Annotated in this window: 54 protein-coding genes, 2 pseudogenes and 1 riboswitch (2 of these 57 only partly in view); of the genes and pseudogenes, 25 read left to right on the top strand and 31 right to left on the bottom strand. The window is 53.8% G+C overall.

Going from position 1 to position 57,334, the window contains the following annotated elements; all coding sequences use genetic code 11:
- Nucleotides 1-67, bottom strand: a pseudogene (locus FD744_RS25820) (carboxymuconolactone decarboxylase family protein); its annotated part reaches 191 nt to the left of the window's first position; the annotation flags it as partial.
- Nucleotides 68-240: 173 nt separating this feature from the next.
- On the opposite strand from FD744_RS25820, the gene FD744_RS02080 reads away from it, so the two are divergent.
- Nucleotides 241-1,134, top strand: coding sequence for a LysR family transcriptional regulator (locus tag FD744_RS02080; RefSeq protein WP_160867109.1), 894 nt, complete (start codon nt 241-243; stop codon nt 1,132-1,134).
- 227 nt (nt 1,135-1,361) lie between these two features.
- The gene (locus FD744_RS02075; RefSeq protein ID WP_160867108.1) at nt 1,362-1,568 is read left to right on the top strand and encodes a hypothetical protein; all 207 of its coding nucleotides are present in this window, start codon (nt 1,362-1,364) and stop codon (nt 1,566-1,568) included.
- Nucleotides 1,569-1,681: 113 nt separating this feature from the next.
- Here FD744_RS02075 and FD744_RS02070 read toward each other — a convergent pair whose 3' ends face one another.
- The gene (locus tag FD744_RS02070) at nt 1,682-1,897 is read right to left on the bottom strand and encodes a DUF6500 family protein (protein ID WP_160867107.1); all 216 of its coding nucleotides are present in this window, start codon (nt 1,895-1,897) and stop codon (nt 1,682-1,684) included.
- 305 nt (nt 1,898-2,202) lie between these two features.
- Between FD744_RS02070 and FD744_RS02065 the strand changes: the two genes are divergently transcribed.
- Nucleotides 2,203-2,775 carry a hypothetical protein gene (locus FD744_RS02065; RefSeq protein ID WP_160867106.1) on the top strand — a complete coding sequence of 191 codons (573 nt, stop codon included), beginning with the start codon at nt 2,203-2,205 and terminating at the stop codon, nt 2,773-2,775.
- A gap of 201 nt (nt 2,776-2,976) precedes the next feature.
- Nucleotides 2,977-3,858, top strand: a complete 882-nt coding sequence (locus tag FD744_RS02060; RefSeq protein WP_160867105.1) for a hypothetical protein — start codon at nt 2,977-2,979, stop codon at nt 3,856-3,858.
- Between the two features lie 185 nt (nt 3,859-4,043).
- On the opposite strand, the gene FD744_RS02055 is transcribed toward FD744_RS02060, so the two are convergent.
- A complete protein-coding gene (locus FD744_RS02055; RefSeq protein WP_160867104.1) occupies nt 4,044-5,363 on the bottom strand; it encodes an LLM class flavin-dependent oxidoreductase in 1,320 nt (439 codons plus the stop codon).
- Nucleotides 5,364-5,515: 152 nt separating this feature from the next.
- On the opposite strand from FD744_RS02055, the pseudogene FD744_RS02050 reads away from it, so the two are divergent.
- Nucleotides 5,516-5,992: pseudogene (locus tag FD744_RS02050) on the top strand (LysR family transcriptional regulator); the annotation flags it as partial.
- A gap of 16 nt (nt 5,993-6,008) precedes the next feature.
- Here FD744_RS02050 and FD744_RS02045 read toward each other — a convergent pair.
- A complete protein-coding gene (locus FD744_RS02045) occupies nt 6,009-6,197 on the bottom strand; it encodes a hypothetical protein (protein WP_034830320.1) in 189 nt (62 codons plus the stop codon).
- A gap of 453 nt (nt 6,198-6,650) precedes the next feature.
- Between FD744_RS02045 and FD744_RS02040 the strand changes: the two genes are divergently transcribed.
- Nucleotides 6,651-7,136, top strand: a complete 486-nt coding sequence (locus tag FD744_RS02040) for a DUF2778 domain-containing protein (protein WP_160867103.1) — start codon at nt 6,651-6,653, stop codon at nt 7,134-7,136.
- Entirely contained in the window at nt 7,136-7,357 is a 222-nt protein-coding gene (locus tag FD744_RS02035; protein WP_160867102.1) for a hypothetical protein, read from the top strand. Before FD744_RS02040 ends, FD744_RS02035 begins: the two co-directional genes overlap by 1 nt.
- Before the next feature lie 127 nt (nt 7,358-7,484).
- Here the strand turns inward: FD744_RS02035 and FD744_RS02030 are convergent, their stop codons facing one another.
- From FD744_RS02030 to FD744_RS02015, 4 genes are all read right to left on the bottom strand, one after another.
- A complete protein-coding gene (locus FD744_RS02030; RefSeq protein WP_160867101.1) occupies nt 7,485-8,531 on the bottom strand; it encodes a bifunctional transcriptional activator/DNA repair enzyme AdaA in 1,047 nt (348 codons plus the stop codon).
- On the bottom strand, nt 8,515-9,291 hold the full coding sequence (locus tag FD744_RS02025) for an isocitrate lyase/phosphoenolpyruvate mutase family protein (protein ID WP_160867100.1): 777 nt from the start codon (nt 9,289-9,291) through the stop codon (nt 8,515-8,517). Before FD744_RS02025 ends, FD744_RS02030 begins: the two co-directional genes overlap by 17 nt.
- A gap of 211 nt (nt 9,292-9,502) precedes the next feature.
- Nucleotides 9,503-10,708: an MFS transporter gene (locus FD744_RS02020; RefSeq protein WP_160867099.1), complete on the bottom strand. Its 1,206-nt coding sequence runs from the start codon at nt 10,706-10,708 to the stop codon at nt 9,503-9,505.
- A gap of 184 nt (nt 10,709-10,892) precedes the next feature.
- On the bottom strand, nt 10,893-11,669 hold the full coding sequence (locus tag FD744_RS02015; RefSeq protein WP_160867098.1) for an SDR family NAD(P)-dependent oxidoreductase: 777 nt from the start codon (nt 11,667-11,669) through the stop codon (nt 10,893-10,895).
- A gap of 165 nt (nt 11,670-11,834) precedes the next feature.
- Between FD744_RS02015 and FD744_RS02010 the strand changes: the two genes are divergently transcribed.
- The 4 genes from FD744_RS02010 (at nt 11,835) to FD744_RS01995 (ending at nt 14,458) form a co-directional block, all read left to right on the top strand.
- Nucleotides 11,835-12,773: a LysR substrate-binding domain-containing protein gene (locus FD744_RS02010; protein ID WP_160867097.1), complete on the top strand. Its 939-nt coding sequence runs from the start codon at nt 11,835-11,837 to the stop codon at nt 12,771-12,773.
- A gap of 78 nt (nt 12,774-12,851) precedes the next feature.
- Nucleotides 12,852-13,457, top strand: a complete 606-nt coding sequence (locus tag FD744_RS02005; RefSeq protein ID WP_202403361.1) for a hypothetical protein — start codon at nt 12,852-12,854, stop codon at nt 13,455-13,457.
- Entirely contained in the window at nt 13,454-13,798 is a 345-nt protein-coding gene (locus tag FD744_RS02000; protein ID WP_160867096.1) for a cupin domain-containing protein, read from the top strand. Before FD744_RS02005 ends, FD744_RS02000 begins: the two co-directional genes overlap by 4 nt.
- Nucleotides 13,799-13,840: 42 nt before the next feature.
- Nucleotides 13,841-14,458 carry a trans-aconitate 2-methyltransferase gene (locus tag FD744_RS01995; protein WP_160867095.1) on the top strand — a complete coding sequence of 206 codons (618 nt, stop codon included), beginning with the start codon at nt 13,841-13,843 and terminating at the stop codon, nt 14,456-14,458.
- Here FD744_RS01995 and FD744_RS01990 read toward each other — a convergent pair.
- From FD744_RS01990 to FD744_RS01980, 3 genes are all read right to left on the bottom strand, one after another.
- The gene (locus FD744_RS01990; protein WP_034830328.1) at nt 14,455-14,754 is read right to left on the bottom strand and encodes a helix-turn-helix domain-containing protein; all 300 of its coding nucleotides are present in this window, start codon (nt 14,752-14,754) and stop codon (nt 14,455-14,457) included. The two genes, FD744_RS01995 and FD744_RS01990, sit on opposite strands and share 4 nt — an antisense overlap.
- A gap of 244 nt (nt 14,755-14,998) precedes the next feature.
- Nucleotides 14,999-16,900 carry an acyltransferase family protein gene (locus FD744_RS01985; protein WP_160867094.1) on the bottom strand — a complete coding sequence of 634 codons (1,902 nt, stop codon included), beginning with the start codon at nt 16,898-16,900 and terminating at the stop codon, nt 14,999-15,001.
- A gap of 290 nt (nt 16,901-17,190) precedes the next feature.
- Nucleotides 17,191-18,093: a lipid kinase gene (locus FD744_RS01980; protein WP_160867093.1), complete on the bottom strand. Its 903-nt coding sequence runs from the start codon at nt 18,091-18,093 to the stop codon at nt 17,191-17,193.
- Between the two features lie 218 nt (nt 18,094-18,311).
- On the opposite strand from FD744_RS01980, the gene FD744_RS01975 reads away from it, so the two are divergent.
- Both FD744_RS01975 and FD744_RS01970 read left to right on the top strand, forming a co-directional pair.
- Nucleotides 18,312-19,061, top strand: coding sequence for a YoaK family protein (locus tag FD744_RS01975; protein ID WP_097118823.1), 750 nt, complete (start codon nt 18,312-18,314; stop codon nt 19,059-19,061).
- Nucleotides 19,062-19,136: 75 nt separating this feature from the next.
- Entirely contained in the window at nt 19,137-19,766 is a 630-nt protein-coding gene (locus FD744_RS01970; protein ID WP_160867092.1) for a LysE family translocator, read from the top strand.
- A 41-nt stretch (nt 19,767-19,807) separates the two neighbouring features.
- Here FD744_RS01970 and FD744_RS01965 read toward each other — a convergent pair whose 3' ends face one another.
- Both FD744_RS01965 and FD744_RS01960 read right to left on the bottom strand, forming a co-directional pair.
- Nucleotides 19,808-20,266 (bottom strand): hypothetical protein, encoded by a 459-nt coding sequence (locus FD744_RS01965; RefSeq protein WP_160867091.1) that lies wholly within the window; start codon nt 20,264-20,266, stop codon nt 19,808-19,810.
- A gap of 185 nt (nt 20,267-20,451) precedes the next feature.
- A complete protein-coding gene (locus FD744_RS01960; protein WP_160867090.1) occupies nt 20,452-22,641 on the bottom strand; it encodes a TonB-dependent siderophore receptor in 2,190 nt (729 codons plus the stop codon).
- Between the two features lie 276 nt (nt 22,642-22,917).
- Here FD744_RS01960 and fes point away from each other — a divergent pair, with 276 nt between their 5' ends.
- From fes to entS, 4 genes are all read left to right on the top strand, one after another.
- The gene (gene fes / locus FD744_RS01955; RefSeq protein ID WP_160867089.1) at nt 22,918-24,273 is read left to right on the top strand and encodes an enterochelin esterase; all 1,356 of its coding nucleotides are present in this window, start codon (nt 22,918-22,920) and stop codon (nt 24,271-24,273) included.
- Nucleotides 24,266-24,487 carry an MbtH family protein gene (locus FD744_RS01950; RefSeq protein ID WP_034830344.1) on the top strand — a complete coding sequence of 74 codons (222 nt, stop codon included), beginning with the start codon at nt 24,266-24,268 and terminating at the stop codon, nt 24,485-24,487. Before fes ends, FD744_RS01950 begins: the two co-directional genes overlap by 8 nt.
- A 53-nt stretch (nt 24,488-24,540) precedes the next feature.
- Nucleotides 24,541-32,925, top strand: a complete 8,385-nt coding sequence (locus tag FD744_RS01945; RefSeq protein WP_160867088.1) for a non-ribosomal peptide synthetase — start codon at nt 24,541-24,543, stop codon at nt 32,923-32,925.
- A gap of 70 nt (nt 32,926-32,995) precedes the next feature.
- Nucleotides 32,996-34,252: an enterobactin transporter EntS gene (entS, locus tag FD744_RS01940; RefSeq protein ID WP_160867087.1), complete on the top strand. Its 1,257-nt coding sequence runs from the start codon at nt 32,996-32,998 to the stop codon at nt 34,250-34,252.
- A 137-nt stretch (nt 34,253-34,389) separates the two neighbouring features.
- Here the strand turns inward: entS and fepB are convergent, their stop codons facing one another.
- From fepB to FD744_RS01900, 8 genes are all read right to left on the bottom strand, one after another.
- Nucleotides 34,390-35,349: a Fe2+-enterobactin ABC transporter substrate-binding protein gene (gene fepB / locus FD744_RS01935; RefSeq protein ID WP_237449313.1), complete on the bottom strand. Its 960-nt coding sequence runs from the start codon at nt 35,347-35,349 to the stop codon at nt 34,390-34,392.
- 426 nt (nt 35,350-35,775) lie between these two features.
- Nucleotides 35,776-36,711, bottom strand: coding sequence for an ABC transporter substrate-binding protein (locus FD744_RS01930; RefSeq protein WP_160867085.1), 936 nt, complete (start codon nt 36,709-36,711; stop codon nt 35,776-35,778).
- Between the two features lie 9 nt (nt 36,712-36,720).
- Nucleotides 36,721-37,455 (bottom strand): ABC transporter permease, encoded by a 735-nt coding sequence (locus FD744_RS01925; RefSeq protein ID WP_160867084.1) that lies wholly within the window; start codon nt 37,453-37,455, stop codon nt 36,721-36,723.
- Nucleotides 37,439-38,152 (bottom strand): ABC transporter ATP-binding protein, encoded by a 714-nt coding sequence (locus tag FD744_RS01920; protein ID WP_160867083.1) that lies wholly within the window; start codon nt 38,150-38,152, stop codon nt 37,439-37,441. The genes FD744_RS01925 and FD744_RS01920 overlap by 17 nt, the downstream gene beginning before the upstream one ends.
- Nucleotides 38,149-39,114, bottom strand: coding sequence for a HesA/MoeB/ThiF family protein (locus FD744_RS01915; RefSeq protein WP_160867082.1), 966 nt, complete (start codon nt 39,112-39,114; stop codon nt 38,149-38,151). Before FD744_RS01915 ends, FD744_RS01920 begins: the two co-directional genes overlap by 4 nt.
- 9 nt (nt 39,115-39,123) lie before the next feature.
- On the bottom strand, nt 39,124-39,882 hold the full coding sequence (locus FD744_RS01910) for a thiazole synthase (protein ID WP_160867081.1): 759 nt from the start codon (nt 39,880-39,882) through the stop codon (nt 39,124-39,126).
- A gap of 3 nt (nt 39,883-39,885) precedes the next feature.
- The gene (thiS, locus tag FD744_RS01905) at nt 39,886-40,083 is read right to left on the bottom strand and encodes a sulfur carrier protein ThiS (RefSeq protein ID WP_034830370.1); all 198 of its coding nucleotides are present in this window, start codon (nt 40,081-40,083) and stop codon (nt 39,886-39,888) included.
- A complete protein-coding gene (locus FD744_RS01900; protein ID WP_160867080.1) occupies nt 40,067-41,011 on the bottom strand; it encodes an FAD-dependent oxidoreductase in 945 nt (314 codons plus the stop codon). The genes thiS and FD744_RS01900 overlap by 17 nt, the downstream gene beginning before the upstream one ends.
- 115 nt (nt 41,012-41,126) lie before the next feature.
- A riboswitch (TPP riboswitch) is annotated at nt 41,127-41,246 on the bottom strand.
- Between the two features lie 177 nt (nt 41,247-41,423).
- Between FD744_RS01900 and FD744_RS01895 the strand changes: the two genes are divergently transcribed.
- The 7 genes from FD744_RS01895 (at nt 41,424) to FD744_RS01865 (ending at nt 48,150) form a co-directional block, all read left to right on the top strand.
- Nucleotides 41,424-41,861 carry a 6,7-dimethyl-8-ribityllumazine synthase gene (locus FD744_RS01895; RefSeq protein WP_160867079.1) on the top strand — a complete coding sequence of 146 codons (438 nt, stop codon included), beginning with the start codon at nt 41,424-41,426 and terminating at the stop codon, nt 41,859-41,861.
- A gap of 276 nt (nt 41,862-42,137) precedes the next feature.
- On the top strand, nt 42,138-43,007 hold the full coding sequence (locus FD744_RS01890; RefSeq protein ID WP_373424349.1) for a metal ABC transporter substrate-binding protein: 870 nt from the start codon (nt 42,138-42,140) through the stop codon (nt 43,005-43,007).
- On the top strand, nt 43,004-43,789 hold the full coding sequence (locus FD744_RS01885; RefSeq protein WP_160867077.1) for a manganese/iron ABC transporter ATP-binding protein: 786 nt from the start codon (nt 43,004-43,006) through the stop codon (nt 43,787-43,789). Before FD744_RS01890 ends, FD744_RS01885 begins: the two co-directional genes overlap by 4 nt.
- Entirely contained in the window at nt 43,773-44,636 is an 864-nt protein-coding gene (gene sitC, locus FD744_RS01880; RefSeq protein WP_034830381.1) for an iron/manganese ABC transporter permease subunit SitC, read from the top strand. Before FD744_RS01885 ends, sitC begins: the two co-directional genes overlap by 17 nt.
- A complete protein-coding gene (locus FD744_RS01875) occupies nt 44,629-45,474 on the top strand; it encodes a metal ABC transporter permease (RefSeq protein ID WP_160867076.1) in 846 nt (281 codons plus the stop codon). Before sitC ends, FD744_RS01875 begins: the two co-directional genes overlap by 8 nt.
- Before the next feature lie 256 nt (nt 45,475-45,730).
- Nucleotides 45,731-47,110, top strand: coding sequence for a Fic family protein (locus FD744_RS01870; protein WP_202403360.1), 1,380 nt, complete (start codon nt 45,731-45,733; stop codon nt 47,108-47,110).
- A gap of 92 nt (nt 47,111-47,202) precedes the next feature.
- On the top strand, nt 47,203-48,150 hold the full coding sequence (locus FD744_RS01865) for a LysR family transcriptional regulator (RefSeq protein WP_160867075.1): 948 nt from the start codon (nt 47,203-47,205) through the stop codon (nt 48,148-48,150).
- Here FD744_RS01865 and mdcH read toward each other — a convergent pair.
- The 8 genes from mdcH to mdcA all read right to left on the bottom strand — a co-directional run bounded on the left by mdcH (nt 48,132) and on the right by mdcA (nt 55,184).
- Entirely contained in the window at nt 48,132-49,031 is a 900-nt protein-coding gene (gene mdcH / locus FD744_RS01860; protein ID WP_160867074.1) for a malonate decarboxylase subunit epsilon, read from the bottom strand. The genes FD744_RS01865 and mdcH overlap by 19 nt on opposite strands.
- Nucleotides 49,028-49,639 (bottom strand): malonate decarboxylase holo-ACP synthase, encoded by a 612-nt coding sequence (locus FD744_RS01855; protein ID WP_160867073.1) that lies wholly within the window; start codon nt 49,637-49,639, stop codon nt 49,028-49,030. The genes mdcH and FD744_RS01855 overlap by 4 nt, the downstream gene beginning before the upstream one ends.
- Nucleotides 49,639-50,598 (bottom strand): AEC family transporter, encoded by a 960-nt coding sequence (locus tag FD744_RS01850; RefSeq protein WP_058961684.1) that lies wholly within the window; start codon nt 50,596-50,598, stop codon nt 49,639-49,641. Before FD744_RS01850 ends, FD744_RS01855 begins: the two co-directional genes overlap by 1 nt.
- A gap of 140 nt (nt 50,599-50,738) precedes the next feature.
- Nucleotides 50,739-51,539, bottom strand: a complete 801-nt coding sequence (gene mdcE / locus FD744_RS01845; RefSeq protein WP_160867072.1) for a biotin-independent malonate decarboxylase subunit gamma — start codon at nt 51,537-51,539, stop codon at nt 50,739-50,741.
- Nucleotides 51,536-52,372 carry a biotin-independent malonate decarboxylase subunit beta gene (locus tag FD744_RS01840; protein ID WP_160867071.1) on the bottom strand — a complete coding sequence of 279 codons (837 nt, stop codon included), beginning with the start codon at nt 52,370-52,372 and terminating at the stop codon, nt 51,536-51,538. Before FD744_RS01840 ends, mdcE begins: the two co-directional genes overlap by 4 nt.
- Complete coding sequence (gene mdcC, locus FD744_RS01835) at nt 52,365-52,664, bottom strand: malonate decarboxylase acyl carrier protein (protein WP_034830400.1); 300 nt, start codon at nt 52,662-52,664, stop codon at nt 52,365-52,367. The genes FD744_RS01840 and mdcC overlap by 8 nt, the downstream gene beginning before the upstream one ends.
- Nucleotides 52,665-52,677: 13 nt before the next feature.
- Entirely contained in the window at nt 52,678-53,529 is an 852-nt protein-coding gene (locus tag FD744_RS01830; protein WP_160867070.1) for a triphosphoribosyl-dephospho-CoA synthase, read from the bottom strand.
- Nucleotides 53,529-55,184, bottom strand: coding sequence for a malonate decarboxylase subunit alpha (mdcA, locus tag FD744_RS01825; RefSeq protein ID WP_160867069.1), 1,656 nt, complete (start codon nt 55,182-55,184; stop codon nt 53,529-53,531). Before mdcA ends, FD744_RS01830 begins: the two co-directional genes overlap by 1 nt.
- Before the next feature lie 364 nt (nt 55,185-55,548).
- Here mdcA and FD744_RS01820 point away from each other — a divergent pair, with 364 nt between their 5' ends.
- On the top strand, nt 55,549-56,166 hold the full coding sequence (locus FD744_RS01820) for a Fic family protein (protein WP_160867068.1): 618 nt from the start codon (nt 55,549-55,551) through the stop codon (nt 56,164-56,166).
- Here the strand turns inward: FD744_RS01820 and FD744_RS25295 are convergent.
- Nucleotides 56,163-56,330 (bottom strand): hypothetical protein, encoded by a 168-nt coding sequence (locus FD744_RS25295; RefSeq protein ID WP_166932583.1) that lies wholly within the window; start codon nt 56,328-56,330, stop codon nt 56,163-56,165. The genes FD744_RS01820 and FD744_RS25295 overlap by 4 nt on opposite strands.
- A 169-nt stretch (nt 56,331-56,499) precedes the next feature.
- Nucleotides 56,500-57,334, bottom strand: the 3' portion of a protein-coding gene (locus tag FD744_RS01815; protein ID WP_160867067.1) for an MFS transporter. The gene runs 479 nt beyond the window's last position; the window shows 835 of its 1,314 coding nt (coding positions 480-1,314); the start codon falls outside the window, past its right edge; its stop codon occupies nt 56,500-56,502.

Genomic DNA, 57,334 nt, shown 5'->3' with positions numbered 1-57,334 from the left:
TACGAGACATAATGTCTCCATAACAGAATTCAACTGTGCAACGAGCAAGGTCTGGTGCAATGGTCATTAACTGATTTAGAGGGCCATCATAATTGGCGCCTCCCACTGTTTTAAGAATTTCTAATCCTGAATCGAAGCGTATAGAAGTAGGCATCATTTTCTCCATTACTTGTTGAGTAGGTGAACTTTAAAATCTAATCAGAGTTAATTCGAATACCATTTTTGTGATACCTTTTCGGTATGAACACTTCAATCGACCTTCGACAATTTCGCTACTTCGTTGCTGTGTGTGATGAGCTTAACTTTGGGCGCGCCGCAAAGCGCTTGAACATATCTCAGCCACCTTTGAGCCGGCAGATCCGCCAACTTGAAGAGCAGCTAGGGGTACAACTATTTATCCGAACAGGCAGCGGGGTTTTGCTCACCAGTGCTGGTGAAGCATTCTTACCCGAGGTCAAACGTGCATTGTCGCAGGCTGAAAAAGCGATCGAAGTGGCAAGGTCAGCAAGAGAAATGGAACAAGGGACATTCGTTATTGGCTATACAACAGTCTTTGATAGAAGCGTTTTTCCTGAAGTTGCTGCTCATTTTCAATCGCAATTCTCCGGTTGGAAATTAATCACTAAAGGTGACCACTCGGTCAATCTTGTCAGAGACATCAGGAAAGGGAAGGTAGATGTTGCATTCATTGGTTTGCATACAGAAACGTCTGGTCTTGAATCTGTAGTCATTCATGAGGAATCAATGGTCGTTGCCCTGCCTGCGAACCATCCCCTTGCTCTTAAGCGCAGCATCAGCTTCACCTCACTCAACAGCGAAATGATGTTTTGGTTTGAGAGGCATATGAATCCTGGCTTTTATGATTACTGTAAGAACTTTTTCGAAGATATAGGTTTTCGGCCAGCCACTCTCCCTGAGCCTACAGATCATCATATTTTACTGGGGCTTATTTCTGAGGGGCAGGGGTTCGCGTTAATACCTGCCTCATTGAAAAATATCAAACGAAAGGGAGTGGTCTTTAGGGAAATAAAGGAGGATGCAGCTATGATAAAAATTGGCATCAGTGCTGCTTATCTGAAATCTAACACTTCACCGATTTTAAAGAATTTACTGTCTTTGATAAAAAGCACATAAAATTTTAAAAAAATGTTAATTTTGACTTGCTTTCATAATTCAGGAACTTGCCCAATTCGAAACAGCGATTAATATAGCGAGTTGTGACTTCGTATCCTGTAGACCATGGCCGTCATGATAAAACTCAAGAACTTCCGCTTATGGCACGGAGCGGGCAAACTAACTGAGCAGATGATCTGCTGTGGGCGAACTGCGAACATAAGAGTGATATGTTAGGAAATATAGAAATGAAAATCAAAAAACTGATGCCACTTCCAGTGAAAGAAAACAATTGCCAGACCTGTAATCAGCCAATGAGTAAAACCCCAGACACATTGAATTTAGACTGTGGCGGAGATTGTTTAAGTTGCATGGCTTGGCATGGTGATCCAGACGCAATAGAGGCGGTTGAGAGACTTAATGGCGAAAAAGTTGATGTCTGTGGACATCGATAACGTTCATGTGAGATTGAAGGTCAGCCATGAGCGAGGAGTGGAGGATCATGGCATACTTTTGAGCCAGACGAATCGCGATAGCTGTTCAGAATAAGTTATCGCCTCAGAAAGCGTTATATAGATAATACGAGGCGTTTTATCTTTTCAGCCTTTTCAAAGTGATCCAGTTTCATCTCCATAATCCACCAATGTGCCACTTCCATCAGTAGTTCAGGATCATTGTTTTTATTAGCAAAAAAAGCATAGAACGAAAGCCCTACATTGCTGCCCTTAGACGCAATTTTTTCCTCACACGTCCTGATTATTTTTTCCTTCATTTCTGTGCGCACGTTCTCTCCTGATATGTTGTTGGGTGTGAGCTCTACAGAATAACATCAGTTCACATGCTTAATTAAAACAATCAGTTACTCATTGATAGTGAATCGTCTGATTAAAGTCCGCTCCTGGCACAAAGCAGAAGTTTGCAAAACTCATGAGTTCAGTCAAGTCAGTTCGGTGACGGAGCTCAGGTAATGGGATAAGCGTGATAGCTTAGAATGAATGGCAACGCATGTTGTCCAAATTTTAAAGGAAATGTCGCTAATGTCAGGCTGAGGAGTGCCGATGATACTCCTTTCCACTGAAAGGAATCTGCATGAAATTCTCTGCCATAAAATCCGTCGTTTTGTTCACCCTTGCCTGCCTGTTGTCCGGATGCGGAACTTTGGGCAGCACGCTCTATGATTCAGGAGTAAAGGGGCAGGAATACAACGAAACTAAACACCAGATGTTGCCTTATAAGCAAACGGTCATATTAGCTAAAAGCATTTATGGAAATTACAGCTACATCACCGATGAAGGACGACTTTTTCTGTTCGTCGCTGGCGTTGATTCTTTTGATAAGGACAACGTGGGGGAAAGCATGAGGCCATTAGTGGACTTTTTGCGTTGGGCTAAGGTTACCGGGCCAGATCAAGAAAAGCAGAGGCTCTCCTACAACCTGCAACCCTTGATGCGTCAGAGACATATTGAGTATCGATACTTTCCGGATGGCTCCCCGGCGTTTGTAGATACTTATGACCGCGATAATCTGTCAATCTTCTTAAAATCACTGATTGATAGCAGTGTCAAATATTACAATTATGGTCAGGTTCTTGAACTCGTTTCAATCGCCTACTCTGTGACGCATCCTGGCCTGAAAAACGAACCCGTAAAAAAATCAGACTGACTGTTTCTTGCTGATACGGATCAGATCCGCATCTGGGCAAGGTGCGTTGTGATTGAAGAGCTGACCTTATTGTACAAAGCATGTAGCCAGATTACAGAGAAGCCACTTATTGAAAACTGAGTCGAACCAAACGAGCAGCCAAAAAACTTTGCCAACTTAACCAAATCTGAATAACTGTTCGGTGTATAAGGACAACAAATAATGCCATTCAATAAAAATAACCTGTTCATTGCTCTATTTTCACTCTGCACATTTCAGACTTATGCAGCACAATGCACTGCAGAAACATTTGCCAAAAACAAACTGAACAACTTCGTCCTTATGAGCCAGCAGACCAGAAATGGAATTCCCAAATCTGTAACCATCGTTATTGATAGTCCTGATGGGTATCTCCGCACATCTGTTCAAAGCAACTTCAGTCAATGCGGTGAGCTAATTGACGGCCGAGCAAAAGAGGTCACAACCTCCGCAGGCCAGAAAACAGTTTTCACGGCAACCACTGAAATTGAGTTGAATAGAACGGAATTTGGCTGGAGCATTCAGCTGAACTCAAATGGGGTCGTAGCAGATAAAAACAGTCAGAAAACCACTGAGGCATATCGGCAGACTCTTGAAGGAATGTACCTGCTTAACGATAAAGGAGTTATCAGCCGCGCGGTTAGTCGTTCGGTTATCGCGGGCACGAAACCGAAAGATAAAGACAAAACCGCAGTGAGTTCAATCGACTACGCCTTCAATTCATCAGGATTACTGGCAAGCGCGGCAAGCAAAGGAAGCATGGCGATAGATAATAATACGACTGTATATAGCTATGATGGCAATCATCGCCTGATCAATACCCAATCACCCTCAACCATAGAAGAGTATGGCTATGATAACGAGGGCCGTGAGTTGACCCTGAGCAGGACCCAGACGTATTTCACCATCGAAAAAAAACTGACCACCTGCGATGAGTGGAACTCACATGGAGAATGCACACGCGCCAATATAGATATCACGGTCACCCCAACTGATCGGAATGGTAAACAGTATGTGGTCAAACATAACGCCGTAATGACGGCAAAATATGAATACTGGAACTGAACATTTCACCTGCTACATATCTGGATCCTTTAGTTCCTTCAGTTTCAAAGCTGAACCGCCCCAGTATAGCTTTGTCGAGAGCCGACCTAAGCCACTACGACTATCTGCCGGCATTGCTAACAGCATTCAGTGTGAATAAATGGGGAGCAGGTCAGCACTGTTATCTTGTTACACTCTGTTATCAATCAATATTTAGTCAGTCCGAGGTGGTCCCGCAGATGGGTTCCTTCATATTCGGTACGAAAGATGCCTCGTCGTTGCAGTTCCGGCACTAGAAGTCCAGTTAATGCCTCTACCCCTGTTGGGAAATGAGTCGGTACCGCTAGGAATCCATCACAGGCATCGGCATCAAGCCACGTTTGCATCTGATCGGCAACCGTGGCCGGGGAACCGATGGCTTTCAGATAACTGCCTTCCGCGAAGTAGCGGGCAGTTTCAAGGACGGAGAGATTTTTATCACGGGAAATGGCCATAATTGCGTCCCGGTGCGATTTTCCCGCGTTTGATTCAGGCAGTTCTGGTACCAGTTCATTAAGGTCGAACTGGCGAAAATCGACCCCACCTGCCAGTGGTTTCAGATTACTTAGGGCAATGTCATCTGGAATCAGGGCTAGCATTTGATCGGCCAGTTCTCTGGCCTTCTGGTCTGTTTCGGCAATGATGGGAGTAAGCCCCACCATGATTTTGATTGAATCGGGTGAGCGCCCGAATGCCTGAGCGCGCCGACGAATGTCATCACGAAATGCGCGCCCGCCTTCGATGGTGGATTGCAGTGTAAATACCACATCAGCTGTTCGTGCCGCCAGCGCCCGACCGGGCTCTGATGCACCGGCCTGAAAAATAACAGGTCGCCCTTGTGGGCTGCGCCCCATCGGAAGTGGACCACGAACCTTAAAATGCGTCCCCTGATGCTGTAGAAAATGCATCTTATCAACATCGAAGTAAACACCGCTCTGCTTATCCCGCGTGATTGCATCCTCATCCCATGACTCCCAGAGGCCGTTAACAACATCAACGAACTCTTCCGCCCTTCCATAACGGTCTGCGTGGCCAACATGGGCATCCAGGCCATAGTTTTGCGCTTCATCTTCGTTAAAGGAAGTGACTAAATTCCATCCCGCGCGCCCCTTGCTAATAAAATCGAGCGTTGAGAACCGACGCGCAATGTTGAACGGTTCGTTAAATGTCGTCGTGGCTGTGGCAGCCAGACCTAATCGTGAGGTATGGGCTGCGAGAAGCGGTAGCACCATCGTAGGGTCAAAGTGAATTGAACGGGGGTTAGCCGCGCCGTATTTGTCACCCGCGAGGATGTCATTACTGCGACGCACGGCGGCCTGGTCTTCGAAAAAAATGGCATCCAGTTTGGCGGCTTCTGCAAGCTGTGCGGCGTGCACCAGATGGTCGATGTCCAGATCTATCTCTGGAATGGCATCCGGCAATCTCCAGGCTCCGAGGTGATATCCCGGGAAGAGAAACAAGGCTAAATGAAGCTTTTTTTGTGTCATAACGTCACCTTTTATTTTTACTGTCCCAAAGCGCGATCTCATCGCCTGGATGATTAGCCTGTGCATTGCCATCGCAGTATGGGTAATTTAAGGTGTACTAATCCATCAGCATAAATGCACGACCCTGTTGCATAAAACTGTACAGGATCCCTATGAGTCCGTTTTCCCGCTTTGCAGCCTACTTTATGGAGGTTGCGCGCCATGGAAGTCTTCGAAAAACAGCGGAAAGGCTGCACGTTTCCGCGTCAGCCATTAATCGGCAGATCCTCCAGGCGAAAGAAGATCTGGGTATACCATTGTTTGAGCGACTGCCGGGAGGCATGCGTATGACAACGGCAGGTGAACTTCTCTACACCGACCTACTCCGCTGGCAACGTGATTTCAACCTGACAAAATAACGATTTGATGAAATTAAGGGACTGAGGCGTGGAACGGTAAGTATCGGGCGGGTTCAGGCTTTAACGGAGGGGCAACTCTGTGACGAGATTTCTGCCATTGCTCAAGAGCATAGCTGGCTGGATCTCCAGCTAAATGTTGAAAGCAGCGCCGTAATCACACAGCAGGTGCGGGATTCCGAAATTGATTTTGGACTTATACTCGACCCGGAAAGCGTTGTCGGACTTGAAGTTTAGCCTTTGCTGGCAATCATTTAGCTAGCCTGATAACAAACGAGCCATCTTCTTTTTTGATTTTGGCTCCTCGTTCTGCCCAGCGATCCGCAAGCTCAAAAAACTCATCGGCACTGATATTGAAATCCAGCACAACCTCCCTGAACTCACCACTTTTCAACAACTCGTTCGCTTTTTTTAAGGACTTTGCGGTTGCGCTTTTCATCGATTTTCTTCTCCGAAGTTTGAGTGGGTAATTTTTGTTCAGTGCAGGATATCCCTGGTTGGGTCTGAAGTCGCCCTGAAAAATTTTCCACCTGAATGGGCAGACTTAGATTGGTTATCATCTCCCGCTTCCATCTAAGTCCGCTTCTGGCATTTTCTACCCTTCCCTTCAAAAAAATTATTTACCACTAAGCTGTTCGATGTTATCGGTTCGACAGCCCGATTACGCTCACGTGCGAAACTAGCCTACTCCGCCGACTCGCGTTTATGTATCTTGAGCCTGCTGACCGGCGCGTAATTATTTAACATGTTGATTATTATGATTAATAACGATCTGCTTAATTATCAGTGATACCAACCAAACAGAGCACTTTTGCTTAATTTTAAGCAATATTCCTAATCAACTGATTATTGATTGGATCTAGAATAGTCATACTTGATAAAGGGAATCGTTATGCCATTCAGCTGTTATCTTCTGTTAAACCGTCGAGAAATGACCAACTTAAACTGTCCTGGCATTGGGAGTTTTCCTGCGTTTTCCGGCCAAAATATGGGGCGCAATAATCCTGATATGACTGCCGTTGCGGACATTGGTCCACTTGTTCGGGGCCGTTACTATATCGTTGAGCGTCCAACAGGGGGCAGGTTGGGGCCATTCAGAGAGCGTTTTCTCAAAGAAGTTTATGGCACAGACCGTTCAACATGGTTTGCCCTTTATCGTGATGACGGGAAAATTGATGACAACACGTTTGTAAATGGCGTCAAGCGAGGTCAATTCCGACTGCACCCCATTGGCCCATTAGGTATCAGTGAAGGCTGTATTACGTTAGCACACCCTATTCAGTTCAATTACATGCGCGATAGATTTTTGAATGATGGCCCAACCTTAAAAATTCCGGGAAGTAACCTGATGGCTTATGGGACGGTGAAGGTTTACTGATGATGAGAATTATTTTGCTTGGCTTGCTATTTATCGGTTGCTCTGTGGCCATTTCAAAAGGGATCGCTGTTTTAATCCCGACTACAGTGTTCTTTACCATGGCGCATGCAATAAATATCACGGGATCAGAATCGGTTGTCGATTTTATGATGGCAGCGAACATTGCTATTTCTGTTGTACTTTCTGCAATCTTAGTCAGGCTCTTGATTAAAAAATCATAGAAAATAGTTGCTTGTGTTTTCTCTGAGTGTTGGCTAATTCATCTCCAGACACGAAGCGGAGTTATATCCCAACCAGCGTTTGCAAAAATCTGAGAGTTCGACCGATACATGCAACGCATTGGTTTAACTAAGACATATTCTTTTCATGTTCGATTAACCACTCTTTGCGTGCGATGCCTCCACCATATCCGGTAATAGCTCCATCATTTGCGGATATTCTGTGGCAGGGAATAACAATTGCTATCCGGTTTGCACCATGCGCAGCGCCAATTGCGCTTGCAGCATCGGGTTTGTTAAGAAGCAGCGAAATAGTCTGATAACAGGAAGTTTGACCATACGGCACAGCACGCAGTGCCTGCCAGACAGATCGTTGAAAATCACTGCCCGGGGCATCGAGTACCAGATCAAACTGTCGGCGCGTTCCGGCAAAATATTCGCTGATTTCTTTTACCGTCTGCCGGGTATGATTGTTTTCTCCTGTGACAATTCTGGCGTTCATTAAACGCTGAATGTCGCGAAATTCCGTTTCTAAAAACCTTCGATCGGTAAACTCCAGCAGGCACACGCCTCGCTCTGTGGCACAGACAAACATTGGCCCCAGCGGAGTAGTAAACCGGTGAATGACAATCACCTCAGCCCGCTGAGTTGGGGCTGCGCCAGTGAGCCGCTTGTATGTATAACCAAAACCGCTCAGTGATTCATAGCCATTGTCCAGCGCGACATCAGTCGCCGCACGCCCGCTTTTAAGCTCCTGAATGGCAATATTTACCCGCTGCATTCGCTGGAATGCCTGAAACGTAATGCTGTGATTTTGCATGAACCAGCGCCGTACGCGTTCCGGGCTGATCCCATGCCGACGAAGATCCGCGTCTGTTATACGGGTTTTGAGATCCTGCCTGACAAGTGCAAGCGCTTCCTCAACAAACAATGGCGCGCTGTGAGCATTTTCCGCTGGTCTGCAGACTTTACATGGACGAAAGCCCGCAGCCAGAGCTGACTTAGCATCTCTATAGAATTCAACATTTTCACGTTTAGGCTTTCTCGCACGGCATACCGAGATGCAAAATACGCCTGTCGTTATGACACCGACAAAAAATACCCCCGTATATTCTGAAGCACGTTCAAGCAATGCCTGATACCAGATATCACACAAATCATCATCGACAATTTTCATTAGCAAAAAGTCCTTCAAACGTTTGGTGACAGCGGATTGCCTTCATCACATCATCAAGCTTTGACTGGAGGGCTGAATGAACAAAGTTACCCATCGATATGCGGCTGACCCCTGCAAGTTTAAGCCTGCTGAACGGCGGAAGATTTGGCATGCACATGACATTCAGAGGCAGATCAATGGCATCCGCAATGAGGGTAATCTCTTTCTCTGACGTCACGCAGGGAACGAACAGGCCGTCAGCACCTGCGGCTTTATATAGCTGACCGCGTATTAACGTCTCTTGTAACGCGTTTTCATGGGCAAGCAAGTAGGTGTCAGTCCGGACGTTTACAAAGAGATCATAGTTCTCACTTTTCAGACCACTGCAAATCGCTCTCAGCGTGGAGGAGAATTCAGACGCATCATCAAGCTGACGAACGTGATTGATAATCCTGCTGTCTTCGAGGTTTACCCCAGATACACCTATATGAGCAAGGCGTTTGAGATTAGTTGTAATCTCTTCAACTGAATCACCATATCCGGCTTCCATGTCTACGCTTAATGGCAAAGTGATGACTTTCCGTATGCGGGTGACCAAATAAAATAATTCTTCAAATGGCATCCTCTGGTCGTCTTCATATCCTAATGTGGCCGCTATTGCTGCGCTGGACGTTCCTAAAGCCTGATAACCTGCTTTTTGCGCGGCAACAGCACTGGCTGCATCCCAAACATTAGCGATAAGCAACGGCTCATGTTGGCTGTGGAGTTCTGCAAAATTCATATTCATATCCTCACAATCAAGTTGAAGATGAATCTAAGCATTCAATAAAAACGGCACAACCGAATTTCAGACGACCATTTGTTGATAGAAGCGGAAACAAATCACTCGGCACCCTCGATGCGAACCCAACATTATCCAACGTTTATTTGGCCCGCTGCGCCACAATGAAAAAATGCGCCGCCCTGGTGCATTTCTTACACAGGATGCCCCCCTACAGAACCCCCTTCCCCTGCGAGTAAGCATGCCAACCTTTAATGATGCTCACAAAGGCAAGACCTACCGGGATAAGTGATCCCCACAAGACAGCATTCCAGCCATAGAGGTTTAGCAGAGCGCCGGAAGAAAATGACCCTACCAGCATCACACCGAATACCACAAAATCGTTCAGAGACTGAACCTGCGTTTTTTCTTCTGCCCGGTGGTACTCAACAATTTTTGCTGATGCGCCAGTGAAGCCAAAATTCCAGCCGATGCCCAGCAAAATTAACGAAAGCCAGTAATGAAAAATGTCTGTTCCGCTTAGGCCTGCAGCAACCGATGCAACGGTAATCACTAATCCAGCGGCCGTCACTCGCATGGAGCCGAAACGGTTAATCAGCCTGCCCGTAAAGAATCCTGGCCCGTACATGGCAATAACATGCCACTGAATGCCCAGATTCGAAGCCTGCTGAGAGATAGCGTGCATGTGCATGGAAAGCGGTGCGGCAGTCATCAGAAAGTTCATAACCATATAGGTTACCGCACCGCAGAACACGGTCAGGGTAAATCCAGGCTGACGCACAATATCGCGCAGAGGACGCCCTTTCGACTGTATTGCCACAGGAGGTTCAGCAGGTGTGACGCCTTTCAGGATAACGGCGGCAATAGCAGCTACACACGACTGGGCAAGAAAGGTCATGGCGAACGGATGAAGCGGCCAGAGATTCATCGTCGTTGTCACCAGCATCGGACCGATGACACCTGCTAAAACACCGCCTCCCATGACCAGAGACAAAGCACGCGCGCGGCGTTCCGGGTTGACGCCGTCTGTTGCTGCAAAACGAAAACTTAGCGCAACCGCGGCGTAGGCCCCGCCAAGAAATCCAGCGAGACAAAATAGCAGGAAGGAGCTGATCACAACGGCCAGAGCGGCTACCAGACCGGTTAACACCCCTGCACCGGTTCCCACCATAAAGACGGTTTTACGGCCCCTTTTTTTAGCCAATGCGCCGAGAGGCAGGATGCATGCAGCCATCCCCAGGACAAACATGGTGACTGGTAATGTGGCGAGTGTTGGGCTGGGCGCAATGTTATTACCCACGATGGCGCCAGTGGCATAGAACACCACGGCATTCGCGCCGGCAAGCGCCTGGCACGCGGACAAACGGAGAATATTATTTTTTTGCTCTGCGACGGAAAGTGTGTGTTCTGCGATCATCTGATCGATCATCCTTTGTGATTGTAAGCACGATCCCATAACGTGCTTTTCCTTACGCCTCGTTTGCCTATTCAAACGGCATCGCCTCGATGATGGCAGGAACCACAAAGAGGCGACTGAAACATAATGTTGTTCTGTCTGCGCCGGAGTGCTTACAAACCCGAACGGATGAACAGCATCGCCATCATGCGTTACGTCCTGCCATCACGCCACCATCAATGTCCCAAATTGCGCCGGTCACCCAGCCAGTCTTGTCTGAAAGCAGAAAAGCCACGGTCTCAGCAATGTCTGCCTGCGTGCCCACGCGGCCAATCGGATGGAAGCTGTCAAAGCTGTTCATCACGTCTTTCACGTCGTCTTTTGGGATAAAACCTTCGTAAATTGGTGTATGCACAACCGCCGGTGAGACAGCATTCACGCGGATGCCCTTTTCAGCCAGCTCGATAGCCAGGTTTTTGGTCATCGCGTGCAGCCCCGCTTTTGCCATTGAATAGGCAGAGGACGGCGTGGCACCGATTGCCTGCTGCGCCCACATAGAACCAATGTTGACGATTGAACCTTTAATTCCGGCCGCCACCATATTGCGCACCACGTCGCGGGTGATAAAGAAGGTAGCGCGGTTGATGCTCATGTAAATGTCATAGTCAGACGCTTCATGTTCGATAAACGGTTTAGGGAAGAATACGCCTGCTGCATTCACCAGCAGACTAATGTCTTTATGTTCAGCATTGATGGTTTTAACCACTTTCTGCAGCCCTTCCTCTTTTGTCAGGTCGGCCACAATCACAGATACCTTGCTGTCCGCAGCCAATGCCTGACGAGCCTGTTCAGCTTTATCCTGACGGCTACCCACCAGCACAACACGGCCTCCGTTTTCTAAAATCAGTTTCGCCGTTTCGAAACCCATGCCGCTGGTACCGCCGACCACTAATAGTTTTTTTCCGGCAAAAGATGTGTTCATCACTAACCTCATAAATCGTTGATTATCATAAATGAAGAGTAGAGCGCTTCATTGTGTGCACGCAGAGTGCCACCACGGCTTCAGGTTGACGAATGAGAAGAAGTTGTGTCACAAGAAAGAAAATCTTTTTCGTTAACTCTGTTAGCGTTGATCAGGAATATTTCTATGCGATCGCTAAACCGACTGAAATGGCTGCATGCTTTTGAGGCAACCGCGCGACACGGAAGCTTTACCGGCGCAGCGCAAGAGTTGGGTGTCACGTCAGCAGCGGTTGGTCAACTCGTCCGATCGCTCGAAGATTGGGTTGGGCACCCGCTGCTTCACCGCACACGCACCGGCAAAGCGCGTCTGACACTGGTCGATGAAGCTCAGGAAGCCCTTGAGGACATCACTCAGGGATTGGACAAGCTCGAAACCGGCCTGACTAAACTGCGTGGCCGCCGTGCGCGCTCAGCCATTGTTGTCACTGCGTCACAGGTTTTGATGATGAACTGGCTGATGGAGCGCCTGAACCGGTTCTCTGAAGTGCATGAAAATACAGATTTGCGCCTCAACGTGACGGACAAGCTGATGGATGTGTCACACGGTGAAGCGGATATCGGCATTCGTTGTGGGCTGGGAGACTGGCCTGGCGTGAACAAAACATGGCTGATGGATGAGGAGGCGGTATTAGTATGCAGTCCACGGCTTTCCCCGCCGCAAAAAATGGCCTGTGGTAAATGGCTCGCCACGCAAAAGTTGATTCATGATGACACGCCACATCCCGGTGCAGACTTTCCTTCATGGGAGGATGTTCTTAAGGCGGTAAATGCTCCTGAAGCACATGAGAGCGGGCTGCATATCAACTCCACTGCAGCAGTGATTTTATCAGCGCTGAGCGGCCGGGGTGTTGCCATTGTTCGCCATGCGCTGGTTAAACAACTTATTGAAACCGGTCAACTCGTGCAGCTCCACCCTGAGCAACGCTGGCCGCTGAAATGGGCTTATTATCTGGTGACACCGCAACATCAGACTATGCGAAGTGAAGTCAGAATGTTCCATGACTGGCTTATTGGGGACGTGAAGAGTGATGATGAGTCAATCGCATGTGAAGACAATCAATAAGTGATGTATTTCGCAGGCAACCTGACTATGTTAGTGAACATATGCCGAATGCATTAACACCCCAAAACGAGGTTAAGGATGATTTCACTGGGTTTTGTGTCAAAGAAAATGCTGACTAGTTGGGGTGACGTTCCGCCCTACCTGCCTGATTTCCAGTTCCACGAAAAACACAGTGCGGTAATCCAAACCACCAGCCCGGAAAAGATCATGCCGCTTATCAAGGCCTTCGATCTTGAGCAGGATGCGGTGATCCGGGCATTGATGTCGATTCGACAGTTGCCGCGTAAACTGCAAAGAAAGGCCCCTGTATCCCAGGATGATCAATTCGGTCTGCAAACCTTCACGCTTCTTCACGCCTCTGCTTTAGAACTTTGCTATGGGTTAAGAGGCGAGTTTTGGCGCGCCGACTTTGGCCTGGAAAAGATTTCAGACGCTGAAGAGTATCAGCAGCCCGCGCGGCCGGGTGCTGCAAAGCTGTTGCTGCGCTATCAAGTTAATATCATTAATGACAGCCAGTCCGAACTTATTACGGAAACGTTCATCCACTGCCCCGACAAAGCCTCTCATTTTAAGATGGCAGCTTATTGGCTGGCGATCAGAGCGGGAAGTGGGTTGATTCGACGCAGAACGTTGAGCGCCGTTAAGCGTGAGTTAGAAAAATATTCAGATAAGGAAACGAGATGATTTCGCAAGAGAATGCTGAGCATTATGTCTGGGGTGATAACTGCGACGGTTGGTATTTAGTCAATCGTCAGGACATGTTGATTATTCATGAGAAAATGCCTCCTGGCACCTGTGAAACACGTCACTTTCACTCCGTATCCAGACAATTCTTTTTCGTTCTGCAGGGCGTCCTGACGATGGAACTGGAAGGTGAGAAACACGACATCATGGCCCAGCAGGGACTGGAGATCGCCCCCGGCGCAAGGCATCAAGCAAGAAACGATAGTGAATCTCCAGTGGAATTTCTTGTGATCTCCCATCCAACGCCACGAGGGGACCGTACTGATCTTTCAGCATGCTGAGTTTCAACGATAATGAACCCTCAACCCCAATGAAGGCAGGCCATGAATCACGAAAAAGAAGCTGACCATATTATTGACCTGTATCGGGAAGGTGCCGAAGTCTGGGATAACCATCGCATTAAGCACTTTATCGAGCAGCACTGGTTGGCGCGTTTTCTGGATCTGATTCCCGCTGGCGGTGAGATCCTGGATGTGGGCTGCGGCGCGGGTATTCCTATTGCGCAGTACTTTTTGCAGCAGCAATTCAAGGTCACGGGGGTGGATGCTTCCGAGCCGATGATTGCCCGCTGTCGGGAAAGGTTCCCACAGGCGCAATGGCATATTGCCGACATGCGCACGCTGGCACTCGCGAAGGCTTTCAACGGCATCATCGCATGGGACAGCTTCTTCCACCTGACGCGCGATCATCAACGCGCGATGTTTCCACGTTTTGCTCAGCATGCCCAGAACGGCGCGGCATTGATGTTCACCAGCGGGCACGGCGACGGCGAAGCAATGGGCACTTTCCTTGAACGCCCACTCTATCATGCCAGTCTGGATCACGATGAATTCCGCCAACTGCTGTCGGATAACAGTTTCAGCGTGGTTAATCAGGTCACCGAAGATGCCACCTGCGGTGGCAGGACGGTGTGGCTGGCTCAGAAAAACAAAACTGCTTAAAGCGCAAAATCGACGTGCTGGCCGCCAGGCATATTTACGCCAATCGTTAATTGCCCGCCCAGCGCCTCAACATAACGCTTTAAAGTGGCAATTTTCAGATCTTCGCCGCGCGCTTCAATTGCTGCAACTGACGGTTGAGCGATACCCATGGCTTCCGCTTGTTGTTTTTGCGTTTTTTGCAGCGCCTCGCGTAACTTATAAAGTTGGGAGTCCAGGCGCATTGCCACCACTTTATCATTGACCTGAACGAGCTCCTCAGGCGTTAAATCCGCCATCAGGTCTTCTAACGTTTTCATTTTATATGCCTTTTGTATTTGTCCTAACACTCCACACAATACATCCTTATAGATTAGAGTCTATACAAGGATATATATATTACAATCTATATTGGGCCATTCCTGACTACATAGCAGTCAAGTGCTATAAACGAGAGCACGCTTCATTAGTTTTGCGCATTCTTGTCGAGTTGTTTCAAAAATTTCAGATACATATCCGAAAAAGAGACGGCTTTGCCCCACGTTGATGACTTTGCTTAACGACTCACCGCCCCTCAATCATCCCCCACATCCCTGCAAACACCCCGCTCAGACTTTTGTTTCCCACTTCCGAAAGGTGGTTGTCATCGCGATACAGCGGCACATTCTCTTTCGCTCCGTAGCAGAAACGGCTGTCACACAATCCCTGCGCGGCATCCAGCAAGGTGATGTTAGGTGAGAGCGCCGCGATATTGTTGAGCATTGCCAGTGCGTCCTGATGACGTGATTGATACTCGGCACGAGATTGCTGAATTGATAGCGTTTTGCCGCGCATCGCATCGCGTGACATGCGATAAATCACGTCATAACCGAATTCCGGCACCGGCGTCATGATAAAAACACGATGATGGCTGGCGAGTTGTTTCACCGCCGCGCCAAAATGCTGTTGATAGGCGGCAACAGAACTGCCGTCCTGCCTGAAGCTATAGGTCGGTGCGCTGCTGCCGCTGCCATACTCGCCGTGCAGATAAAACGACATGCGATTGATGATCAATACCGATGCATTGGGATATTTTCGTTCGATATCGGCCAATGCCGCCTTCACAAAGCCACCGCAATCTGGGCTGGCGCTGCGTTGAATATCCGGCACCGAAGGGCAGCCAGACTGCGCGATGAACACCACGCCATCCTGCGTTCTCGCGCTTGCCACAATTGAGGACAACATGGCGGCGGCGTGGCTATCACCCAGCACCACCAGATTCACCCTTCTGGCATCGCCAAATACGCACTGTGGTGATGTGATGCCGCTGAGTACAAAGCAATTTTTAGCCAGCGCAAAGCGTTGCTGTGAATAGTGATCGATTGAGGCCACCACGGCGGGCGCGCGCGAAGGGATTCCCGCCCTCGCAACGATCGTCACACCGAACAACATCACCACAGCAGCCTGTCCCAGCGCGATATAGGTTTTCCGGCTGAACCAGCTTTGCCTGTTCTCAACCCATACGTAAGAAGCCCAACCGGCAGCCAGTGACAGTAGGATCAGTAATACCTGGCTGACGAACGTGACCGGCCAGTCCGCCAGATGCCAGAACACCCACAAGGGCCAGTGCCATAGATAGATCGAATAAGACGTTTTACCGATGTGCTGCATCACGCGATGATTTAACCACCTACTGTTCTGTACCCCCGCATGAAGGATCAGCGCGGTGAACAACACCGGTATCAGCGTCATAATGCCGGGCCACGCGATGTTCTCATCAAACATTAGCGCACACAAAATCAGCGCCAGAATACTCAGTGGTGGAATCCAGCCCTGCCCGCTCAGTCGGGTTTTAGGTGCCAGATACACTAATCCGCCAACCAGCATTTCCCACGCGCGTGTGGGCAACAAATAATACGTGGCGGTGAGATGATAATCAGTGGCAACCATCGCCAGCACCAGGCCAAACGACAACAGCGCCGCTATGCTCATCACCCAGGCAAATTGCTGGCGCAGGAAACGCGCGGTGAACATCAACGCCAAAGGTAATAACAAATAAAACTGCCACTCAACGCTTAACGACCAGGTATGCAGCAGCCATTTATACACCGAACCGGTATCAAAATATCCGCCCTGTTTGAAATAGACTACATTAGAGATAAAACTGAGGCTGGAGACTGCGTGCTCCGCCATGCGCCGATACTCTTCGGGTGGCATCAGGAAATAACCCATCAACATTAATATGGCGCACAGCACCATTAATGGCGGGATAATTCGCCTGCAGCGCGCGGCATAGAAAGCCATCAGTGAAAATTTCTGATGATTTAGTCGCGAGAGAATAATTCCCGTCATTAAATAACCAGAAATAACAAAGAACACATCCACACCGAGGAATCCCCCACTCACCTGGGTAAAACCAAAGTGGTAGAGGATGACTAACATAACCGCATAGGCACGCAGCCCGTTTATGTCAGAGCGGAAATTCATTGGGATGATCCCTGAAAGAGGTTTTCAGGATAATGTAAAGATTGTGATAAGGCGCGGCAATCGATGAAAGGTCTGTCATTTCATCGCCATCATACGAGAAATGGAACTGTGCACCCGATGATTTATCTCAAGGTGATCGAATGACACCTCGAATTATCATCAGGTTGTCAGAGGTAAAAAGAGGAACACCTTAACGAACTGATTATTGACTTAAATGAAATGAGTTCAGGATATTCAGAATAGTGGCACACTCTCATCAGCCGATATTAACGTTCCAGCATAGTGAATTGTTAAGGTTTATCTGGTGCTAACACCGCAATCGCCCCCTCAATTAAACGATAGTGCGCAGGCGTGCGGCCAATAATTTCCCCATCAGCATTAATGTCATGCGTACGCCGGGTGTGCAGGCTAAATTGAGTGCCGCTCAGCGTACGCACGCTGCCCCAGCGACCATGCGTGCCACGGCGCAAGGAAGGAAAAAGCGCCAGAATTTGCCACCAGTGGCGCACTTCCAGGCTATAAGCATCCAGACGACCATCATCGGGGGCAGCATCCTTCTCTATCGTCATCCCACCGCCGTAAAAGCGGCCGTTGCCCACCGAAAATTGCACCGTTTTAATTGCTTCCTGGTGGCCATCATAATGCAGCATGGCGCTGAACGGGCGGCTTTGCCGCAGCAGACGTAATGCGGCCAGCGCATAACCTGCTGTGCCCCACTTTTTCTTGGCTGCTGCGGTGAGATTGCGTGCCAGACTGGCGGAGAAGCCTACGCTGGACACGTTCAAAAACAGATGGCCGTTGACTTCACCCAGATCGATACGCCGCGTGTGACCTGTGACGATGATGTTGATTGCTGCATCCACATTAAAAGGAATGCCTAATGTACGGGCAAAGTCATTCGCCGTGCCGAGCGGTAAAATGCCCAGCGGCAAGCGGGATTGCATCAGCCCTGGTGCCGCTGCATTCAGCGTGCCATCGCCGCCGCCGACAATCACCACATCCACCTGATGCTGATGCGCCAGAATCAATTCACTGTAACTGCGTTCATCATCTTCGTGCGGGGTAATCAGGGAATAGCCTGCTGCCGATAATTGCTGATGTGCCAGATCCGCCCACTGCGCACCACGGCGTGCCCGACGATTGACCAGCAGTAGCGCGCGCCGCTGCTCAGGTTGAGCACCAGAATGGGTCATTGCGATATTTCCCTGAAATTAAATGCATCAGGCCAAAGTAAACAGAGATAACGCAACTGGCAATCTTCCTTAGATATCTTTACACCCATAATAAGATTTATCTATATCTGAAAGTTATTAAGATCCCCTTAAGATTTTTGTGCTTCACTTATTCACTGGCGAACACCAGATTTGACGCATTGCGTTATCACAATACTCTCAATGAGCAAGGGTGAATTATGCTGATAAAACTGAAGCGCACCAGAACACACGTTGAAGATCGTAATCTCGCCCTGTGCCTGGCCACATCAGCGGGATTATTGAACGCCATGGCGTTAGCCGCTTTTGGCTTTTTCCCCTCGCATATGTCCGGCAACATCGCACAAATATCCAGCGATTTGAATGAGATGGATATACGTAATCTTAAAGTCTTCATTGCCATGATTGGTGCCTTTGTCACCGGTGCGGTGGTGGCAAGGATTTCGGTGGTGCTTGGCGTGATTAATGGGCTACGCACCATATTTAGCTGCATTCTATTAGTTGAAGGCGTGTTATTAATATTGACGTCGCTGTTCGAGATCTATTATTTCTCATCGAATAATAACGCAGAAATATTATTACTACTGGCATTTTTAATGGGTGTGCACAATTCCACCTCGACGCAACTTTCGAACGGTCGCGTTCGTTCTACCCATATTACCGGCACGCTGACAGATGCAGGCATTTCAATCGGTTCGGTATTTGTTGCATTATTACGCCGCGATCCCTCCAAAAACATCCGTGCCTTTAAACAGCAGCTGAATACCCATCTGGTGACCATTTTCTCCTTCCTGACCGGTGGCATTGTCGGCCTGCTAATCTTCAATGCTTTAGGCTTCGGGTCGCTGATTGGCCCCGGATTGATTTTGGTGGTGATTGCCACGCTTTCGATCATTTTCACGCTTTATAAAGTGAAGCGTCGCGGTTACGCCAAAGCGATTCCTTCTTAAGACGGAATCAGCAGTAGTCATTCTGCGATGCAGGCGATATAACAAAAGCAGGACAATCTCATCGCAGAGGACGACATGGCGCTTTCACACGAATTGATTCTGATCTACACCACCTATTTTGTTGCCACCGCCAGCCCTGGCCCGAGCAATATGGCGATCATGGGCACGGCGATGAAGAAAGGACGCGGTGCCGCACTGGCGCTGGCAAGTGGTGTGATCAGCGGTTCGATGATGTGGGCGCTGCTGGCAGCCTGCGGCGTGTTAACCGTACTGGCAACCTTTGCTCAGCTCTTGATTGTGCTGAAAATCGGCGGTGGCTTATATCTGCTGTGGCTGGCCTATAAGGCGGGCAAATCGGCTTTACGCCGTCCTGATGCGAATGAATTCAGCGCCAGTGGCGACAAAGTCGCCTTTATCAGGCTGTTTCGTCAGGGTATTTTGATGCACGTTGGCAATCCTAAGGCGATTCTCACCTGGGTGGCGATCATGTCGGTGGCACTGAAACCGGATGCAGCGACTTCAACCTTACCGATGATCATCGCCGGATGTGCCACGATCTGCGTGCTGGTGTTTTGCGGCTATGCGCTGTTGTTCTCCACTGCGGTGATGGCAGCCTTTTATCGCCGTATCCGCCGTGGGCTGGATGCGCTGCTGGCCTGCTGCTTCGCCGTTGCGGGATTAAAACTGGTGTTCAGCCGGAGTTAACCGTGAGCGGTGCTGACAACACAGCAGCACCGCTTAACTCATCAGGAGTTGTTTGGCGCGGCGGCCTGTGTTTCGCTAAAGGTCGGCTTCTGGCGCGTCACCGAATAGACCACGTTTTTCGGGCCTTTGGTGTCGGTGGTCACATCCACCGACGCGATGGTCACCCTGCCAAATCCGAACAGCGTCTGCACGTAACCACCGACCTGGTGTTTGCCTTCACTGACGCGGATCTCTTTATTCTCGCCTTTTTGCAGCAGCCCGGCATCCTGACCATCTACCGTCACGTAAACGGAAGACCCGTCATCGGTACGCGTGATCAGATGAGAAACGTTGATCACGGTCGGGCCGCTATCAAACTGGGAAGGAATGTTGTCATTCTCGATGGGCGCAGCAGCTGGAGCGTCAGCTTGCGCGGTAGCGTTGCTGTCTGCGGCGTGACGTGCACAACCGGTAAGCATGAGTGCGGCCGTCAGAGCGGCCAAAGTGAAACGCGAAAACATCGTGACGAAAAACCTTTTGCTAAATGAGAAGCGATTATTTTAGCGTGCCTCGCGGAGTGATGACAGTCACACAAATCCAGTATTATCCGAAAACCTGTCTCCAGGTGTTTCATCTGCAGGAACACAGCACGGAATGCAAATGGGTAAAACCAGGGCACCCGCAAGGACGCCCTGCCTTATCACGCTTACCAGCTGTAGCTGACAGACGCCACAATCGAACGACCGCTGCCGTAGAAGCATGCGCTGGTGTTGCTGCATGAGGCAACATAGTGCTTGTCGGCCACGTTGTTGACGTTCAACTGCAGCGTGGTGCCACGCAGTGAGTTAGCCGCTTCGCCCAGCTCATATTTCGCCATCACGTCATACAGCGTGTAGTGCGGAACCTTGTCCTGACCGATGGAATCCGCCCAGGCGGTGCCGGTGTAACGCACACCGCTGCCGAGCGTCAGACCGTTCAGCGCACCACTCAGGAAGCTGTAGCTGCCCCAGGCAGATGCGGCATGGCGCGGAATGCTGGAAGGCGTTTTGCCAACCTGCGCCGCGGTGTTGCTCTCCTTGGTTTCCGCATCGGTAAAGGTATAAGCCGCCATCACCTTAATTTCCGGGGTGATTTGCGCGTGCGCTTCCGTCTCGATCCCTTTGGACTTCACCTTACCGATCTGTTCGTTGTAACCCAGTTCACTGTTGTAAGAGGTGATGTTTTTCTGTGTGATATCAAACGCGGAAACGGTGAACACCGCATCCCAACCCACTGGCTGATATTTGATACCAATTTCCGTCTGCTCACCTGTAGTTGGTGCGAACGGATCGCTACCCGGCGCACCGGTGCTCAGGTTAGGTTCGAATGAGGTGCTGTAGCTGACATACGGCGACAGGCCATTATCGAAGGCATACAACAGACCGGCACGGCCGGTGAACTTGCTGTCATTTTGCTGGGTGGTGGTGTTCTCAATGCGATCCTGCGTGCGCACTTCTGACCAGTCCTGGCGACCGGACAGCAGCAGATTCCATTGATTCCATTCCAGCTGATCCTGCAAATACACGCCAACCTGATCGAGCTTTTTGCGCGTGCTGGTGTTTAACGCCAGATCGCTCTCGTTGATTGTTACGCTGGTCGGATTCGCCCAGTCGAGAATGTACTGATCACCGCTATCGCGCCACAGTTTGTTATCGACATCGCTCCATTTGTAATCCAACCCGCCCAGCACGGTATGCGCAACGTTGCCAGTATCGAACGTTGCTTTCACCTGGTTATCAATGCCCAGTTCTTTGGACTTGATTTTGTCATGCTGCGGACGACGGTTGATCTGATGGTCACTGCCATCCACATCGAAGGTATAGACCAGGTATTTGTACGACTCATCCATGTTGCTGTAACGCATATTCTGCGTGAAGCTGATGTTGTCGTTAAAGTTATGCTCGAAGATGTAGCCAACCGAAGTCTGCTCGCGTTTCGCTTCGTTAAAGCTCGGGTCGCTGACGTTGAAATCGTAAGGAATGTAGCCCGCGCTGGTATTAAACAGTGTGCCGTTGGCAGGCAGGAAGTTACGATATCCGGCCTTTGGCTCGTTCTGGTACATGGTCAGTAGGGTGAAACTGGTGTCCGCGTTGGGCAGCCAGGTCAGCGCCGGGGCAATGGCCATGCGCTGCTGTTTGTTATCTTTCACGAACTCATGTTTGGTGCTGGCAATACCGTTGAGACGATAAAACAGCGTGTTGTCGTCATTCAGTTTGCCGCCGAAATCAAACGCCGCTTCGCCCAGATGCTGATTACCGGTGCTGAGCTGAACTTTATGAATGCTCTGCGCGGTTGGGCGCTTGCTGGTCATCGTGATGACACCGCCGGGGTTAACCTGGCCGTACAACACCGATGCCGGGCCATGAATCATCTCCACACGCTCCAGCAACCATGGGTCGATCTGTCCTGCCGCGCCAGCCTGGCCGGATAAGCCATAGCTCAAGCCATCGAGGAATTTCGGTGCATAGCGGAAACCACGCGCAATGATTTCATCGTTACGGTTCGAGTTGCCACGGTAGTTGGTCAGCACGCCGCTGGTGTAGCTCAGAGCATCCGCTACCGACGGCGCTGCCTGATCGTCCATCTGCTCACGCGTAATCACCGAAATCGATTGCGGGGTTTTACGCAGTGGGGTCGAGGTTTTCGTTCCAGCAGCGCTCTCTTTCGCCACATAGCCTTGCAGCGGAGACGTCACGCTTTCACGCGTATCTGCATTCACGGTGATGGTTTCTTCCGCCGCGACGCTGAAAGTGGCAGGCGCCACCAGCAGAATTGAGGCCAGTGACAGGTGAAGACGGGAGAATCTGAACGGAAGTGCCACAGCAGGTATTGCTAAATTTTTTGCTTTAACGGACATAGTTGCCATCTCTATTTCAAACTGCCTTGTCGATGAAATAATCCGTCCATTCCCCTTCACCCAATGGCGAAAGCTGTAACGGATTGAAATATAACTTCCTCTGGTAAAACGCGGCCCTGAATCCCCCTTAAAAGCCTATTTCAGAATAATCATCTGAAAAATAGGGGATTTATTCGGCGAAAAAATAATATTGCAAATGTAAATCGTTATCAATAGCATTTGCATTACGTTTGTTAATGTAAAGTCTTTGAAGAAAATGTGGAGAGAGATTGCAGGATGTTTCTCAGTGACCCAGAACAAATGACGCAAATCTGGTTGCCCACTGGAACAGTTACCCAGTGGTTACAGCAGGACGATCTCGGCAGCCATCGCTGGTGGGAACAGCTTCATCGGGCGGGTACGCCGGTGATTGAGCATGAGGCAGATGGCGAAACGCGCATGCATTTCTTCTGGCGCGATCCAGAAGGCCGTTCCGAGTTATCGTCTACCAAAAAGGTTTATATCGATATAAACGGCGTCACCGATCATCACAGCCAGGCGCCTGAATCCCTTGTTCGCGTCGGCAACAGTGATGTCTGGCATTGGTCGACGCAGATCGAATCTGACTGGCGTGGCAGCTATAGCCTGATCCCGGTGACCGCTGAGCATTTGCCCCCGCTGTTCTGCGGCAGTGACAAAACCTGCCGGGTGCTGCAACGCAAATGGTGGATTTCGCTGATGCCACTGGCGATCCCCGACATGCTTAATCCTTCGCCCCCGTTTCTGAGCAGCCGCCGTTTTGCGCTGAGTAATGCGCATATGCCCGACGCGCCGGATCAATCTGCCTGGCAACAGTTGGATGCCGGATTGGCCGACACCTGGCCGGATGGCCTGCAAACTTTGCAGTGGCACAGCGATCTGCTCAACGTCACGCGTCACGTCTGGCTTTACACCACCGGACAGACTGCGCAACCGGATCAGCGCCCGCTGGCGATTCTGCTGGATGGGCAGAATTGGGTATACGGGCAGCCGATTTTCAGCGCCCTCGTTCAGAGCACCGCAGCAGGTGAACTGCCGCCTGCCTGCTGGTTATTTATCGACGTGATCGATAGTCAGCATCGCGAGGTGGAGCTGCCCTGCAACGAAACCTTTTGGCAGGCGGTGCAACAGGAACTGTTGCCGCTGGCGCGCCAGCATGCCGCTTTCAGCAGCGATGCCAGCCGCACGTTGGTGGCGGGTCAAAGCTACGGTGGCCTCGCTGCGCTGTACGCCGGTCTGCATTGGCCAGAGCGCTTTGGCCGCATCCTCACGCAATCCGGCTCGTTCTGGTGGCCGCACCTGCAATACATCCGCGATTACGCTAACCGTGAACGTCACGCTCCGGGTCTGCTGTTGCAGCGCTTACAGGACAACGCCCTGCCCGCTGGCAAGTTGAAGATTTTCCAGGAAGTCGGCGATCGCGAGCAGGACATGTTGTTCGTGAATCAACAAATACGTCCCGCGCTGGAAGCCGCCGGACATGAACTGTTTTTCCGCTGCTACGCCGGAGGGCACGACGCGCTGTGCTGGCGCGGCGGCTTGATCGACGGCTGCCGCTGGCTGCTGGCCGATCTTCTCTCTGATCCAACCTCAAAAGGTAACCACCATGTCTGAACAACAAAATCCGTTTGATAACGACGCGCTCGATTTTCTGGTGCTGATCAACGCGCGCCAGCAGTACAGCCTGTGGCCCGCATTTGCTCAGGTGCCTGCGGGCTGGCAAAACGTGGCGGGTCCGCTGCCGCGTGCCGCAGCGATTGAGTACATCGAAACACACTGGCAGGACATGCGACCAGCGACGCAACAGACGTCGTCCAGCGCACATTAATTTTTCGCTTTTTAACTTTTCCTTTTTCGATTTTTTTAGACGGGAACATTCCTTTGGCATCGTTAATCACGCATTCACCTGCGTATCCTTTGGTGGCGGCTCAGCCCGGCATCTGGATCGCTGACGCTATTGCGCAGCAGCGCAATCAATTTACCGTGGCGCACTACAGCGTGCTGCACGGCGACATCAACCGCGCCGCCCTGGACAGCGCCATCCGCCAGACGATGGCGGAAGCCGATACGGTGCAGGCACGCTTTGGCCTCGATGAAAACGGGAATCCCGCGCAATGGTTTGGCGCGCAGGCACTGGTGCTGCCGGAGTGGCATGACTTCAGCCAGCGCGCGGACGCCACCGGTCAGGCGCATAAATTGATGCAGACCGATCTGCGCGCCGAACTGGCGGCCGACGGTGATAAACCGCTCTATCGCCACGTATTAATGCGCGTGGGTGATGGCAACTGGTGGTGGTACCAGCGTTATCACCATCTGCTGGTTGATGGTTTCAGTTTCGAAGCACTGACGCAGCGCGTGGCGGCCATCTATGCCGAACTGTGCCGTGGCGACGAACCCTCGCTTTCACCCTTCACGCCGTTTAGCGAGGTGATTGATGAGTATCAGCAGTGGCAGGCATCCCCGGCTTTTTCCCGTTCCGCCAGCCACTGGCAGACCTATGCGGCTGACCTGCCCGAAACTTTAACGCTCTCCAGTGAAAGCGTAACGGATGCTGGCGATCGTCCGATCAGCTGCCACGTCGCGCTGCCGGAGTTGACAACGTTGCGCCAGCACGTGGCGTTCCAGGATTGCAGCGAAGGCGATATTGTCAGTGCCCTTCTGGTGGCTTATCTGGCGCGCATTAGCGACAACTCGCGCTTAGCGATTGGCTTTCCGTTTATGCGCCGCATGGGCTCAGCGGCACTGACGACGTTGGGGCCGGTGGTCAACGTGCTGCCGCTGATTTTCGATATTCCTCAACAGACAGACTTAACCGCGCTGGTGCAGCAGGTGCAGGCGGAAATCCGCAAAGCCCGCCGTCATCAGCGCTACGAAGCTGAACAACTGCGTCGCGATCTGGGTTTGGTCGGCAGCAGCCAACAGCTTTACGGGCCGGTGATTAACGTCAAGGTCTACCATGATGATCTGCGATTCGATGGCATTCCGGCGGCGACCCACACCTTAGCCATGGGCCCGGTTGACGATATCGAGTTTGAAGTGGGCTTCCGTGATGGCGCATTGCAGTTAACGCTGGTGGCTAACCCGACGCGCTACGACGCGCAAATGTTACAGCGTCACGCCGATCGCATTCGTCATCTTCTCATGCAGTTCGCTGCAGAACCACAATCCACCCTCGATACGCTTTCGATCATTGCTCCGGACGAACAGGCTGATTTACAGCGCTGGTCCACTGGCCCAGAATTTATCCCGCCTGCGGGGGCGACCACCATCGTGGATATGCTGCTGCAACGCACGGCACAAAGCGCTGACCTGACGGCAGTCGTCTGCGGCACACAGTCACTGACGTATCGCCAGCTGACCGACCGCGCCATGCAACTGGCACATGCCTTGATGGCGCGTGGCTTACAAGCAGAGGACGTGGTGGCGATCGGTATTCCGCGCTCGGTGGATTCGCTGGTCGCCATCTTTGGTGTGCTGGCGAGCGGCGCGGCCTACATGCCGCTAGACCTCGACTATCCACGTGAACGTCTGGCACTGATGTGCGACGATGCGCAACCCGCATTATTGCTGACTCACTCCACGACACTGGCGCAGATGCCGGCCCTTCCCGCGCTGTGCATCGATCAGCTGGAGAGCGAACTGGCGGCACAGCCGACCAGCATACCGAGCACCCTGCTGTGCGGTGACGATCTCGCCTACATGATTTATACCTCCGGTTCAACCGGCCGGCCAAAAGGGGTAATGAGCACGCACCAGGGATTGCTGAATCTGTTCCTGTCACATCGCGAACATCTGTTTGGACCGGCGATTGACCGCTTCCACGCCAGTAACCCGCGCCGCATGCGCGCCGGTCATACCGCGTCGTTCTCATTCGACTCTTCGTGGGAACCGCTGTTCTGCATGCTGATGGGCTGCGAGCTGAATATCTTCGACGAAGAGCTACGTCGCGATGCCTGGGGTTTGATTCAGCAGATGAACGCGGTGCCGGTCGATCTGCTGGACATCACGCCGTCATTCTTCTCTCAGATGATCGACAGCGGATTACTGGAAGCGGAAAACCACCGCCCTGCGTTTGTCATGATTGGCGGTGAAGCGGCCACGCCGACGTTGTGGAGACTGATGCAGCAACAGCAGCAGATGGAAATCCACAATTACTACGGCCCGTCTGAGTACACCATTGATACCCTCGGTGCCAGCGTGCTGGCTTCCCCGCAGCCGGTGATTGGTCGCCCGGTGGGCAACAGCCAGGTTTATCTGCTCGACAGCCAGTTGCGTCCGGTGCCGATTGGCTGCACCGGCGAACTCTATATTTCCGGAACCGGCATCGCGCGCGGGTATCTGCGCCGCCCGGATCTGACAGCCGCCCGCTTTGTGGCTAACCCCTTCCGCGAAGGCGAGGTGATGTATCGCAGCGGCGATGTGATGCGCTGGCGTCAGGATGGTCAACTGGCGTTTATCGGACGCGTGGATCACCAGATCAAAGTGCGCGGGTTCCGCGTCGAACTGGGTGAAATTGAAAACGCGCTGGTGGCGCTGCCCGAAGTCAGTACCGCAGTGGTGATTGCCGAAGTGATGGGCGCCACGCACCGTCTGATTGGTTACTGCTCAGTGCAGGATGATGTCCTGCGCGCCGATCCGCAACTCAGCAACCGCTTGCTGGCGCAGTTGGGTAGCCAGTTGCCGGACTATATGCTGCCAGCCGTGCTGATGGTGCTGGATGACCTACCACTGAATGTGAATGGCAAAATAGACCGCCAGGCTCTGCCGAAACCTCATCAGGCTCAGCAACAGCAAAGCCGCGCGGCGCGCACCCCGCAGGAAGCGTTGATTTGTCAGGCGATGGCCAGCCTGCTCGGGCTGGAGAGCGTCGGCGCAGAAGATGACTTCTTCTCACTCGGTGGTGACAGTATTTCGGCAATGGGCCTCAGCACCGCCGCTCGCCGCGCTGGTTATATGCTTCGCCCACGTGACATTTTTGCCGAACGCACCGCCGCACGTATGGCGCAAGATCTCGCCCCTCTAACGCAACACACTCAACATGCCCGCGTGTCGCAAAAGGGCGCGATTGGTGGTCTGCCGATTCTGCACTGGTTCCATGCGCAGGCGGGCATTAACGCGCGCTTCGCTCACGGCGTGCTGCTATCGGTGCCACCTGAGCTGCAACTTTCGCAGCTGGAACAATTGATTGAGCAGCTCGCCAGCGCGCATCCGGCGCTCAACGCTTTCACGCGTAATACACTGTTGGTGGTGGGCGAACCGCTGCCTGCGCGTCCTGCACGTTGTCGTGTTATCGAAGTGTCAGCACGTGACCAGGCCGCCGATCTGGCCTTCCGTGACGATGCAGCACGCCTCGATCCGGCGACAGGATCATTGCTACAGGCAACCCTGCTTCAGACACAAGGGGCAAGCTGCGGATTAGTGTTAACGCTGCACCATCTGGTGGTGGATGGCGTGTCATGGCGAGTATTACTGGATGAACTGCAACAGGCCGGTGATGCACTGCTAAGCGGTACACCGATCACGTTGCCTGCCGAAGAGACCTCGCTGCATGACTGGTCCGCTACGCTGCTGGCTAACCTGGCATCACGCGCCAGCGAAATGCCGTTCTGGCAACGCATGCTGGAACAGCCGCTGCCGGCGCTGGGTGAGCGTGCCTTAACTAGCAGCGAGCGTGTCTTGCATCAGCGCACCCTGCTGGATGTGGCCACCAGCTCTGCCTTGCTACATACCCTGCCGCAGCAATTCCGTGCCACCAGCGAAGAGTTACTGCTGACGCTGCTCTCACTGGCGCTGCGCAGCATGAACGGCAGTGCGTTACAACGCGTGACGCTGGAGTCACACGGCCGTGCCGAGTTGCACGATCATCAGGATCTGGCGCGCACGGTGGGCTGGCTGACAGCGGAGTTTCCTCTGCTGCTCGCCCTGCCTGCTTCGGCCGACCTCAATGACAGCGTGCGCGCGGTGAAATCCGCGCTGCGTGCCGTGCCGGATCGTGGCATCGGTTATGGCCAGCTGCGCTGGCTGGATGCCCATCGCGGCATCACCCTGGCGAAACTGTCCACCGACCATGCGCCACAGGTGCTGTTTAACTATCTTGGCCGCTTTACCCAATCCGCCGGCCACTGGCAGCCCCAGCGGACCGCGCAGCAGTTCCGCGACACTTTTGCGGTGATCCAGGACGATGCTATGCCGTTACAGCACGCACTGGAACTCAACGTGTTTGTTGATGACCAGCAGCTGGCGCTGAACTGGAGCTGGGCGGAGGGCGTCTTGCATGCCGATCAGATTGAGCAACTGCATCAGGCCATCGCTCTGGGTGCGCAACAGCTTTGCCACTTCGCAGAGCAACAGCCACAGCAGGCCGCCAACACGCTGGTCGCGGCGGAAATCAATCTTGAAGGCGTTGATGATGCGCTGCTGCAACGTTTGCGCGCACGTCACGGGGCGTTTAGCCACGTCTTGCCGCTGCTGCCGTTGCAGAAAGGATTACTGTTCCACGCGCAGACCAGTGGCGCGCAAGGCAGCTATAACTCACTGACGCGATTAACCCTTAGCGGTGATGTGTCGGTAGCATCGGTGCAGCAGGCGCTCAACCAGGTGTTGCAGCGCCATCCGCAGCTCGCCGCCAGGTTTGATAGCGAACTCAGTCTGCAACCCTTGCAGTTGCTGCCGGAAGGCGATCTGCATTGGCCGCTACAGGTGCTGAAAGTCGAGGATATTGACGCCACTGAACATCAGGCGCTGTCACAGGATCTGTTCCGGCAGCCGGTGATGTTGCAGGCGACGCTGATCCCACATCGCCATGAAGCACGCTGGACGCTGCTGCTCAATGCGCATCATCTGGTGGTGGATGGCTGGTCAACGCCGGTGATTTTAAACGATTTACTTAGCGCATTGCGTCAACAGCCGCTGGCCGCCCAACGCACCCATTATGCCGACATCGTGCGCCAGCTTAGCCAGCGTGATGAGCATCAGTCTCGCCAGCAGTGGCAAGAATGTCTGCGCGACGTGCGGCCCACATTGCTGTATCCCAATGCCGCCGAGAGTGCTGTTCAGGAAAAACGCATTACGCTGGACGCCACGCTGGAGCGCGAACTCTATGCGCTGTGCCGCACTCGCGGATTGACCCTCAACACCGTGATGCAGGGCCTGTGGGGCATGATGTTGTCGATTGCCAGTGGTCAGCAGGACGTGATATTTGGCGCGCCGGTTTCAGGTCGTTTCGGCCAGATTGAAGGGATCGATCAACATGTCGGTCTGTTCAGTAACACGCTGCCGGTGCGCGTGCGGTTTGATACTCAACGCCCGTTGCTGGAGCAGTTAGCCGCGCACCAAAATCATCAGATCCAGCTGATTGAGCAGGATTGCCTTGGACTGGCTGAAATCCAACAGCTGGCGGGTGCGAGTACGCTATTTGATACCCTGCTGGTGGTGGAGAACTACCCTGATAATCAGACATTACTCGACGCCAACGCGAAGGTGCGCTGCGACGCGATCCACAACCGCGGCTATACCCACTACCCGTTAACGCTGCTGGTGCTGCCGGGTGAACAGTTGACGCTATTAATGGAATACCGCGCCTGCGTCACCGATGCCGAGCGTCTGGCTGAACGCCTGTTGCTGCTGTTACAGCAGCTGGTGACCACACCGGATCTGCCGTTAACGCAGTGGCGTTTGCAAACCCTCGCCGAGCAATCGCTGCTCGAGTGGGTGAATAACACCGGCGTGCAGCTGGAAAATGAAACCCTACAACAAGCCATCGCCCAGCAAGCCGCACGCACACCGGACGCGCTGGCGCTGTGTGATGTTGAGCATCAGCTCAGCTACCGCGAGATGCAGCGTCAGGCCACATTGCTGGCCGATCGACTGATCGAAGCGGGCGTGATGCCAGGCGATATCGTAGCCGTTGCCTTGCCGCGTTCGGTTCGTCTGAGTATTGCCCTCACTGCCATCTTGCAGGCGGGCGCAGCCTGGTTACCGCTGGACATTGGCTATCCCGATGAACGTCTGGCGTACATGGTGGACGATGCACGACCGTGGGTGGTGATCACCGAGTCGGCGCTGGAAAATCGTTTTGCTGGCTTTGGCACTCTGATGATGTTCGATCGCCTTGCCAGTGAGCAGAGTGTGGCGCGTAATACGTTGCCTAAACCTGACGCGCAGCGACCGGCTTATGTGCTTTACACCTCAGGTTCGACCGGCAAGCCAAAAGGTGTGGTGGTCAATCAGCGCGCCATCGTTAACCGCTTGCGCTGGATGCAAGCCAGCTATCCATTGCGTAGCGACGACGTGGTGTTGCAGAAAACACCGTGCAGCTTTGATGTTTCGGTATGGGAGTTCTTCTGGCCATTGATGACCGGCGCACAGCTGATGATGGCGCCGCCGGATGCCCATCGCGATCCACAGGCGTTGTGGCAGTTGATTGACGATTACCAGGTCACCACCCTACACTTCGTTCCGTCGATGCTGGCCGCCTTTGTCGGGCATGTCAGTGCGCAAACCGATCGCGCCTGCGCTTCACTGCGCCGCGTATTTTGCAGCGGAGAAGCGCTGGCCTGCGATCTGGCGCGCAGCTATCAGCAGGTGATCGCCGCTCCGCTGCATAATCTGTACGGCCCGACCGAAGCCGCCGTGGATGTCACATGGCAACCCGCCAGCGGTAGCGCGCTCGAAGGCCTGAATGGCCCCGGCGTGCCGATTGGTCGTCCGGTGTGGAACACCCAACTGCATATCCTCGATAACCTGCTGCGCCCGGTGCCAGTCGGCGTGCCGGGCGATCTCTATCTCAGCGGCATCCAGCTGGCAGATGGCTATTTGCATCGCGCCGATCTTACCGCGCAGCGCTTTATTGCCGCTCCGTTTGCTGATGGCGAACGTATGTACCGCACCGGTGATATCGCCTGCTGGCGTGAGGATGGCGCCGTAGAGTATCTGGGGCGCAGCGACGATCAGTTAAAGATGCGCGGACAACGTATCGAACCGGGTGAAATTGAGCAGGCGCTGGTGGCATTGCCGGGCGTGGCGCAGGCAGTCGTGGCTGCGCGCAATTTGACACAACAGGCGGCGGCGGGCGTCGATAATCGCCAGCTGCTCGGCTGGCTGGTGGCTCAGCCTGGCGTGGCACTGGACATCGAACAGGTAAAACAGCAGTTGAGCACTCGCCTGCCCGCCCACATGCAGCCGGTGAGCTATTTGCTGCTGGACGATTTGCCCCTCAGCGCTAACGGCAAACTGGATCGTAAAGCGTTGCCGTTGCCGCAACGCAGCACGCAGGCTGGCCGTCTGCCGGAAACGCCTCACGAGCAGATGCTGGCAGAACTGTTCCAGCAGCTACTGGGATGTGAGCAGGTGTATGCCGACGATGATTTCTTTGCATTGGGCGGTCATTCCCTGCTGGCGATGCGACTGGCAGCAGAAATGCGCCGCCGTGTAGCGCAGCCAGTAAGTGTCGGGCAGATCATCGCCGCACGCAGCGTGGAGAAACTGGCAGCGCTGTTGTCAGGCGATGCCAGCGACAGCAGCGGCAACGGGGAACTGCTGCCACTGCGTGCCGGTCAGGGGCCGACGCTGTTCTGCATCCATCCGGCATCAGGGTTCGCCTGGCAGTACAGCGCGCTGCTGCACTATCTCGACGGCGATTTCCCGATTGTGGGGCTGCAATCACCGCGCCCGGCGGGTGTTATCGCAGCCTGTACAAGTCTAGAAGCCATGTGCGATCGCCATCTGGCTGTGATTCGCGAGCAGCAGCCGCATGGGCCTTATTTCCTGCTGGGCTACTCGTTGGGCGGCACGCTGGCACAAGGCATTGCGTCGCGTCTGCAGGCCAATGGCGAAAGCGTGGCCTTCCTTGGTCTGCTGGATACTTACCCGGCCGAAGGACAGGACTGGCGCACGCCCGATGCTGAAGAGGCGGAGCAGGAAGTGGCGCGGGAACAGGCCGAGTTTATGGCTGCTACTGAAGATGAGCGCGATCCCCTGTTACGTGCCGAGAAAGCCGCGATGTTTAGCACCATCGTCGCCAACTACAAGGACGCAGTCGCACGGCTGGCGGAAGCGCGTACGCCGCGTTATGCCGGTAAAGCCACGCTGTTTATGGCGGAGAAAACCCTGCCTGCCGACATGGATGTGCCGGCGACCTGGAAACCGTTTGTTTCAGACCTGGAAATCTGGCCGCTGGATTGCGAGCACGCTGACATTTTGTCTGCCACCTCGCTGAAAGTGCTGGGTCCGCTGATCAATCGTTTGTTATCTGAGAGTCGCTCATAACACCCGGCCTTTGGCCACTTAATGTGGGCGCACTGATGTGCGCCCCTGCTCGTTTTAACAATGGATATTTATGGCTAAGCCTTCAATTTTTCTTGATTTCAGCCTGCTGAAAAACAACGCCGCGTTTCGCGCTATCTTCTGCGCCCGCATGCTATCCGTATTTGCGCTGGGCATGCTGGCAGTGGGCGTGCCGATCCAGATTCAGGCCATGACCGGCTCGACCTTGCAGGTCGGCGTGGCCGTGATGCTGGATGGCATCGGCATGTTTATTGGCCTGCTGCTCGGGGGCGTGCTGGCGGATCGTTATGATCGCCGCAAGCTGATCCTGTTTGCGCGTGGCACCTGTGGTATCGGTTTTGTGTTGCTGAGCCTGAACGCGTTTAGTCCTGCCCCTTCATTGTGGGCGCTCTATTTCCTCGCCTTCTGGGACGGATTTTTTGGTGCACTGGGCATGACGGCGCTGATGGCGGTGATTCCGCTGATTGTAGGACGCGAGCATCTGGCGGAGGCCGGTGCGTTAAGCATGTTAACCGTGCGGCTGGGTGCGATCCTGTCTCCGGCGCTGGGTGGCATGATTATCGTGGCGGCAGGAGTTGGCTGGGCGTTTGCCGTGGCCGCCCTCGGCACGCTGGCGACGCTGATCCCGCTGGTACGGCTGCCCGCGATGAAACCGGAACAGCAGGAACCTGAACACCCACTGCGCGCGCTCGCCAGCGGCATTCAGTTTGTCTGCCGACATAATGTGGTGGGTGCCGCCGTACTGGTCGGCTTGCTGCTGAGTATGGTGGGCGCGGTGCGCATCCTGTTCCCGGCACTGGCGCAAACGTGGCAGGTTGATGCTTCGGCGCTCGGGCTGATGTATTCCGCCGTGCCGTTGGGTGCGATGATCGGCGCATTCACCAGCGGCTGGGTGCGACAGTTGTCACGACCAGGCCTGGTGTTGCTGGTGAGTGCACTGGCTGCCTTTGGTTGCATCGCTTCTTTGGGGCTGTATAGCCAACTGATTCCGGCGTTGCTGGCATTGGTGGCTTATGGCTACAGCAATGCCATCGCTTCCCTGCTGCAATTCATCCTGATCCAACATCATACGCCAGATGCCCTGTTGGGTCGGGTCAACAGCCTGGGCACCGCGCAGGATGTGAGTGGCGATTCGCTGGGCGCATTAGGACTCGGCGCGTTAGCACGCGCATTGAGCGCGCTCAACAGCGTGCTGTGGTTCGGCGGCGTGGCCGCGGGTTTACTGCTGCTGGTCGCGCTGGCCGCACGCGGTTTGCGCACGGCACAGCTGCATCATGAACCACCGGCCACTGAGCAAGCCGCTGCTTAGTGCACAAACTGCCGTTCTATACTGCTGAGTATAATGCTGCCGATTAGTGTGCAAACTGCCGCTCAATACTGCTGAGTATAATGCTGCCGATTAGTGTGCGAACTGCCGCTCAATACTGCTGAGTATATTGCTGCCGATTAGTGTACGAACTGCCGTTCAATGCTGCTGAGCATATTGCTGGCACTGTAGTAATCGAGGCGGAAAGTATCGTTACCCATGGCAAAAATGTCGTGATGCTGCACAGCGGGTAAATGCGCGAGGAAAGGATTCTTCGCTACCTGCGGCACCGTTTTTTCATCGGCGGCGAACAGCAACAGCGTATTGCCAGTGACGCCATCCGCCATCGTTTCGCCATTGAGTTGGATGATGTCGTTGCGTTTGCCCATGCTGGTACTGCCCTGCAAGTTGGCAGGCGGCATCGCCAGCGTGAAGCCCAACGCTTTCAGCAACTCTCCCTGTGCCGAAGCCGGCGTCCACACATTCATGCCCCGCCCATCTTCGTAATAGACAATCGCCGAGGTGGGCTGTGGCGGCAGGGTAATTTTGCTGCGCAGTGTCTCGACGCGTTGGTCAAACTGCGCGATTGCCTGTTTCGCCTCTGCTTCGTGACCGGTGATATTGCCAAGCTGCAACGCCAGCGCCTGCCAGCTCTTATCGCCGTAATCAACCACCAGCACGGGCGCGATGGTTTTCAGCTGATCGTAGAGTTTCAGCGCAGAGTCCCCACCGGTCGCCGCGATAACGATCAGGTCTGGTGCCTCCGCGGCTATCGCTTCCGCGTTGGGCTGGGAAACATAGAGCGGCTTGACGTGACGTGCTTTGGCGACCTCCCCCCACTGGGTAAAGAAGCCCTGGGCATCGGACACACTGCTGTTGCGACTGGTGGCGCCAGACCCAATCAGCGGCGCGTTAATCGCCAGTAAGGTGCCGCTCAACGTCACACTGGTGGAAACAATGCGCTGGGGAGGCTGCAGTAAGGTGAACGGGCCTTGCGGAGTGGGTATTGTTCGAGGCCAGCTGGCTGAGGCTTCAGCTGCGGTGGCAAGGTTGAACACGGAAATGAAGCAAAAGAAAAAAGCCAGAACGGGCAGACGCATCAGGTTATCCATCACTTGATAATTGAGAATGGATATCATTATCAAAATAAGGATGGGGTGCAAGAGGATTTGGCGGCCAGGGGCTGAGGAAAGTTGGTGAGGAGTGGTTGAGGGTTGGTGATTGGTGATTGGTGATTGGTGATTGGTGAATGGTGAATGGTGAATGGTGAATGGTGAATGGTGAATGGTGAATGGTGAATTTTAATACTGAAGTACGGATGAAGATTTAGTGGTCGTGCCGAATGGGCCAGTGGTTGCGTTCTGCGTTCTGCGTTCTGCGTTCTGTGTTCTGCGTTCTGCGTTCTGCGTTCTGCGTTCTGCGTTCTGCGTTCTGCGTTCTGCGTTCTGCGTTCTGCAGGTTAGAGCATAAAGGATGGAAGGTGAAAGTGTATTGCGGGCCAGCGAATTAGCCAGCCCGCACACCGGTTACTGCTCCAAAGAATAACGTGTCATCGGCGCCACATCTTTGATCAGCCCGTTGGCTTTCATATATTCACCAAACGCCTGATACCTTGCTTTATCAAAGGTGGCGCTGTGCCCATCAAACAGCGGCAATGTCGCTTCCCATGCCTGATGATTGAGTTTGGTGTTCAGCTCAGGATACTGCTTAATAAACGCCTTCCAGGCTTCTTCCGGATGCGCACGCAACCACACCACACCCGCGTCCAGACCGCGTAAGAATGCCGGAATACGCTTGTCCTGGGCGGCGCTCTTGTTGTTCGCCAGAATGATCAGCTCATCATAAGCGGGCACACCATAATCTTCAGGTTTAAACACGACGGGCTTCGCGCCCTTATCCTGGAGATCGATCAGCTCGTAATTGCGGAAAATGGTCATCGCGCCATCGATTTTGTGCGTCAGCAGCGCCGAAGTGGAATCCATATTCAGGCTGATTAATTTCACCGAATTGACATCCACGCCCTGCGATTTCAGCATATTGCGGATCGCCACATCTTCCGATCCTGGCACCGCATAACCCAGCGTTTTGCCGGCTAAATCCTTGAGCGAATGGATATCGCCTGACACAGTGGTCAGCGTATTCAGCGGTTGTCCAATCAGCGTACCCACGCGGATCACCGGAACATCCTTCTCCACCAGCGTGTAAAGCTGTGGCTGGTAGCTGATTGCCAGATCGGCCTTGCCTGCCGCCAGCAGCAGCGGCACCGACGCCGAATCAGCCGGGGCGATCATCTCGACATCCAGCCCTTCCTTCTTGAAAGCGCCGCTGTACTGCGCGGCAAAAATGGCTGCATGGTTAGGGTTCACAAACCAGTCGAGCAGCAGGCGAACTTTTTGTTCGGCGTGCGCGCTGGTGGTCGCCAGCAGCAGCAAAGCGGTAATCGCGTTACGTAGGGTGTTCAAGGGACGTCCTTATGTTGAGTGCCAGAGGAATTTTTTACGCAGCAATGCGACGCCGCCGGAGAGCAGCAGCGCCAGCATCAATAACAGCAACAAAGCAGCAAAGCTGGTGGCCGTTTCCAGCCGGGCGTTGGATTGCATCATCAGATAGCCCAGCCCTTCGCTGGCACCGACCCATTCGCCAATCACCACCCCAATCGGGGCCAGCACCACCGCCATCTGCAAACCGGAAAAGAACTGCGGGAGCGCTGCGGGCCAGCGCACGTGCCAGAAAATCCGCGCACGTGAAGGATTCAGCGTACCCGCCAGTTCCAGCCAGCCGGAGGGCGTACGGCACAGGCCATCAAATAGCGACAGACACAGCGGGAAGAAAACGATTAACGCCGCGACTACCACCTTGGAGGCGATGCCAAATCCCAGCCACAACACCAGCAGTGGCGCCAGCGCAAACACCGGAATCGCCTGGCTGGCGGTCACGAGCGGAAACAGCACGCGACGCAGCGTCTGGCTGCCTGCCATCAGGACCGCCAGCGTCACGCCCGTCCCAACGCCCAGCAGCAGCGCCAGCACAATCTCTGCCAGGGTAAACAGCGCGTGATGCGCCAGCAGCTGGCGATGCAGCCATAATGCCTCCAACACCGCCAGTGGCGAAGGCAGCAAAAAGTCAGGCACGCCATGGTGCCGCGCCAGCAGCCAGCCACACAGCAGCACCGCGATCAGATAGATCGCGCTAAACAGTTTTTTCATCTTGATTCAGTCGGGAAAAGAGTTCGCCCTGCGCCTGTAGCAGGCGAGGATCATCAAGGGATCGGGGAGCATCACCCGCAGGCACCGGCCAGCTTTCAACCGCTAACGGCTGGCCATGCAACAGCACGATGTCATCGGCCATACGGCAGGCTTCGAGCGGATCGTGCGTAACCAGCAGCACCGTTTTGCCCTTGAGCAGCGTGGCAGTCAGGGTTTGCAGACTGAGTTTGGTCATCACATCCAGCGTGGCGAAGGGCTCATCCATCAGCACCACTTCGCGTTGGGCATACAGTGTACGTGCCAGTGCCACACGCTGCCGCATCCCGCCTGAAAGCTTATCCGGTGAGGCTTGCGCCACCTCACTCAGCTTCACCTGCTCAAGCAGCGCCAACGCACGCGCGCGGTCCGGTTTTTCACCGTTGAGCCGAGCGGAAAGCATCACGTTTTCCAGCACCGTCAGCCACGGATACAACAGATCCTGTTGCCCCATCCACGCCACTTTGCCCGGCAACCCGCTGATATCGCCCTGTTGCGGCTGCAGCAAACCCGCCACCAGCCGCAATAAGGTGCTTTTCCCAATGCCGCTACGCCCTAATAGCACCGTGGTTTTACCGCCGCGCAGTTGCAGATTGAGTTGCTGGCACAGCGCCTGTTCGCCCCAGCTAAAGGTGATGTCGTTAAAACAGATCGGATTCATGGTCGTCGTGCCGCCAACATCGCCAGACGGGTAAACCCTCGTTCTGTTAGCACCGAGGCCGCCTGCGCCGCGCGAATGCCGCTGGCACACACCAGCACGATGCGCCGGTCCTGTGGCGGCTGCCAATCGGCTATCGCGTGCGGCAGAATGCGTTCGACGATGTTCGCTACGCTGACGGGGGCTTCTTCCACACTGCGCAACTCGACAATGCAATCATCTTTCGTCAGCAGTTGCTCATCGATAAAGGGCACGCTGTTTTCTGGCTCTTCCGCGCCGTCAAAACGAAATGCGCGCATATGCCAGTTGATGAAGTCACAGTTGATCACACTGCCGAGGGGTGAAGGTTGCAGATCCAACAGCAGGCTGAGTGCCATCTGAGCCTGCATTGCACCCAAAGTCGCCACTGCCGGTCCCATCACGCCTGCGGTGTTGCAGTTGGCTGCGGAGGCGGGTAAGCGTGGAAACAGTGCCCGATAGCTCGGCGCGCTGCCGCAGAAGCCACCGACGTAGCCCTGACGACCTAATACTGATGCACTGATCAAAGGAATCTGCGTTGCCAGACAGGCGTCGGAGAGTTGATAGGTCACCGCGAAGTTATCAGCGGCATCAATCACCAGATCGATATCCGTGAGGAGGTGCGGCAGATCGCGGGCGCCGATAGCCCGTGGCACCACCTCTATCTGCACCTCGGGATTACGTTGCAACAGCGCCTGTTGCGCACGTGCTGCCTTGCTGTGACCGATGTCCAGCATCGTAAACAGCGTCTGGCGATGAAGATTGTGTAAGGCCACTTCATCGTCGTCACACAGGCGGATAAAACCGACGCCTGCGCCAACCAGCTGCGGCAGTAATGTAGCGCCCAACCCGCCTGCCCCCACCACCAGGACGCGCGCATCCGCCAGCTTTTGCTGACCCTCGGCTCCGATTTCCGGCAGCATCATTTGCCGTTGATAGCGATCCATGATGGCTCCTTAACTCAGACTCGCCAGACCGAAGATCGGCGTGGACGCTGCCGCCATATCGCGCTTCTCCATCAAACCAGCACTGCGTGCGGCCTGTCCCGCTTCAATCGCCAGACGGAAACCGTTCGCCATGCCAACCGGATCGCCGGCTTTCGCCACGGCGGTATTGAGCAGGATGCCATCGAAGCCCATCTCCATCGCCTGTGCGGCCTGTGATGGCGCACCGATGCCTGCATCAATTATCAACGGGATGTCGCTGAACCATGCCCGCATCGCGCGTAATCCTTCAATGTTGCGCAGGCCCTGCCCGGAGCCGATGGGTGCGCCCCACGGCATCAGCAGTTCACAACCGGCTTCCAGCAGCTTCTCACCGACGATCAAATCTTCGGTGGTGTACGGGAAGACCTGAAAACCATCCGCACACAGGATGCGTGCCGCTTCAACCAGCGCAAAAGGATCGGGTTGGAGCGTGTCGGCATGACCAATTACCTCCAGTTTGATCCACGAGGTATTAAACAGCTCGCGCGCCATCTGCGCGGTGGTCACCGCCTCTTTCACCGTGTGGCAGCCTGCGGTATTCGGTAGCACGCGAATGTCCAGCCCGGTCAGCAGCTCGCGAAAAGCCGCACCCGCCGCGCCTTCACGACGCAAACTGACGGTGATGATTTCCGTGCCAGAGGCGGCAATGGCCTGTTGCAGAATCGCCGGTGATGGATAGCCCGCGGTGCCAAGCAGAAAACGTGACTGGGGAGTGAAATCGTAAAACATGTTTCAACCTCCCTGCATCGGGGACAAGACTTCCAACTGACAGCCCTCTTCCAGCTGCTGGCTGCTGTACTGACTTTTAGGCACAAAGTTGCCGTTGAAAGCGCTGGCAACGCAGGCGGCATCAATTTGCTGCTCGATCAGCAATTCGCTGAGCGTGCTGGCCTCAGTGCGGATCGCCCGGCCGTTAAGCTGAATATTCATAGGATTGTTCCCCGAAAAGGCGCTGCATCAGCTGTTCTGCCATCATTGGCGCCAGCAGAAAACCGTGGCGATACATGCCGTTAAGATAATAAGTGTCGTTTTGATAATGGATTTCTGGCAGGTTGGCCGGATAAGCAGGACGTAAACCGCTGCCGCTTTCGACTACGCGGGCTTCCGCCAGAGCAGGATGAATAGCGTAGGCCGCGCTGAGCAGTTCCATCATGGCGCGCGCGCTAATCGGGCTGGCATCGTCGCTTTCCACCATGGTGGCGCCGAGCATGAAATGGCCGTTACAGCGCGGCACCAGATAGCACGGAAAGCGCGGATGCAACAGACGAATCGGACGCGAGAACTGCACCTCTTCGCTGTGCAGAATCACCATCTCGCCACGCACCGCACGCAGACGCGAAAGGTCGGCTTTGGCATGCATGCCACGACAATCAATCACCCGACCCGAAGGGTGTTGTGCATCGAAATGCACACCGCGCTGTAACAGCTTTTCACGCATTTCGGTGAGCGCCAGGCGCGGGTCGAGATGCGCCTCCTCGGCAAAAAACAGCCCGCGCGCAAAACGCCCGGCCAGCAGAGGTTCAAGCTCACCGGGATCGACCCATTGGTGCTGTTCGGTCATGCGCGCAAAACGGTTAAGTTCCTGGCTATCGCGCGGCGGTGCCACCACCAGCGTTCCCTGATGTGCCACGCTGCTGACACGCTGTTGCCACCAGGCCGCAGCATGCTGCCCAAGAGAGATCACTTCCTGCGGTGCACTTTCGGATTCGCACCAGGGTGCAAGCATGCCGCCAGCAAACCACGACGCGGGCTGGCGAGACTCGTCGCCAATGATGTCGACTTCTTCGCCGCGTTCAGCCAGCAACGTCGCCACGCACAGACCCGCCACGCCGCAGCCTAATACCGTCCAGCGACTCACAGCAGGTTATCCGGGATATAAAGGGAATTCACATCGGCCTCTCAGTGTTGACTGAGACCCGCAGATACAGGAGGAGGGAAAGGGCGCGAGCGATCCTCTGCGCCAGACAACACCGGAGCGGTGCTGTCAGTCTTCCTACGCCAGTATCAACTGGGTCAGGTTCAAAGGGTCGCTAAGCCGCGCATTGCGCTTTTAGCCTCTCAGTCTCTTTGGCGAGACTCCCCCGACGCGTCTATTTGTATTGCAGGCGCAGGTCGCCGTCAAGCACGGATTGCCGCAGATAGCCATCACGTCATCGCATGGCATTTATCGCTACGTGCACGTTCTGGATCGAAAACGTAACATATGGTATACAAAGGCATTATTGCTACTTTTCAAGCGCAAAGAAATTACAGGTGATGTTGGACTCATTATGAAAAATATTAGAATTGCCTTTATTAAAGCCGGTTGGCACAAAGAGATTGTGCACAATGCTTTGGTGGGTTTTGAGCAAGAATTAAAAGCACAGAACGTTGAAGCTGAATTAAAAGTGCTGGAAGTGCCGGGCGCATTTGAAATGCCGCTGCTGGCAAAACGCTTAGCGGAAACCGGCAAATACGACGCGATCGTAGCGGCTGCGCTGGTGGTGGATGGCGGTATCTATCGTCACGATTTCGTTGCTGCAGCCGTGGTTGATGGCCTGATGAACGTTCAGCTGACCACCAATGTGCCAGTGTTCTCTGTCTCACTGACGCCGCACAATTTCCAGCCGGTCGATGTGCTGGAAAACTTCTATAACGAACATTTTATTAAGAAAGGCAAAGAGGCCGCGCGTGCTGCGCTGGCGATTCATAATTTGTCGATCGATTAATTCCCTCTCAGGAACACTTCATTATTCGTGGTGAAGTGTTCTTGCTCTCAATAATACCTCCCTGCCCTTAAGAACAATATGTTCTACGTTATTTCGAAAATCGCATAAGCCACTTTCATTACTCTCCTCTGCAACTTCAACTTACGTAAATTTTTGTCGTAAACAGCAAAAGGTGTACAAAAACACTTCACATTCATAGCATTCACTATAATGTATAGCACAGGCTATACTTCTCAGGGGATGACTATGTTGATCAGGCACGTTGTATCGGTTGTGATGCTTACGCTCGCGATGAGCACTTCGGCGTTTGCTGCCGACAAACTCAAAGTGGTCACTACTTTCACGGTGATCGCAGACATGGCAAAGAACGTCGCAGGTGATGCCGCCGAAGTGACATCCATCACCAAGCCCGGTGCGGAGATACATGAATACCAACCAACCCCCGGCGATATTCGTCGCGCGCAGGGTGCCGATTTAATCCTGGTAAACGGTTTTAATCTGGAACTGTGGTTTAGCCGCTTCTATCAGCGCCTGAAAGGCGTGCCGCAAGTCACAGTGACCGAGGGCATTGAACCCTTAGGTATTACCGAGGGACCCTACAACGGCAAACCCAACCCACATGCCTGGATGTCACCAGACAATGCGCTGATTTACGTCGATAACATCCGTAAAGCACTGCAAAAATACGATCCTGCCAATGCCGCCGTTTATCAGGCCAATGCGGATCGCTATAAAACGCAAATCCAGCAAACCCTGGCGCCGATGCGCGCGGAGATTGAAAAACTGCCGGAAAACCAGCGCTGGCTGGTGACCAGTGAGGGCGCTTTTTCCTATCTGGCACGTGATTTGGGTCTGAAAGAACTTTATCTCTGGCCGATCAATGCCGATCAGCAAGGCACACCGCAACAGGTGCGCAAAGTGATCGATGCAGTCAGAACTCAAAATATTCCGACCATCTTTAGCGAAAGCACCATCTCCGCCAAACCGGCCCAACAGGTCGCGCGTGAAGCGGGAATTCACTACGGCGGCGTGCTGTATGTTGACTCTCTCAGCAACAGTGACGGGCCGGTTCCGACCTACCTTGATCTGCTGCGCGTGACCACCGATACCGTAGCCAAAGGCATCACCGCCGGGAGCCAAAAATGACCCTAAATGTGCAGGATGTTAGCGTCACCTACCGCAACGGTCACACTGCGCTGCGTCAGGCATCTTTCTCCATGCCAGCGGGCAGCATCGCCGCGCTGGTGGGCGTCAACGGCTCCGGGAAATCCACACTGTTTAAGGCGATTATGGGCTTTGTGCCGCTTTCGACGGGTCAGGTCACGCTGGTCGACATGCCCGCGAAGCGTGCGCTGAAACACAATATCGTCTCCTATGTGCCGCAATCCGAAGAAGTGGACTGGAGCTTCCCGGTGCTGGTGGAAGATGTGGTGATGATGGGCCGCTACGGCTATATGAATATGCTGCGTATCCCGCGTGCGGAGGACAAACGCAGCGTGGATGAGGCGCTGGCACGCGTCGGGATGCAGGACTTTCGTCATCGTCAGATTGGTGAACTCTCCGGCGGGCAGAAAAAACGTGTCTTCCTGGCACGTGCGCTGGCGCAGAGTGGGCAAATCATCCTGCTGGATGAGCCTTTCACCGGCGTCGATGTCAAAACTGAAGCGGCGATCATCGCCCTGTTGCAGGAGCTGCGCGATGAGGGCCGCACCATGCTGGTCTCCACGCACGACCTCAACACCATTCCTGATTACTGCGACCGTTGCGTACTGGTGAAAAACACCGTGCTGGCCAGCGGCTTGTTGCGCGATACTTTCACCGCCGCCAATCTGGCGCGTACTTTCGATGGTGAAGTTCAGCAGCGCAATGCCGCGTTATTACAGCAGATTGCCGCACGCTCGGGGGCGGATCATGTCGTGGATTATTGAGCCATTTGGCTATCAATATATGCTGAACGCGATGTGGATCGCCGCGCTGGTCGGGGCGATTTGCGCGTTTCTCTCCTGTTTTCTGATGCTGAAAGGCTGGTCGCTGATTGGTGATGCGCTATCCCATTCGATTGTGCCGGGTGTGGCTGGCGCGTATATGCTGGGGTTGCCCTTCTCACTCGGTGCCTTTCTCTCCGGCGGACTGGCGGCGGGCAGCATGCTATTCCTTAACCAGCGCACGCGCCTGAAGGAGGACGCGATAATCGGACTGATCTTCTCCTCCTTCTTCGGCATCGGGCTCTTTCTGGTGTCACTCAATCCGACGTCGGTCAATATTCAAACCATCGTACTGGGCAACATCCTCGCGGTGGCGCCCGCCGATATCTGGCAGCTCGGCACCATCGGCGTGGTGACGCTGACGTTATTGCTGCTTAAGTGGAAAGATTTGATGGTGACGTTCTTTGATGAAAGCCACGCGCGCTCACTTGGGCTGAATACCACCGGCTTAAAGATCCTGTTCTTTACCCTGCTCGCGGCCTCCACCGTCGCCGCATTACAAACCGTTGGCGCTTTTATGGTGATTTGTCTGGTGGTGACACCGGGTGCCACTGCTTATCTGCTCACCGACCGCTTCCCGCGTTTGTTGATGATTGCCGTGGCTATCGGCAGCATCACTAGTTTCCTTGGCGCGTGGAGCAGCTATTTCCTTGATGGTGCCACTGGCGGCGTGATCGTGGTGGCACAGACTCTGGTGTTCCTGCTGGCGTTCGTCTTTGCGCCTAAACACGGCGTGCTGGCGGCACGGCGACGCGCTCGTCTGGCGCAGGAGGTCAACCTCAATGATTGAAATACTGCTGAGTCCTTTCGAATTCGAATTTATGAATATGGCGCTGATCATCACGCTGATTTTGTCGCTGCCGTGCGCCATGCTGTCCGCATTTTTAGTGTTAAAAGGCTGGTCACTGCTCGGCGATGCCATGAGTCACGCGGTATTTCCCGGCGTGGTGCTGGCGTGGTGGATCGGTTTTCCTTTCGCGATTGGCGCTTTTATCGCGGGCATGCTGTGCGCACTCGCCACCGGCTTTATCAGCCAGAACAGCCGCATCAAACCTGATACCGTGATGGGCATTGTGTTTTCGGGGATGTTTGGTGCCGGACTGGTGCTCTACCTAAAACTGAAACCGGAAGTCCATCTCGACCACATTCTGTTCGGCGATATGCTGGGTATTGGCTGGGCGGATATCGCACAAACCGCCGCCATTGCGCTGCTGGTGGTGCTGGTGCTAAGCGTGAAATGGCGCGATCTGTTGCTTCATGCCTTTGACCCACAACAGGCGCGCGCCTGTGGCATCAACGCTAATGTGATGCATTATGGGCTGCTGTGTTTAATTGCGCTAACCATCGTTGCCGCGCTGAAGTCGGTGGGAGTGATTTTGTCGATCGCCATGCTGATCGCGCCAGGAGCGATCGCTCTGCTACTGGCGCGGCGGTTCTTACAGGTGATGCTGCTGGCGGCGCTAATTGCCATCCTGACAGGATTTTGCGGCGTGTTCGCGTCCTTCTTCCTGGATAGCGCGCCGGGCCCCACCATCGTGGTGCTGTATAGCCTGATATTTGTGGTGACGTTTGTGAGAGTGAGCTGGCGCGAGAGAGCGAATCGTCACGGCTCAGTGGCTATCAAATAAAGTGATTTCAGGCCGCAAATCTTAGAATTGGGCCATAAATTTAATTTATTGGGCCGATAATGAGTGAAATGGGCTGTAAAATATTTATAATGGGCCGTAAATGTTCGGGGTGGGCCATAAATTATGATGCCGTGGGCCATTAACGTTCAATATGGGCCACAAATCTACCTGGTCTTAAGCTTTCAGCGAGTGCAAAGCACGGGCCAGGTAGATTTCTGATTTATGGATTTTAAGCTAATCCCAGAGGCATACGATTTTGATCCAGCCAACCTCCCCAGATGATCTTTCAAACCTTCAACACCAAATTCTCTCAACTATCGCAAGTGCCGAGTCTTCGCTTAGTTCCGGTGACCTCGCGGGCCGTCTTGGTGTGGGTCGTTCTACGATCAAACGGCATATCGAGGTTTTGCTTGGTCAAAACAAAATTACCCGGCATGGCGTTGGACGAGGGACTCGGTATACCGCGCAGGGGCCCATTAACAAGCTGCCCCAATCCGGTTCATCGGTGACGGAGAAGACCCCTGAATATCATTCCTCTTCCCTCACTACAGCTCAATCATTGCATCAATATCTAAACTTACCTCTGTCAGTAAGGGATATTTCCGGGTATGACCGAAGCTTCGTGGACAATTATATTCCGAACGAAACGTTCCTTCTGCCTCAGACGCTAGCCCTGGCCTTAATGAATGAAGGAAAAATGGTAGGGCAACAGCCCGCTGGTACCTACGCGCGAAAAGTTCTGGAGCAATTGCTCATTGATTTGTCCTGGTCATCCTCTCAACTTGAAGGAAACCGATATTCATTGCTGGCCACCGAAGAACTGTTCAAAAGTGGCGCGGCTTCGAATGATTTGGATGCCGTCATGCTGCTTAACCATAAACAGGCCATTGAGTTTTTGGTCGATGCAGTCCCTGAATCTGGATTAACTGGGCCGGTAATCAGTAACCTGCATGCCTTATTGATGCATGATTTACTGTCAAATCCAGACGAGTTGGGAGCGATCAGACGCAAAATCGTGAATATTTCGGGAACCACCTACACTCCACTACAGGCACCGTTCCTGTTACAAGAAATGTTCGACATTATTATCAAAAAAGCACGGCTGATTAATAATCCTGTGGAGTCAGCCTTTTTCCTGTGGGTCAATATCGCTTATCTGCAACCCTTTGAAGACGGAAACAAAAGAACCAGCAGGCTGGCCGCGAATATTCCGCTTATGATTTACAACAGTGCTCCACTCTCCTTTCTTGATGCTGATGTCACAAGCTATGCCTACGCGATGATGGGGATTTATGAAAAACGTGACGTGACTTTAGCCGTTAAGTTGTTCGAACATTTATATCGTCGCTCAATCAAACGCTATGCCGTCACACTGGAAGCTATGGGCGTTCCGGATCCGTTTAGACTTCGTCACCGGGAAGATTTAAACACCACTATTCGCTTAATCGTTGCAGAGGGTCAGAATATTAATTCTGCCATGCAGATGATTGATCTTGATCCTGATGACAGAGAGCGATTTATGCAGCTTTTACAGAACGAGCTACGCATATTGAGTACGTTAAATTGTGCCCGGTATCGTCTATCAATATCGCTAACGGAGCAGTGGATTCGACAAGGTCGGCCAGGTAAGTTGTGAGGCCGACTTGCAGTGTTCACACCCGTTTTTGACTAACCCGCGTCACGACTTAACGCTATAGTGGCACCCCTGATTTACGACGTGAAACCGGCATGAAACTTACCCTCGACAATGATCTCACCATTCGCAAGCTGCTGATTTTCAGCTGCTACATGGAAACGGAAAACCTCGCCAGAGCGGCAGAAACGCTGGGAATTAGCACCGTGAGCGTGCATCGTGCGCTGCACACGCTGGAAGAGAGTTTGCGTTGTCCGCTGTTTGAACATAAAGGCCGCAACCTGGTGGCACTGCCCGCCGCTACGACGCTGCTGGAATACAGCCGGGAAGCGCTGGCCACGCTGAGTCAGGGCATTGATGAAACACGACGCACCGCAGGGATTGGTCTGGGGCATCTGCGTGTGGGCACCTTATATTCTCTGTCGCTGGAAACCGTGCCGCGTCTGATCATGAAAATGAAACTGCGCCGCCCCGAGTTAGAATTCAACCTCACCATGGGTTCCAATGATTTGCTGCTGCGCGCGCTGAAAGACAATCAGCTGGATGCGATTATCATTTCTGTTAGCGAAGCCGAGATTGATGAAAAGATTTTTGAGCAGGTCGCGCTGTTCCAGGATGACATCTTCCTCGCCGTGCCAGCGGGTGGCGATGATAAAAGCGAGAAAGATATCGATCTGCGCAGCTACAGTGACAAACCCTTTGTCTCGCTAGCCGAAGGTTTTGCCACCTTTGCCGGTTTTCAGGAAGCCTGCCACGTGGCCGGCTTTGAACCCAACATCGTCACGCGCGTGAATGACATTTTCTCGATGCTCAGTCTGGTGCAGGCCGGCATGGGCTATTCGCTGGTGCCGGGCAGGATGCGTAAGCAGTATGAAAACGATCTGCGTTTTCTACGCTTAGCCGAGCCGTATCAAATGCGACAGCAGATCGCTATCGTGTTTCCGCGCAACCGCGAACATGATCCAAATCTGCTGGCACTGGTGGCTGAAGGGCGTATGTTCGCCCTGAGTTTGCAGGAAAAAGTTCAGCGCGCCAGCCGCTGAAACAGACGCAGCGCCACTTCAGCGCCGTTGCGCTCAAGGGCGATACACTCGCCCTGGCACTGCACACTACGCGTTAAGCCCGTCAGTACTTCACCGGGCGGCATCTCAATCACCAGACGCACTTCACGTTCTTTCGCCGCCACCATCGCGTCATGCCAGCGCACGCTGCGCGCCATGTTCATCGCCAGATCCTCAGCAATACGCTCCGGCTGCCAGAGAACGCGAGCGCTGCTGCCGCTTAAATACGCTAATGGCGGACGTTGTAACCTGACCTTGTCCAGAGCGGCTTTGAGCTGCTGCGCTGGGCTATCCAGTAGCGCGCAATGTGAAGGCACGCTGATCGCCAGCCGCTGCGCTCGCTGTGCCCCCTGCGCCAGCGCCTGCTGCGCCACTGTGGCCATGGCACTATCGCTTCCCGCAATCACAATCTGTGTTTCGGCATTAATGTTGGCAATGAAACTGTTTTGTCCATCTACCAGCGCTTCAACTTGCGCCAGCGTCATCCCACTGATAGCCGTCAAACCATAGCCCTGCGGATACGCCTGCTCCATGAGTTCACCGCGCAGCGCCACAAGGTGCAGAGCATCGGCAAAATCTATAACCCCTGCGATCACCGCCGCAGGATACGCACCAATCGACAGGCCACACACCATATCGGGCTGTAATCCGCGGGATATCAGCTGGCGTGCCGCCGACACGCCCGTAATCAGCAGCGCCAGTTGTACCGCGCGCGTATGTTGCAGTGCGACGGGGGAATCGAGTTGCATCAACTCCTCCCCCAGCACCTCATGCGCCACTTGCCAGGTCTCATCGCGCGCCAGCGACTGCAGCATGCCAGACCGTTGCGTGCCCTGCCCCGGAAAAGTGAACAGCGTTTTCATTTTATGTCCTCCGTCCAGGGAAGCGTTGTCAGGCGTGGACCGCGTGCGGTTTTCAGCAATACGCGCCCCTCGCGCAGCCACTCATTAAGCGCGAAGGCACCCACCGGCGTTTCCACTTGGGTATCAGCCCGACAGGGCAAACGTGACACTTGTTGCTGCCAGGCCGTCACCTCCTCCGCCTGCAACGGCTGCGGTGCGCGAATTAACAGGTCGAGATCGCTCGAGGCATGCAGCACCGGCAAACCGGTCGCTAAGGCAAATCCCGTGCTGCCGGTCACGCCCCACGACCATGACCAGCGCTGCTGATGAAGTTGCATCACTGCCTCAACCGTGGGTAATGCGCGAAACACAGAATCGCTTGCATGCGCCAGTAGCCCCTCCGGTGTATCAATCCGCAGCACATCCTGCTCCCGCACCCATCCCGCCGCCCGTTGATGGCGTGCACTGCCACGCACGCCAATCGGAATGCGATCCTGCCGCATCACATCACGCCGCACCACGACCGGCTGCTGAGCGTTCCACTGTTGCGCCACCCAGCTTTCCTTAATGTCGAGCAGCGTGGTATCAGCGTGCAGCCAGAGCAGATCGTGTGGGAGGATAGTCATCATTACATTCCTGAAGTTAAGCTAATAAACAGCGGCAGTGACACAATCGACAGCAGCGAACTCAGTAACAGCACCGCTTCGGCATCCGGCGACTGCACGCCAAAGCGATTGCCAAACACCACGCCGAAGAAGCCCGCCGACAGCGCTATCATCAGAATCGCGGTGATCGCGACGGTGCCGTGCAAACCAAACAACATCACAATGCCCCACGCCAGTAACGGTTGGATCAGCAGTTTGGTCACTGTCGAGCTGATCACCATGCTGTTGATTTTCAGCTGACGTGCCGAGAGGATCACCCCGGTCAGGAACAGTGCGGCGGCGGTGGCAGCCAGACCGAGCGGTTTAATCGCGGCCAGCACCAAATCCGGCATTTTGATGCCAATGGCTGACAGCACCACGCCCAATAGCGGTCCCAGCACAATCGGTTTTTTCACCGAACGCCACATCAACACCGGCAGCATTGCCAACGTTGATCGCTGCGTTTCCCCGGCGGTGCGCGCTTTTTCACGCTCCAGAATCAGCAGGCAGAACGGTGTCATCAGTACCGACCCGCAGGCAATAGAAACGGCAACGGACAGTGAGGTTGCTGAGCCTTCGCCCACTACACTGCCGAGAATCGGTAAACCTAGCGCCGCATAGTTAGGCAGCGCCACGGTCAGCGTCAATACAGCCGCATCCTGTGGCGACTTTTTGAAGATTTTAGTGGCAACAAAATAGAGCACCGCATAGGCCACCCACATCGCCAGCGTCAGCACCACAATCAGCGGCATCTGCGCCACAATCCCGCTCCACGGCGTTTGTACCGTGGCGCTAAACAACGCGGCGGGCAGCGCAAAATCCATCACAAAAATATTCAGTAAAGAGACGTTCTTGTTATCAACCATTTTGGCTTTGCCGGCCCAGAATCCGAGCAACATGATAATGAAGATCGGAGCCAGAGCATGCAGAATCACGTAAGTCATAAATCACCTGTTTGTTATTAAAAGAGTGAGTACTGACGCGATGGTGTTGAATTTATCAGTTGCCGCAGAGGCCGGACGCCGCGTGCGTCCGGCATACTGACAGCCGGCAGGTTGACTTAATGCTTTTTATTATTAGGGTATTACCAACTGGCGCGCAGACGTTCGCGCACCAGTGCCGAGCTTTGACGATTCGGTGCCGCCAGGCGCGAACCTCGACCCGGCACACGGCGCGTATCGTCAATCGCTTCCGCCAGTGTGGCTCTAACGCGCGTGACCTCTTCGGCCGTCGGCGCATCCGGATGGGTGATGTCCAGCAGAGAAGACAACAGGCCGAGCGTGGCGTAATTACGGATGTCATAGGCCATCGGCGGTACGCTGGCAGCAAGTTTCTCCAGCGCTTCCACGGTGCGCAGGGTGATACGCGCCGCCGAGTCTTTGCCCATGGCGTGCACCTGCACAGCTGGATCGTTAAACGCGATCAGTCGATTGGCCTGATAACCGTGCGCCAGAAACGCGCCGGACATCGCCTTACCCACGATCAGCCCAATCACCGGATGCCCGGCCAGACGCGCTTGTGTATAAGCACCCGCAGCGCCCGCCAGTGCCTGATGAATACCAAAGCCCTCTTCACGGCGGCCATAAGCCTGACTTGGCACATCAATCACCGCAATGATGGGTCGCTTCACTGCGTTTGCGGCGTCTTCCGCAATGGTCTCTTGCACCACTTTTGCCAGCGTCCAGCCTTCCAGCAAACCGACTTCGCCTTGCGCAGCGCGTGGATAGCGATTGTGCGCATCCGGAACGACGGCAATAAAACGAGCGGTTTCGCCATTGAGTTCGGCATCCGCGACCTGCACGGATGGGCAAAGGCCAGTGTGGCGGGCAGCGCCGCCGGTTAACTGGCTGAGCCACAGCTCACCCCGACTGTTGTATGCGCTCATGATTTCACCTCCGGATGGAAGACCTGATGAATGGTGGCTGTGCTGGCCTGTTGAGCGGTATCGAAATGGCTTAAACGCTCAAGATAAAATGCATAGTTTTCGCTGCGATGCTGTGCCGGAACCCCTTGCGCCAACGCTGCATCCACTGCCGTTTTCACCGCCTGGACACCGTCTGACACCAGCGCATCGACCAGCCCGCTTTGATAGCGAATCTCGCCACCGGTCATGCTCCAGATAAATGGGCGGTCACGCGAGTCATACTCATCAATGCCCGCTTCCTGCTCAATCACCTGCGGGCCATTCAATCCCAGACGTGCTTCACGCGTCACAATCAGATGGCTGCACAGCGCGGCGGCAATCGACATCCCGCCAAAGCAGCCAACGGTCCCGGCAACAATGCCAATCACCGGTGTGTATTGACGCAGATCGACGATGGCGGCGTGAATATCCGCAATCGCCGCCAGCCCCAAATTGGCTTCCTGCAAGCGCACGCCGCCGGTTTCCAGACACAGAATGGCCTGGGTTGGAATGCCGTTGCGATTGTCTTCAGCCGCCAACTCCAGCGCACCGGCCATTTTTGCGCCGGAGACTTCCCCCATGCTGCCGCCCTGGAAGGTGCCTTCAATGGCAATTACCACGGTGGGATTGCCGTTAAGCGTGCCTTTCATCACCACCATGCCGTCATCGGCCTGCGGCACAATGCCTTGCTTCTCCAGCCACGGCGACATGACGCCTTCAAACGGATCGAGCAGCTCGCGCGCACTGCCGCTGTCCAGCAATGCCAGCGCACGCTGACGGGCGCATAATTCGATAAAGCTGCTGTCATCACGCATGGTTTACCTCCTCAAACACCTGTTCGATACGGATACGCGCGACACCCGGCGTAGCACCGAAATCGTGGATCACCAGTTGGCCCGCCGGTAGTTCAGTCAGTTCCGCCAGGCGGCTGAACAACGCGTCCCAACGCGCTTTGCTGTTATCCACCGAGGTAGTGATCGCCACGCTGAGCACGGCACTGTTATCCGCGCGGTACAGCACTTCCATATCACCCGATCCCACTACGCCCGCCAGCGCATTTCCGCTAAGCGTGCGACGTGCCGGGTAAGACAACGTTATCTTTTCCATAGCAACCTCTTAATCAATGAGTGGCGATGCTGACGCGATCGATAAACAGCGTGGCGGCGAGTAAATCAGCCGCGCCGCCGGGAGACGCATTCAGCGCCAGCATCGCGCTATCCAGTTGTTGTAAAGCCTGACGACCCGCTATGTGCGCAGTACCACCCGCCTGTAACACCGCGTGCGCACCGCGTTGTAAGGTCAGCAACCCTGGCATGCCCGCACGGTTCAGCACGCAGGTATCACTGAGCGAGGTCAGAATCGCCATCAGCGCATCGAGCCGCGCCTCGGTTTCATCGGCCCCGGCTTCTCGACTGCGCTGCAACTGCGGCAATGCCAGCTGCGTGATATGCGGAAAGCCCTGTTGCGCTTCTTCACGTGCGCCCGGCACCTGAAAGCGATGCACGGCACGTAACCCTTTACTGAAGGTTTTGGGTGCGTGGCGATCCGGTAAACAAGCCAGTTCAGCGGCACGAGTGCAGAGTTGATCGCTGCTTGCCTCACCGCCGCGCATCGCCGCCGCGCTGACCAGCAAACCCAATGCCCAGATCGCGCCACGATGGGTATTCACCCCGTCGGTGGCAGCCATCATCTGACGCTCCCCTTCGCGACCAAGGCGGCCCACGGTTTCGCGCAGTGCGATATCCGCTGGACGCTGCCAGCACTGTTGCGCCAGCACATAAAAGGTCGGGGTCAGGCTGCGGGCAGAACGCTCCATCAGCGCCAGCGAGAGATCCTGATGTGCGCCGCTGCCGCGACGATCCACCAGCCCCGGCTTGGGCGTCAGGTTCACTTCTTCAATCAGGCAATCGGTGGCGTGCTGTGCCAGTTGATGCAGGCGGCTTTCAACCGATTGCGGCGCGAGTCGTTTCATTACCAGCTCCGGAATTTTGCCGGTGGGTTGTAGAGGCCATCCGACCACTCGACCAGATCGGCCACGCTACCGGCCGCCAGCAGTGAACGGGTGGCATCAGAACGGCGAATCCCAAGATCTTCCGGGAACACCACTTTGCCGCTGCGACGCAGTTCTGCCACGCGTTTGGCATCCACGCCCAATCCGATATCGGTGATACCAGCCACCGCTGCCACCATAGCCCGACGCTCTTCGAGGTCCTGCGCACGATAGAGGTAGGCAATACCCTCTTCGGTCAGCACATGCGTCACGTCATCGCCATAGATCATTACCGGCGCCAGCGGCATTCCAGAGTTTTTCGCCACTTCAATGGCATCGAGTTTTTCTACGAAGGTCGGCTTCACGCCTGCCTGGAAGGTTTCCACCATCTGCACCACCAGCTTGCGACCACGTTCCATGGCATCTTCGCCATTTTTCATTGCCAGCCAGGCGGCAGTGGCATGACGACGACCGTGCGGATCGTGGCCCATATTCGGGGCGCCACCAAAGCCAGAGAGACGACCACGCGTGACCGTTGAGGAGTTTGCCAGGCCATCGATTTGCAGGGTTGAGCCGATAAACATATCGACGGCATACTGGCCTGCCAGCTGGCACATGGCACGGTTAGAGCGCATCGAACCATCGGCTCCGGTGAAAAAGATATCCGGGCGCGCGCGGATGTACTCTTCCATCCCCAGTTCATCACCGAAGCAGTGCACACTCTCGACCCAGCCGCTTTCGATGGCGGGAATTAAGGTAGGGTGCGGGTTCAGCGTCCAGTGTTTACAAATTTTGCCTTTCAAACCGAGCTGTTCACCGTAGGTCGGCAGCAGCAATTCGATGGCGGCGGTATTGAAACCAATACCGTGATTGAGCGATTGCACCTGATGTTCGGCGTAGATGCCTTTGATCGCCATCATCGCCATCAGGATGTGTTCCTGTTTGATCAGACGCGGATCGCGGGTAAACAGCGGTTCGATAAAGAAGGGTTTGTCAGCCACCACCACATAATCGATCCACGAACCCGGGATATCGACGCGCGGCAAATCACACTCGTCGTCCACCAGTTCGTTGACCTGCGCGATCACAATCCCGTCGTGGAAGGCTGCGGCTTCGACCAACGCTGGCGTGTCTTCGGTGCTCGCCCCGGTGTAGAGGTTGCCTTTACGGTCAGCTTTGAATCCGGCGATTAGCGCGACATTGGGCGCGAGGTCAACGTATAGGCGGGAATAGAGCTCGATGTAAGTGTGAATCGCACCAATTTCCAGCTGATCGTCTTCCAGCAGCTGCGAAATGCGCAGACTTTGCGTGCCGGAGAAGGAGAAATCGAGCTTACGGGCGATGCCTTTTTCGAAGATGTCGAGGTGTTCACTGCGGCCCACACTCGGCATGATCATATGCAGATTGTGCACTTTTTGCGGATTGACCTCGGCCAGCATGCGCGAGAGGAAATCAGCTTGTTTCTGGTTATTGCCTTCCAGTACGACGCGGTCGCCCGGCGAGATTAATTTTTCCAGCATCTCAACCATTTGATCGGTGGGTAATACTTTGCCCTGCACCGGCAACGACGCCTGCCGCCGCTGTTTTTCAATGCGGCGCGTATTCCACACTCGCGCCGTTTGTTGTCCTGATGACATGACTAACCTCCTGAATGAGCGAATCGCTTGATTACGTCAACGCAGGAAAGTGTGGTCTTAAGCGGTGTGGGCATCAATCAACCTGAAAGTGGGATCGTTAGCCTGAGAGTAATGATTGAGATGACAGAAATTTGCGGTTGGTCAACGATTGGTGGGAATATGTGTGAGTGTTCAAAATTTGACTGCGATGATATGCATATTCATGCATATGTAATTAAACATTAATATTCAAAGAATGATCACAAAAAATGAAGAAAAGCTCATTCTCACACCATAACTGTAATGCGCTGATTTAAAGGTTATTGTTGCATTATTTCCCGGAGGTTATGATTACCTCACACCTTGACTTATTTCGAGCTAAATCATGAATCGATACAACGTTTCAAGTAGTGAGGGTAAGTATGAGAATGAGTCTTGCGAGCAGGTTCTTCAAAATAAACTTGGGATCACTAATGCTGAAGAAATGGATGGTGCCGAGCTGGTTTTGTTAGAGCAGCTCTATCGCTCAGTTTTCGAAGAACAATTTCCTATGAAACACATTGATGTGGCAATGATTAAATCCTGGCATCACCGTTGGTTGGGCAACATTTACGCATGGGCTGGACAAGAGAGGACAGTAAACATTAGCAAAGGCGGCTTTATGTTTGCGCCTTCCGCTCAATTGCCAAAACTGCTGAACGATTTCGATTTGAAGTATCTTTCAAAATACACGCCTTGCTCAATCATGAGCGAAGAACAACTCATCGAAGCAATTGCAATTACGCATGTCGAGCTAATATTGATCCATCCATTTAGAGAAGGTAATGGACGATTATCACGACTTTTAGCCGATGTGATGGCGGTTCAGGCTGGTTATAAGACCTTGAATTATCATAGCTGGGAATGTAATAAAGCCCAATACATTTCAGCTATACATTCAGGTATGTCACTGAATTACGAGCCAATGCAGCATTGGGTATGGGAGGCATTGAGAAGCCACTAAGCCAGGCGAAGATGTGCGAATTTCTTTCGAGCGGCTTCAAGTGAGGCTTCAATTTTAGCTGATGGCTGCCCTGTTTCCACCGCCGTTGACGTTGCGACAGAGCGGGTAATGTCCGCACGAGATGGCTTTGCATAGGTGGCCTGCTCATTTCTGTTATTACTCATTTAGCCCTCTCCGTTTCGCGATTACCTTTCGGATACAACTTCACATTCTATCAAGCTTTAAAAATAACATCACATTTTTTGATTCTGTTTCAAAAGGCCTATAAGAGCAAAATCGGCAGAATTTTAATGCCAGATGTATCGCGCCGCGGTAACGGCGCGATTGTTTAATTTACAACGGCTTATGCGCCGTCTCTTTTGCCTTCCACAAGGCAAACAGCGTGATCAGCAGCGCCAGCGTAACATACAGCGACACCCACAGCGTACTGCCCATTTCTTTATAGAGCGTGGTGATGATCAACGGCGCAAACCCTCCACCGACAATACCTGCCAGCGTGTAAGCCAGTGATGACCCGGCATAGCGAACGTGGCTGGGAAACTGTTCCGTGACGAACGCGGCTTGTGGTCCATACATGATTGCATGGATCAGCAGCCCCCCTATCACCGCCAGCACAATCAGCATCGGCTGCGTGCTGTCTAACAACACGAAGAACACGAAAGACCAGACGATAGCTAATACAGCACCCATGATATAAACCGGTCGGCGTCCCCATTTATCAGATAGCGCGCCAAACATCGGGACGGTGATCGCATTCCCTATTGCGCCCAACATCGTGGCCATCAAGGCCAGCGGGCGTGGCAGCTGTAATACGGTGGTGACGTACGTCAGGGTAAATACCACCACCAGCGCGTAGAGCACATCGGAACCGATACGCGATCCCCCCGCAATCAGCAGCTGTTTCGGATAGTTGACGAACACTTCTTTCAGTGGCGTATGCGTCGTTTTTTCCGCAGCCTGCATCGCGACAAAGGTCGGTGTCTCTTCCACACCACGACGCAGCCACAATCCAAATAGCACCAGCAGCAGACTCAGCAGGAATGGAATGCGCCAGCCCCATGCCTGGAACTGATCGGCGCTCATCATCACCGTCACCAGGGTGATAAACCCGGTGCCAATCAAGGTTCCGCAGGAAGGCCCCACCTGTGCAAAAGATGCATTACGCCCA

The sequence above is a fragment of the Pantoea sp. Taur genome (assembly GCF_009830025.1).
In the GTDB taxonomy this organism is placed as follows: domain Bacteria; phylum Pseudomonadota; class Gammaproteobacteria; order Enterobacterales; family Enterobacteriaceae; genus Pantoea; species Pantoea communis.
This window is presented reverse-complemented; position numbering and strand designations above follow the sequence as displayed.

Bases quoted from the DNA above. Each gene is read 5' to 3' on its own strand.
- FD744_RS02080 (WP_160867109.1), top strand. From the start codon at position 241: ATGAACACTTCAATCGACCTTCGACAATTTCGCTACTTCGTTGCTGTG.
- FD744_RS02075 (WP_160867108.1), top strand. From the start codon at position 1,362: ATGAAAATCAAAAAACTGATGCCACTTCCAGTGAAAGAAAACAATTGC.
- FD744_RS02065 (WP_160867106.1), top strand. From the start codon at position 2,203: ATGAAATTCTCTGCCATAAAATCCGTCGTTTTGTTCACCCTTGCCTGC.
- FD744_RS02060 (WP_160867105.1), top strand. From the start codon at position 2,977: ATGCCATTCAATAAAAATAACCTGTTCATTGCTCTATTTTCACTCTGC.
- FD744_RS02055 (WP_160867104.1), bottom strand. From the start codon at position 5,363: ATGACACAAAAAAAGCTTCATTTAGCCTTGTTTCTCTTCCCGGGATAT.
- FD744_RS02045 (WP_034830320.1), bottom strand. From the start codon at position 6,197: ATGAAAAGCGCAACCGCAAAGTCCTTAAAAAAAGCGAACGAGTTGTTG.
- FD744_RS02040 (WP_160867103.1), top strand. From the start codon at position 6,651: ATGCCATTCAGCTGTTATCTTCTGTTAAACCGTCGAGAAATGACCAAC.
- FD744_RS02035 (WP_160867102.1), top strand. From the start codon at position 7,136: ATGATGAGAATTATTTTGCTTGGCTTGCTATTTATCGGTTGCTCTGTG.
- FD744_RS02030 (WP_160867101.1), bottom strand. From the start codon at position 8,531: ATGAAAATTGTCGATGATGATTTGTGTGATATCTGGTATCAGGCATTG.
- FD744_RS02025 (WP_160867100.1), bottom strand. From the start codon at position 9,291: ATGAATTTTGCAGAACTCCACAGCCAACATGAGCCGTTGCTTATCGCT.
- FD744_RS02020 (WP_160867099.1), bottom strand. From the start codon at position 10,708: ATGATCGCAGAACACACACTTTCCGTCGCAGAGCAAAAAAATAATATT.
- FD744_RS02015 (WP_160867098.1), bottom strand. From the start codon at position 11,669: ATGAACACATCTTTTGCCGGAAAAAAACTATTAGTGGTCGGCGGTACC.
- FD744_RS02010 (WP_160867097.1), top strand. From the start codon at position 11,835: ATGCGATCGCTAAACCGACTGAAATGGCTGCATGCTTTTGAGGCAACC.
- FD744_RS02005 (WP_202403361.1), top strand. From the start codon at position 12,852: ATGATTTCACTGGGTTTTGTGTCAAAGAAAATGCTGACTAGTTGGGGT.
- FD744_RS02000 (WP_160867096.1), top strand. From the start codon at position 13,454: ATGATTTCGCAAGAGAATGCTGAGCATTATGTCTGGGGTGATAACTGC.
- FD744_RS01995 (WP_160867095.1), top strand. From the start codon at position 13,841: ATGAATCACGAAAAAGAAGCTGACCATATTATTGACCTGTATCGGGAA.
- FD744_RS01990 (WP_034830328.1), bottom strand. From the start codon at position 14,754: ATGAAAACGTTAGAAGACCTGATGGCGGATTTAACGCCTGAGGAGCTC.
- FD744_RS01985 (WP_160867094.1), bottom strand. From the start codon at position 16,900: ATGAATTTCCGCTCTGACATAAACGGGCTGCGTGCCTATGCGGTTATG.
- FD744_RS01980 (WP_160867093.1), bottom strand. From the start codon at position 18,093: ATGACCCATTCTGGTGCTCAACCTGAGCAGCGGCGCGCGCTACTGCTG.
- FD744_RS01975 (WP_097118823.1), top strand. From the start codon at position 18,312: ATGCTGATAAAACTGAAGCGCACCAGAACACACGTTGAAGATCGTAAT.
- FD744_RS01970 (WP_160867092.1), top strand. From the start codon at position 19,137: ATGGCGCTTTCACACGAATTGATTCTGATCTACACCACCTATTTTGTT.
- FD744_RS01965 (WP_160867091.1), bottom strand. From the start codon at position 20,266: ATGTTTTCGCGTTTCACTTTGGCCGCTCTGACGGCCGCACTCATGCTT.
- FD744_RS01960 (WP_160867090.1), bottom strand. From the start codon at position 22,641: ATGTCCGTTAAAGCAAAAAATTTAGCAATACCTGCTGTGGCACTTCCG.
- fes (WP_160867089.1), top strand. From the start codon at position 22,918: ATGTTTCTCAGTGACCCAGAACAAATGACGCAAATCTGGTTGCCCACT.
- FD744_RS01950 (WP_034830344.1), top strand. From the start codon at position 24,266: ATGTCTGAACAACAAAATCCGTTTGATAACGACGCGCTCGATTTTCTG.
- entS (WP_160867087.1), top strand. From the start codon at position 32,996: ATGGCTAAGCCTTCAATTTTTCTTGATTTCAGCCTGCTGAAAAACAAC.
- fepB (WP_237449313.1), bottom strand. From the start codon at position 35,349: ATGCGTCTGCCCGTTCTGGCTTTTTTCTTTTGCTTCATTTCCGTGTTC.
- FD744_RS01925 (WP_160867084.1), bottom strand. From the start codon at position 37,455: ATGAAAAAACTGTTTAGCGCGATCTATCTGATCGCGGTGCTGCTGTGT.
- FD744_RS01920 (WP_160867083.1), bottom strand. From the start codon at position 38,152: ATGAATCCGATCTGTTTTAACGACATCACCTTTAGCTGGGGCGAACAG.
- FD744_RS01915 (WP_160867082.1), bottom strand. From the start codon at position 39,114: ATGGATCGCTATCAACGGCAAATGATGCTGCCGGAAATCGGAGCCGAG.
- FD744_RS01910 (WP_160867081.1), bottom strand. From the start codon at position 39,882: ATGTTTTACGATTTCACTCCCCAGTCACGTTTTCTGCTTGGCACCGCG.
- thiS (WP_034830370.1), bottom strand. From the start codon at position 40,083: ATGAATATTCAGCTTAACGGCCGGGCGATCCGCACTGAGGCCAGCACG.
- FD744_RS01895 (WP_160867079.1), top strand. From the start codon at position 41,424: ATGAAAAATATTAGAATTGCCTTTATTAAAGCCGGTTGGCACAAAGAG.
- FD744_RS01890 (WP_373424349.1), top strand. From the start codon at position 42,138: ATGCTTACGCTCGCGATGAGCACTTCGGCGTTTGCTGCCGACAAACTC.
- FD744_RS01885 (WP_160867077.1), top strand. From the start codon at position 43,004: ATGACCCTAAATGTGCAGGATGTTAGCGTCACCTACCGCAACGGTCAC.
- sitC (WP_034830381.1), top strand. From the start codon at position 43,773: ATGTCGTGGATTATTGAGCCATTTGGCTATCAATATATGCTGAACGCG.
- FD744_RS01875 (WP_160867076.1), top strand. From the start codon at position 44,629: ATGATTGAAATACTGCTGAGTCCTTTCGAATTCGAATTTATGAATATG.
- FD744_RS01865 (WP_160867075.1), top strand. From the start codon at position 47,203: ATGAAACTTACCCTCGACAATGATCTCACCATTCGCAAGCTGCTGATT.
- mdcH (WP_160867074.1), bottom strand. From the start codon at position 49,031: ATGAAAACGCTGTTCACTTTTCCGGGGCAGGGCACGCAACGGTCTGGC.
- FD744_RS01855 (WP_160867073.1), bottom strand. From the start codon at position 49,639: ATGATGACTATCCTCCCACACGATCTGCTCTGGCTGCACGCTGATACC.
- FD744_RS01850 (WP_058961684.1), bottom strand. From the start codon at position 50,598: ATGACTTACGTGATTCTGCATGCTCTGGCTCCGATCTTCATTATCATG.
- mdcE (WP_160867072.1), bottom strand. From the start codon at position 51,539: ATGAGCGCATACAACAGTCGGGGTGAGCTGTGGCTCAGCCAGTTAACC.
- FD744_RS01840 (WP_160867071.1), bottom strand. From the start codon at position 52,372: ATGCGTGATGACAGCAGCTTTATCGAATTATGCGCCCGTCAGCGTGCG.
- mdcC (WP_034830400.1), bottom strand. From the start codon at position 52,664: ATGGAAAAGATAACGTTGTCTTACCCGGCACGTCGCACGCTTAGCGGA.
- FD744_RS01830 (WP_160867070.1), bottom strand. From the start codon at position 53,529: ATGAAACGACTCGCGCCGCAATCGGTTGAAAGCCGCCTGCATCAACTG.
- mdcA (WP_160867069.1), bottom strand. From the start codon at position 55,184: ATGTCATCAGGACAACAAACGGCGCGAGTGTGGAATACGCGCCGCATT.
- FD744_RS01820 (WP_160867068.1), top strand. From the start codon at position 55,549: ATGAATCGATACAACGTTTCAAGTAGTGAGGGTAAGTATGAGAATGAG.
- FD744_RS25295 (WP_166932583.1), bottom strand. From the start codon at position 56,330: ATGAGTAATAACAGAAATGAGCAGGCCACCTATGCAAAGCCATCTCGT.